Genomic DNA, 57671 nt, shown 5'->3' with positions numbered 1-57671 from the left:
TGGGGACGCCGGCCGCCTCGGCGAGGGAGGCGATCAGCCCGCCGCGGGTGTAGCTGCGGCTGCGGACCAGGAGGGTGTCGTACCCCCTGATCGCCGGGGCGTCCGGGTGGCCGAGCGAGAGGGACTCGTCGTTGACCCAGTCGATACGGAGGCCGAAGGCCGGGGCCGCCTCGATGAGCAGGCGTTCCTCCCAGGCGATCCGGTCCGCGACGAGGGCGACGGGACGGGGAGCACCCATGTCACTGGCCCCAGTCGCGCAGCTGCACCTCGACCATCTCCAGCGTCAGCCGGCCGTCCTCGACGGCCTCGACGCGGAGGGTCAGGATGCACTCGGGGCAGGAGAGGGTCTCGCCCAGGGTGACCGGGGGGACGGTCAGGTCGGTCTCGCACTCGGGGCATACGCCGGTCAGGGTGGCGGTGGACATCGTCAACTCCGTTGAGAAGTGGGGATGGCAGGGGGTGGGGTGGGTCAGGCGGGGAGGGGGCGGAAGTCGATGGCGGCCTTGCGGATCGTGTCCCGGTCCAGCAGCGGGCGGCCGTCCCGCTCCTGCCGCTCGGCCAGCCACGGGGTGAAGGCGTCGATGTCGACCTCCAGACCCGAATCGGCCAGGGCCCAGCGGACCAGGGCGGTGGTGAGGCGGGTGCGGACGCGCAACTCACGGCTGTTGCCGACGAGTTCGGCGGGCAGGGTCTCGTACGCGTGCGGGTGGCTCAGCTGTCCCGGCAGCTCGTACGCGAAGGCGTGCGGGGTGGTCGGCCCGGACTGGAACGCCTCCCCGAGGCCGGCGCCGCGCAGGGCGATCCGGGACAGCTCGGTGAGGTGACTGAGGTCGAAGCGGGTGTCGCCGTGGATGACGCGCAGCGAGGTGAGCAGCTCGGCCAGCGGGGCGTTGCCGCCGCGCTCCCCGATGCCGCCGACGGTCGCGGAGATCCACTGGGCGCCCGCCCGCACGGCGGCCAGGGAGTTGGCGACGGCCATGCCCAGCATGTTGTGCGAGTGGATCTCGATCTCGGAGCCGTCGATCGCGGTGATGTCCGCGATCACCTCCTCCATCTGCCAGGGCGAGAGGTACGCGACCGTCTCCGCGAGCCGGAACCGGTCGGCCCCCGCCGCGAACCCCGCCTCCACATAGGGGACGAGCCGCTCCCTGGGCGTACGGGCGCCGTCCTCACCGCTGAACGTGACGTGGAAGCCGCGCTCCTTCGCCTGCTGGATCGCCGAACGCGCCAGCGCCTGGAGGAACTTGGGGCTCGCCGAGTCGAGCTTCAGCTGTGCGTGCTGCTCGGAGGTGGGGATGGAGTACATGATGTGGCGCACGCCGAGCCGCTCGGCCTCGTCCAGCGCACGGGCCACCTGGCGGCGGTCGCGTACGACGACGAGCGTCATGCTGCGCTCGGGGGTGACCGCCTCGTGGGTGGCGAGGACGAGGTCGGCGTCCTTGGAGTCCGGCCCGGAGACCATGCCCACCTCGACGAGCTCGACGCCCGTGCGCACCAGCAGGTCCGCGATGGCGGCGGCGTCCTCGGGGCCGAACTCGACCCCCGCCATGTGTGCGGAGTCCCGCAGCGTGGCGTCGGATATACGGGGCGGCCGCTCCAGTTTCTCGGGTCCCTCTGCTGCCATTTCCTCTGCTCTCCTTTTCCGAAAGTGGCTGTATTCCGCTGATCCACATCCTTCGCCGCAAGAGCCGGGAAGGGCAATATCTGCCGTGTCAGGGCTGTGTTGCGGAGTGTCAAGGAATGTCAGGAAGGAAAGGGAGTGCAAGAGCGGTGTGCGAGCGTGCCAAATAGCGGACGAAGAGCACCCATTGATGTGACGCGCGTCCTACGGTGCGGGCATGGATCTCTTCTCGCTGCCCCGGCTAGGGGTCGTCGTACCGCCGGAAAACCCCACGGCGGAACCCGAGTTCAATCATCTGCTCGGCGCCGGAATGAATGTGTACACCTCCCGGTTCCCGGTGACTCCGGGGGCCGGGCTCAGGGCGATGCTGGAGACGTACAACGAGGTGCTCCCCGAGCTGCTCGGCAGCTTCGGCGCGCTGCGCCTGGACGCCACGGTGGTGGCGTGCAGCGCGTCGCACTACCTGCTGGAGCCGGCGGGCGACCGGGCCTTCTGCGACGAGCTGTCCGAGCGCGCCGGCTCTCCCGTGCAGTCCTCCACCCAGGCGATCCTCGCCGCCTGCGAGGCGCTCGGAGTGACCCGGCTGACGCTCGTCTCCCCGTACGAGCCGTGGCTCACCGACACCTCCCGCGCCTTCTGGGAGCGGGCCGGGCTCACGGTCGACGGGGTGGTGCTCGTCCCGGCGGAGGAGGCCGCGAGCCCGGGCGGGGACGCGCACTTCGACCCGTACGAGGTGACGACCGGGGCGATCCTGCGGCGGATACGGGAGCGGGAGCTGCCCCCGGACACGGCCCTGCTCTTCACGGGTACGGGCATGGGCACGCTCGCCGCCCTCGAAGAGCTGGCCCGGCGGGAGCCGCACCGCATACTGCTGACCTCGAACCTGGCATCGGCCTGGTGGGCGCGGCGCGCGGTGGGGGAGAAGGGCGAGGCGCACCACCCGCTGCTGCGGCGGCTGGAGGGCGCGGCGGTGTGACGGCGGTACGGCCCCGGGGGCGTGCGCCCCCGGGGCCGTACCGCACCTGCGCTCAGGAGGCGGAGGTCTCCGGCATCCGCCAGGCGTACCCCATGCGGTAGCCGACGCCCCGGACCGTGAGGATCCAGCCGCTGGAGCCCAGCTTGGCCCGGAGACTGCTCACATGCGTGTCGATCGTCCGGCTGGTGTGCCCCCAGTTGCTGCCCCAGACCCGGGCCATCAGCTCTTTCCGCGTCACGACCGTCTCCGGGGTGGCGGCCAGGGTGTAGAGCAGCTCGAATTCCTTCGACGTGACGCCGACGAGCCGGTCGTGCAGCCGTACTTCCCGAAGATGCGGATCGATATGGAGATGGCGCAGGGAAATGGCGGCCGGAAGGACCTGCCGGGGCTGTACCCGGCGCAGTACCGCTTCGATACGGGCCCCGACTTCCCTGAATCCCCAGGTTTTCACCACACAGTCGTCCGCGCCCGCATGCAGAACGAGGACCCGCTCAAGTTCGGCATCGGCATCGGTGACCGCTATCAGGGCCGTATCCCCGCCGCTCCGCAGGGACCGGCACAATTCCAGCCCGTCGATATCGGGCAGTTCCAGGGAGAAGAGCACCAGATCCACATCGCCGTACACCCGCAGCGCCCGCTCCCCGGTGGAGACGCTGCGGGCGGTGAATCCCTGCCGTCTAAGCTCGCCCACCATGGCCGCTGCGGCGGAGTGGTCCTGCTCCACCACGAGTACCTGTCTCACGTGCCCCACCCTCTCTCCTCGGCTTCACGTCAGTTGGGGGCGCCGGTGAGCTCGGCGGCCGGAGTGCGGGGCGGTGCTTCCGGCGGCGGGGCGGCTCCGCCGGGGGCGCAGGTCAGGCGCTGGTAGACGTAGGCGGCCGAGGCCATGGTCATGTGGTGGTGCCAGCCGGGGAAGGAGCGGCCCTCGAAGTCCAGGACGCCGAACCGCCGGCGCAGCGTGGCCACGGCCGAGAGGGCCGCGGTGTGGCTGCGCGCCAGCCGGAGGACCTCCTCGACCCGGTGGTCGGTGAGCGTGGTGAGCCAGTACCGGGGCGGCTGCCGGCCGTCCGGGTCGGGCCGTTCCAGGATGCGGTACGGGCGTGCGCCCACGTCGTCGCCGATGCCGGCCCTCGTCCCCGCCACCGTGCCCGCGTAGGTGTGGACCGGTACGGCCCGGACGCGGCCGTCGGCGGTCTGCCGGAGCAGGACATGGGTCTGCCGCGCGTGCCGTACCTCCATCAGCGCGCTGACGGAGGTGACGACGGGGGTGTGCTGTCCGGTGAGGAGCACCGGGTGGTCCGGGGGGACCTCGCACACCACGTCGGCCCGCTGCCGGGCGAGGCCCGCGAGGACCCCGGCCGCGTCGTCGCACCGGGTGAGGTCCAGCACCCAGGGGACGCGCGGGAGCTGGGGCTGCGCGGCGGCCTCGGCGGCGTACCCGATGACATGGTCGGCGGGGGTGCGCCCGGCCTCGGACCCGGGGATCCGTGCCCGGCGCCTGCGCTCCCGGTCCGAGTCCCAGGTGCCGCCGAGCACGAGGCTCCAGCCCACCGGGTAGCACTGGCTGCCCGAGGCGAGGAAGAAGACCAGCGCACGCTGGCAGTTGACGGTGCGTCCGGTGGCGGAGTCGAGGCGCTGGTGCACGCCCACCGAGTGCTCGCCGCGCTTGGGGATGATGAGCTCGGCGACGGTCCAGGCGTGCGGTGCCGTCGTCGCGGCGACCCGCCGGGCGAGCCGGCGGCGTACCGGGGCCCACTCCCACGGGCTGGCGTTGATGAACTGGTGGAGACCGTGTGCCGCGGCCGAGGGTAAGGGCTTCGCCAGTGCCATGCGGCGGGGTGTCTTCTTGCCCGATACATGGATCAGAGCCCACAGATACGTCTGGGCCCAGCGGCGCTGCTCCGGCCGCTGGAACGGCCGGAATATCTCGTCCATGAACGTCTGCATGCACGCGCCGTCGCCCGGCACCGCCGCGCGTACCTCACTTGACGACATGTAACGCTACGCCCCCTCGATACTCGACACCGCTCGCACCCGAGTGGATACATGGCACATCAGTACGAGGTGAAAGTACCGTCCGGGACGGAGTTTGCCCGGGTCGGCCGCCTATTTTGCAAGTTCGCGGGCTGACCTGCGGAAACGTGGAGCGGAGGGGTGCGTGCGGGAGGGGCGTACGCCGGTACGCCCCAGCTCTACCAGTGGTGGAGCCGTGGCTTGTACCTGCCTGGTGAAGTGTCAACAAATCGTGAACATGGCCCCGGCACGGTGCGGTGCACGGAGTTCGGAGACCGTGTCCCGGTGACGGGAGACCGTATACGAAAGGTGATCGGCCGAGAGCGGGCGCCGCACGAAACGGTCACCGGGCCCTGTGCGGACGGTGACCGCCGGAGGACGGGGGAGGGGTGCCCTCCGGCGGTCGGTCGTCAGGCCGCCGGAACCGGGGCCTCCTCGGCCTCGGCCCCCGGCCGCCGGGCGGGGAAGCCCGCCCGGCGGGCGTAGAGCACGACCGCGATCACCGGGAGCAGGAGCAGCAGGACCGTCCAGGGGAAGGACTCGCTGCCGAGGGTGTCGAGAAGGATGCCGCCGACGATGCCGCCGCCCGCCATCGCCACGTTCCAGAGCGTGACCAGCATCGCCTGGGCCGCGTCGGCCGATTCGCCGCCCGCGTCACCGACGGCGGTCTGCAGCAGGGTGGGCACCCCGCCCCAACCGAGCCCCCACAGCACCGCTGCCACATAGACGAGGGCGGTGGTGTCGGAGAGGACGGCCAGGAGCAGCGAGGCGACGGCGACCAGCAGGGCGCCGCCGACGGTGAGACCGCGCAGCCGGCGGTTGATCTGCGCGCCGACGATCCAGATGCTCGCCAGCGAGGCGGCGCCGAAGACCAGCAGGATCAGGCCGGTCGAGCCGCCCAGGCCGAGGTCGTCGAGGTACGTGGCGATGTACGCGTACAGGATGGTGTGCGCCAGCACGAAGACCGTCGTGACGAAGAGGACCGGGGAGACGCCCGGGATGCGCAGGGTCCGCAGCAGCTTCGGCCGCTCGCCGCGCCCCTGGCCGGGGAAGTCCGGTACGGCCACGAAGATCCACACCAGGAGTACGACGGTGAGCACCGTCATCGACAGGAACGCCACCCGCCAGCCGAGCCAGTCGCCGAGGAACGTACCGGCGGGCACGCCGAGCGAGAGCGCGACGGGGATACCGGCCATGGCGATGGCCATCGCCTTGCCCTGGAGGTGTACGGGGGCCATGCGGCGGGCGTACCCGGCGAGCAGGGCCCAGGCGAGGCCGGCCGCGATGCCGGCGACGAAACGGGCCACCATCGTCAGCTCGTAGACGGACGACACGGCCGTCACGGTGTTGGCGAGGGCGAACCCGCCCATGGCCGTGAGCAGCAGCTTCTTGCGCCGCCAGCCCGCGGTGGCCGCGGTGAGCGGGATCGCGGTCAGGGCGGTCCCGATCGCGTAGACGGTGACCGTCTGGCCGGTCGCGGACTCGCTCACCCGCAGGTCCTGGCTCATCGCGGGCAGCAGACCGGCGGGGAGGGTCTCGGTGAGGCTGGTGATGAAGACGGCGGTGGCGAGGGCCAGCAGGGCGAAGAGCGGAAGCTTCTGCTGTTCGTCGCCTCCGCCCTTCGGGTCCGGTGCCGCAGCGGCGGCGGGCGCCGTGTCGGGTGCGGTGCTCATGACGTGTGCTCCAACTTTCCGGATGGGAGGTGCGGGGTGCGGGGACGGAGAGGGGCTGTGGTGTGGGTCCGGCGCGGCCGGTTCAGGGGCGGCCGAGGCCGCCGTCGACGGGGAGCCTGGCCCCCGTGGTGAACGTCGCCTCCGTGGCCAGGAAGAGCGCGGCGCGGGCCACCTCCTCGGCGGCGCCGAGACGCCCCAGCGGTGGCAGGGGTACGGCGCCGGAGCCCGGCGCCTCGATACAGCCCGGGGCCACCGCGTTGACGCGGATGCCCCGGGAGGCGAGTTCGGCGGCGAGCGCGCGCACGTCGTCGGGGCACGGGGTGGGGGCGGTCAGCACGATCGCGCCGCCGTCCTCGATGTGCGGCAGCAGGGGGCGCGCGGTGGGGATGGCGTCGGCGAAGAGGAGATCGACGCCGCCACGGAAGCCGGGGGCGTCGTCGCCGGCGGGTCCGGTGCCGATGACGGCTTCTCCGGCCCCGGTCTCTCCGGTGAGGGCCGCTTCGACGGCCGACGGTGTGACCACGCGGGCGGCGGAGCCGAGTTCGGCGACCGCGTGCGCGCGCTCCTCCTCGGTGCGGGCGGTCAGCAGGACGCTCGCCCCGCCCTCCACGAGGCGCTTGGCGATGGCCAGGCCGATGCCGGTGGCCTCACCGACGACCAGGGCCCTTCTGCGCGCGTACTTGGTCATGGTTGCCGCTCCCTCCAGGGGCGCCCGTTCCTCACCGGTGGAGCGGGGCCACCGGCGGGGACGACTCTGCGGCCGGGTACTTCGGGGAACCTTCGGGAAACCTTCGGGGCGGCTGACGGCCGGAGCGCCGGTCCACCGGACATGTACGGTGGCGGCTATGCGGTTTGGGGTACTCGGGCCACTGGTGGTGTGGGACGGCGAGGGACGGGAAGTCAGAGTCCCCGAAGCCAAGGTCCGGGCCCTGCTGGCGGATCTGCTCGCGCACGACGGGGGGCCGGTCACCGCCGACCGCCTCATCCACGACCTGTGGGGCGACGCGCCTCCGGGCAAGCCCGCGGGCGCCCTCCAGGCCAAGATCTCCCAGCTGCGCCGGGTCGTCGGCAGGGACAGGGTGGTGCGCCAGCCCGCCGGCTACCGGCTGCGGCTCGACGGCGGCGGCGACGAGGTGGACGCCGTACGTTTCCGTGCCCTGGTGACCGAGGCCCGCCCCGTCCGGGACCCGCGCACCCGGGCCGCGCTGCTCACGGAGGCCCTGGGGCTGTGGCGCGGACCGGCGTACGCGGACTTCGCGGACGGCCTCTTCGTACGCGGACCCGCCCAGCGCCTCGCGGAGCAGCGGCTCTCCGTGCTGGAGGAGCAGGCGGAGGCGCGCCTGGAGGCGGGCGACCACGCGCTCCTCGCCGGGGAGCTCGCGGACCTCGTCGCGCTCCACCCGCTGCGGGAGCGCCTGCGCGCCGCCCAGATGAGGGTCCTGTACGCGGCGGGTCGCCAGAGCGAGGCACTCGCGTCGTACGAGGACCTGCGCACCCGGCTGGTGGGGGAGCTGGGGGTCGACCCGAGCCCCGAACTGGCCGCGCTGCACGGGGCGGTGCTGCGGCAGGAGCCGGGGCTGAGCACGGGGGCATGGGCGTACGGGGCCCCGGCGGGCGGCACGGAGGGTTCGGGGAACCCCGTATCCGCGCAGGGCACAGCATCCGCCGTGTGGGACACGGCACTTGGCGCACAGGGCGCAGCACCTGCCGCGCGGGAAACGGCACCCGCCGTCCAGGGCTCAGCGCCCGTCGCTCGGGACTCAGCACGCGCCGCGCACACCACAGGTGCCCCGTCCACCGCTCCCCCTCCCCCGCCCTCCCACTCCAACCTCCCCGTCCCCCTCACCCCCCTCGTCGGCCGCCGTCAGGCGCTCGTCGACCTCTCCCAACTCCTCTCCGGGACCCGGCTGGTGACCCTCACCGGGCCCGGCGGTGTCGGCAAGACCCGGCTGGCCGTGGCGGCGGCCACCGCCGAGCGGGACGGTGCCCGCGCCGGTGAACTGGCCGACGGCACCTGGCTCGTGGAGTTCTCCGGGATCCGCGCCGGCACCCCCGCCGACCTGGCCCAGGTCGTCGCCGCGACCCTCGGCATCCGCGACGACGCCCCGCACTCCCTGCCGGGCACCGGCACCGGAACGCCCTCCCTGCCGCACCGCCTCGCCGCCGCCCTGCGCGACCGCCGCACCCTGCTCGTCCTGGACAACTGCGAGCACGTCGTCGACGCCGCCGCCGAACTCACCGAGCTCCTCCTGCGCACCGCCCCCGGCCTACGGGTCCTCGCCACCGGGCAGGAGCCGCTCGGGCTGGCGGGCGAGGCGATGTTCCTGGTCGAGCCGCTGGAGCCGGCCGACGCGGTCCGGATGTTCATGGAGCGCGCCGCCGCCGCGGCCCCCGGCTTCCCGCGCGACCCGGACGCGCCGGAGGCGCCCGAGCGCCGGGCCGTCGCCGAGATCTGCCGCCGGCTCGACGGCATCCCGCTCGCCCTGGAGCTCGCCGCCACCCGCGTACGGGCGCTGGGGGTAAGGGAGTTGGCGGAGCGCCTCAACGACCGGTTCCGGGTGCTGACCTTCGGGCAGCGCGGCGCCCCGGCCCGCCAGCAGACGCTGCGGGCGGTGATCGACTGGAGCTGGGAGCTGCTCAGCGCGCCCGAACGCATCGTCCTGCGCCGCCTCGCCGCCCACAGCGACGGCTGCGACCTGGCCGCGGCCGAGGCGGTCTGCGCGGGGGACGGCGTCGCCCGGGACGAGGTGCTCGACCTGGTCACCCGGCTGGTCGACCGGTCGCTGGTGGTCGTGGTGGGCGGGCCCAGCGGCCCCCGCTACCGGCTGCTGGAGTCCGTCGCCGCGTACGCGACCGAGCGGCTCCACGAGATGGAGGACCTCACCGCCGTACGGGACCGGCATCTGCGCCACTACCGGGCCCTGGCCGAACACGCCGAGCCGCGGTTGCGCGGCGCCGGGCAGCGGGACCGGCTGGCCCGGCTGGACGCGGAGGCCGGCAATCTGCGCTCGGCCCTAGACGAGGCGGTGCGCCGCGCGGGCGCGGGGGAGCCGGAGGAAGCGGTCCGGCTGGCCACCGCGCTGGCCTGGTGGTGGCTGCTGCGCGGCCGGCTGACCGAGGCCCGCCGCAGCCTGGGCGCGGTGCTGGCCGCCACGGACGGGGCGTCGGGCTCAGGCGCCCCCGCCACGGACGGGGCGTCGGGCTGTGGGGCCTCCGTCCCGGCGTCGGGCTGTGGGGCCTCCGTCCCGGCGTCGGGCTCCGGGGCCTCCGCCCCGGCATCAGGCTGTGGGGCCTCCGCCCCGGCGTCGGGCTCAGGCGCCCCTACCTCGGCGGAAACCCCCACCGCCCCTCCCCCCGGCTGCGCCGAACTCGCGCTCCTGCACGCCGCGTTCGCCCTGCTCACCGGGGACCACACGGCCGCCGCCATGACGACGGACGGCCCGGCCCGCACGGCCACCGCCGACGCCATCCCCGACCCCGTACGCCGGGCCCGCGCGCTCTGGCTCTGCGCGTACGGCCTGTTCAGCGCGGGAGACGCGGCCGGGAGCGGCGAGCTGAACGCCCGTGCCCTCGCCCTGTTCACCACCGCGGAGGACCGGTGGGGCACCGCCGCAGCGCTCGGCCTGCGCGCCACGCTCGCGCTGGTCCGCGGCGACCTCGCCGGGCTCGGCCGCGACGGGCTGCGCAGCGCGCTGATCTTCCGCGAACTGGGCGACCGATGGGGCGAGTTGCAGACCGTCTCCCCGCTCGCCGCGCTCGCCGAGATCAAGGGCGCGTACGAGGACGCGGAGCGCCGCCAGCACGAAGGGCTGCGGATGGCGAGGGAGTTGGGGCTGGAGGCGGAGGTGTCCGCGCGGCTCTCCGGGCTCGGCCGGCTCGCGCTGCTCGCCCGGGACTGGGACCGCGCCCGCGACCTGCACGAACAGGCGCGCCGGATCGCCGCCGAACAGGGCTACAAGTACGGCGAGATCCACTCCGGGATGGGCCTCGCCCTCGGTGCCCGCCGCTCGGGCGACCTCGACCGGGCCGAGGCGTACCTGCTGCACATCCGCGACGGGTACGCCGAGGTCTCCTCCCAGGCGGGCGACCACCTGCTCCTGGCCGAGCTCGGCTTCGTCGCCGAGCTGCGGGGCGACGCGCGCGGGGCGGCCTCCCACCACCTGGCGGGCCTGGAGATCGCCCGCGCCCTCGCCGAGCCCCGCGCGCTGGCCCTCTCCCTGGAGGGGCTCGCCGGTGCGGCCGCCCTGCCCGGCCACGCCACCGCCGCCACCGGGGCGGCCGTCCTCCTGGGCGCGGCGGCGGCCGCCCGCCGCCGGGCGGGGGCCCCGCTGCCGCCCGCCGAACGCGCCGACGTGGACCGCATCACCGTCGCGGCGCGGGCCGCGCTGGGGGCGGACGCGTTCTCGGAGGCGTACGCGAGTGGCGCCCGGCTGGACCCGGAGGAGGCGCTCCACCAGGCCCGTACGGCTCTCCCCGCCTTCTCGGAACGTTGATTCCCGGAACGTCGACCGATACCCGGCTGATACAGACCCGCGCGGTCCCCGAAGCACGGCCCTGACCGGCCGGAAGCGCGGCTCCCGGAGGGTGGGTGGCGTACCCGGCCCGCGGTGTACGTGACGTTGGGAGACCGTGCCGTGCTGACCACCGAGGAGGACCTGAGCGCTGAGAAGGACCCGAGCACCCGGCAGTCCCCCAGCACCGAGAAGCCCCTGAGCCCGCGGCCCGGTGACCCGGCCCCCACCCCGGCCAAGGTGCCCACCGGCCGTTGCCTCGCCGTCGTCGCGCTGCTCTGCGCCGCCCTCATGGCCCTGCACGCGCTGGTCCCGAACACGGCCCTCAACCTCGGCAGCCTCTTCCAGACCCTGCTGCCCTGGACCGGCCTGGCCGTTCCCGTCCTCCTCGCCCTGGCAGCCGTACGCCGCTCCAGGCTCGCCGCTGTCTCCGTACTCGCCCCCGCCCTCGTCTGGGCAGCGCTCTTCGCCCCCACCCTCTCCGACAAGCGGTCCCCCGGAGACGGCCTCACCGTCCTCAGCCACAACGTGGACGAGGCCAACCGCGACCCGGCCGGAACCGCACGCGCCCTCGCCGGAGCCGAGGCCGACGTCCTGGCCCTGGTGGAGCTGTCCGAGGAGTCCACGCCCGTCTACGAACGTGAGCTGGCCGCCGCCTACCCGCACCACACGGTGCTCGGCGGCGTCGGCCTCTGGAGCAGGTACCGGCTCACGGCGGTCGAGGAGGTGGAGATCATGCCGTGGACCCGGGCGATGCGGGCCACCGCGGACACCCCCGAGGGGCCCGTCGCCGTGTACGCGGCCCACCTCGCCTCCGTACGCGTGTCGGGCGCGGGCTTCACCACCGGCCGCCGCAACGAGGCGGCCCGTGCGCTGGCCGCCGCCGTACGGGCCGAGCCCGCTCCCCGCGTGGTGGTGCTGGGCGACTTCAACGGCACGTACCAGGACGGGGCCCTGGCCCCGGTCACCTCGCAGCTGCGCTCCGCCCAGCGGGAGGCCGGGGACGGCTTCGGCCTCACCTGGCCCGCCGGGTTCCCGGTGGTCCGCATCGATGACGTCCTGGTGAAGGGGATGACCCCGCTCGCGTCCTGGACCCTGCCCGCCACCGGCAGCGACCACCGCCCGGTGGCGGCGACGCTGCGGCTGTGACACCCCGGGCGGCTCTACGATGCGCAGAGCGCCAACCCACTCCCCCGCACACCCCCCCACGACCAGGCAGGAACCGTGCCGGAACCCCGGGTCCCCGACCCCGTCAGCGTGCTCGTCGTCGAGGACGACGACACGATCCGGCGCGCAGTCCAACTGGCGCTGGAGCGCTACGGCTACCGCGTCGACGTGGCCGCCGACGGCCTCAGCGGCCTGGAGGCGTTCCGGGCCGGCGGGTACGACCTGCTCATCCTGGACGTGATGCTCCCCGAGCTGGACGGCATCGGCCTCTGCCACCGCATCCGGGAGGAGAGCCTCGTGCCCGTCCTGATGATGTCGGCGCGCGGTGACGCCCTCGACGTGGTCGCGGGTCTGGAGGCGGGCGCCGACGACTATGTGATCAAGCCGGTCGACACCCCCGTCCTGGTGGCCCGCATCCGCGCCCTGCTGCGCCGCGCCACCTTCCAGCCGTCGCAGAGCCCGCCGCCCGAGGCCCCCGACCACGTGCTGGTCTTCGGTGATCTGAGCGTGGACACCCTCGGCATGGAGGTGCGGCTCGCCGGGCGGCCCGTACCGCTGACCCCCACCGAACTGCGCCTGCTGCTGGAGTTCGCCGCCGCGCCCGGTTCCGTCCTCGACCGCCGCCGGCTGCTGCGTGAGGTCTGGGACTACGGCTGGGAGGGCGACACCCGGGTCGTCGACCTGTGCGTGCTCCGGCTGCGCAAGAAGATCGGCAGCGGCCGGATCGAGACCGTACGCGGCTTCGGCTACAAGCTCGTCCGCGACTGACCGGCCGGCCGACGGATCATCATGGCTCTCCTCAATCCCCGCGCCCTGCGCTGGAAGATCGCCGCGCTCACCGCCGCGGCCTGCTGCGCGGTGGCGGCGGTCATCGGCTTCCTGGTCCACGACGCGACCCGCGAGCGCGGACTCCGCGTGGGCCACGAGCGCACGATCACCCGCCTGATCGCGGCCGAGCGGGAGCTGAGCCGTACGGGAAAGGCACCGCCGGACGTCGACGTACGGACCCGGGAGGAGCTGCCCGATCCGCTGGCGCGCGATCTCGCCGACCAGCCGGAGACCGGCGGCGGGTACGCCACCTGGTACGACGCCGATCCGCCCAACTGGTTCTGGATGTGGGGCGCCGTGGCCGTCGGCGGCGATCAGTTCCTCGTCGTACGGGACGACATGAGCACCGAGGTCCGCAGCCTCCAGCTCCTGGACCGCTCCATCGTGAAGTCCGTCCTCGCCGCCCTCGTCTTCGTCGTCCCGCTCGCCGCCCTGGCCACCGAGCCGATCAACCGGCGGCTGCGCCACGGAGCCCGTACCGCCCGCCGGATCGCGGACGGGGAGCTGGACGCGCGCATCGGCTCCACCGGGCGGGCCCGCGACGAGATCACCGAGATGTCGGCCGCCGTCGACGACATGGCCACCGCGCTCCAGCGCAAGCTGGAGAACGAGCAGCGCTTCACCGCCGACGTCGCCCACGAGCTGCGCACCCCGCTGATGGGCCTGGTCACCGCCGCCGGGCTGCTCCCGGAGACCGACGAGGCGACCGGTCTCGTACGGGACCGGGTGCGGGCCCTGAACGCGCTGATCGAGGACCTGCTGGAGATCTCCCGCCTCGACGCGGGCGCCGAACGGGCCCGGCTCGACGCGGTGCCGCTGGGGGAGTTCGTCGCCGACGTGGTGCGGCGCACGGGGACCGGGACACAGGTCGCCGCCGGGGACGCCGATGTGGTGGAGACCGACCCGCGCCGGGTGGAGCGGATCGTGGTCAACCTCGTCACCAACGCCCACCGGCACGGCGCCGGCCCCGTCCAGGTCACCGTCACCGGCACCCGGATCTCCGTACGCGACCACGGCCCCGGCTTCCCCGCCGCGCTGCTCGAACAGGGCCCGCAGCGCTTCCGTACGGGCGCCGGCGAGCGCGGCCGCGGGCACGGGCTCGGGCTGACCGTCGCCCAGGGCCAGGCCGGGGTGCTCGGCGCCCGGCTGACCTTCGCGAACGCGCCGGACGGGGGTGCGGTCGCCACCCTCGACCTCGCCCCCGGCCCGTCCGGAACCGTCTGAAACGGAACCGCAACGCACTCTCGCGGCGGCGGAAACGGCACCGCACCGGTCCGGAAGAGCGGCTCCCCGAAGGTGAGGTCCGTGCGGGAACCGCACACGTTCTCCCGGAGGTGCCCCATGCCCCACACCCCTGCCCCTGCGCCCGCTTCTCGTTTCGGCTTCCGCCGCTCCCTCCTCGTCCCGCTCGCCGCCGCCCTCGCGCTCGCGACCGGCATGGGCACCTGGTACGCGCTCGGCGGCGCGGGCGGACCGGCCGGCGCCCCCGCCCCCGCCGCCGGATCCGGGGACACCGTCGCGGCCGTGGCGAAGTCGCTGCACCTGCCGTGGCCCGCCGAGGGGCAGGCGAGCGTGGAGGTCGAGGGGATCGGCAGCCTCGGCACCCGGGGCGAGCAGCGGCCGGTCCCGATCGCCAGCGTCACCAAGGTCATGACGGCGTACGTGATCCTCAAGGAGCACCCGATGCGGGCGGGCGCACCCGGCGCGGCCGTCACCGCCGACGAGCAGGCGGCGAACGAGTCGTACTCCTCCGTCGAGACGACCGCCCCCGTCCTCGCCGGACGGACCTACACCCAACGCCTGCTGCTGGAGCTGATGATGGTGCCGTCCGGCAACAACGTGGCCCGGCTGCTGGCCCGTTGGGGCGCGGGCAGCGAGAAGGCGTTCGTCGCGAAGATGAACGAGACCGCCGCCGCCCTCGGGATGGAGCGCACCACCTACACCGGGGTGAGCGGCATGGAGACCAGTACGCGGAGCACCGCGGCCGACCAGCTCAGGCTGGCCCGCGCCGCGATGAAGGACCCGGTGTTCCGGGAGATCGTGGCCACCCGCACGGTCGAGGCGCCCGGGGCCGGGGTGACGTTCCGCAACACCAACAAGCTGCTGGGCCGGGACGGGGTCATCGGCCTGAAGACCGGTTCGTCCACCCCGGCGGGCGGCAACCTCGTGTGGGCGTCGACGCAGGACATCGCCGGTACGCCCCGGCTGATCCTCGGCGTCGTCCTGCACCAGCGCGCGGGTACCAGCCCGGCCGAGGGCAGCGCGGCCGCCCATGAGGCGGGCCGCGCCCTGGTCACCGCGGTCCGCGCCACGCTCCCGGACGCGCTGGCCCGGACCTGACCGACGCTGCCTAGCGGCCGCCCGGCGGGCAGATCCGGGCCGGCAGCCAGGTGGGGAGGCCGCGGCGCTCGTCCTCGGAGAGGTCGCGGCCGAGGGTGGCGCACAGCTTCTTCTTCCAGAGCCCGGGGTCGAGGCGGAGGACGCTCACGTTCGCCTTGTCGATGCGCCGGAGCAGGGTCCTGCCGTCCTGGGAGGCGGCCAGGAACTCCTGTTCCTCGGCGAGCACATAGGCCTCGCCGCGGTCCTCGGGATCCGCCGCGTCCTGGAACCGGACGGAGTTCCCGTTGGCCAGGAAGTACACCGAGCTGTCGGCCCGGAAGCCGTGCTGGAAGTAGCCGAAGCGGTCCAGCGGACCGACCGGCCCGAGCACCCGCCGCGGGCGCTGCCCGGGGCCCCGTACCGACCACACCTCCACCATGGACCCCTTGGTCTGCACGACGGCGAAATCGCCGCTCCGGTCGAGCACGGCAGTGCTCACGTCGGGCTCCAGCTCGACCTGGAGCGCCTTGTTCTCCTTGCCCGTGCGCAGGGAGAGGGCGCGGACGGTCTGTTCGCCGGCGATCAGGAGCTGTACGTGTCCCGGCTCGGGGTGGAAGGAGGCGGTGAACTGTGCCAGGTCCTTCCCGGCGAACTTCAGGCCGCGGAGGTCGACCGGCTTCGACAGGCGTCGGCCGTCCCGGGCGTTCCAGTGCTCGATGACGGTGCCGGAGACGGTCAGCAACTCGTCGCGCGGGCCGAAGAAGATCCGCACGGACGTGTTCTCGGGAGGCGGCGCGGTGACGATGTCGGTGGCCGTGCGCAGGGAGGGGAGCTCCCAGACCCTGACCTTGTCCGGGCCGATGAGATCGGCGGCCAGCGTTCCGCTCCGGTCGGCCTTCACCTCCTGCACATCGTCGGTGAAGCCCGACTGCTGCTTCCTCGGCGGCCGGGCCACCTCCTTGACGAGGGTCGACCCCTCCGTGTCCAGGCGCACGATGCCCAGCCTGCCGCCGTCCTCCCCGAGGCGGACCACCGTCTCGTCCCCCTCGCCCCAGGCCGCACCGCTGAGCAGCACCGGCGGGCTGTCGGCTTCGATGGTGCTCCAGCCCAGGGGGCGGCCGGTCACCGAGGTCTCGTCCCGGACGATCAGTACGGGCTCCTCCGGATCGCCCACGAGGGACAGGTCGTCGTCCTCCTTGGGCAGCCTGCTGGGCCCCAGAGCCTCCCGCACCCCGCTTCCCGGGCGCGTCCCGACGACGGCCCAGGAGGCCGTCAGCTTGTGCACCGCGAAGTGCGCTCCGGTCCCGTCGATCCCGATGCTCTTGCAGGAGCTGCTGAACTCTCCGGGCCGGTACCGGGTCAGCGTCCGGCCGTCCGTCACCCGGACGGCCTCGTACGCCACGTTCTTCCCGATCCGTCCCTGCCGGCAGACGGCGAGCACCGCACCGTCGCCGGACAGGGCGAGCCGGGGCACCGTCGACGCGTACACCCCGTCCGCCAGTTTCCGCGTCCTCCCGGTGCCCACGGCGACCGCCACCAGGGAGGCCTGCTGCGCCTTCTCCTGGGTGGCGTCGGGCCGCAGCTGGGCGACGAGGGTGTCCGCGTCCGGCCCGAACCACACCCGGTCCACGGCGGGCAGCCGCCCGGGCAGCTCCCGCGTCCGCTCCGTCGCCAGGTCCCGGCCCCGTAGGCGCCCGTCCGTCGCCGTGACCACCTCGCGGGCGTCCGGGGAGAAGTCCGCGAGGCCGAGGCGCTGGTCGAACGAGGAACCCGTCTCCCCGAACTCGCCGCCGCGGACCTTCCGTTCCCGGCCCAGCACCGCCGGCCCGTCCTTCCCGGCGGGGTTCACGTCGTGCCAGACGAGGGTGCCGCCGTCCTTCGTCGACAGATAGGCGATCCGGCGGCCGTCCCGGCTGACCATCGGGAAGAAGACCTGTTCCGCGAGGGGGAGGCGGGCGCGGACGATCCGCTCGCCGGCGCCCCGGACGAAGAGCACGGCGCCCCCCTGCGAGCTCGTCACCCCTCCGGCCTTGGTCGTCACGAGGACCACCCGGCCGTTCGTGCTCGTCGCCACCTGGTCCACCAGGGTCTCGGTCCCGGACAGCGCCCACCGGGCGAGCAGAAGGTGGTCGTAGCGGCGCAGCAGCGCGTTGCCGGCCTCCTGGGTGGGGGAGAGGTCGTGGGCGGCCATGGCGACCAGGGCGGCTCCGCCCGGGTCCCGTTTCGCCAGCTCGTCCGAGAGGCTCGCCAGCGAACGCGACCGTCCCTCCGCCTCCCGTTGCGCGCTGGTCCGCGACTCCTGGACGAGGAAGGTGCCCAGCCCGGCGATGAGCGCGAGGACGAGCGCGGCGGCCACCCACACGGCCCGCACGCGGACCCGGCGGGCCCGATGGCGCCCTCCGGCGAGGGCGACGAACTCGCGCTCCGGCTCCGAAAGTTCGGCTTCTCTCGTCTGCAACCGCCGCTTCAGGGACCCGAGATGGAGGGGGCCGGGCAGCAGATCGGACGGGCGTCCCGCCTTCTCCCAGCGGTCGAGGTCGTGGCGCAGCTCCGCACGGGCCGCCAGCAGGTCGCTGTCGGCCTTCACCTGTTCGGCGAGGGTCGGCCAGGCGCTGATGAGCGTCTCGTGGGCGAGCTCGGCCGTCTGCGGTCCGTGCTCCTCGCCGTGCAGCACCAGCAGCCGTTTCCCGGCCAGGGACCGGGCGATCCGCCACCGCGCCTCGCCCGCCTCCTCGCTGGTGATCATGCGGCGCAGGGGGGCCTCGCTGCCGGGCAGCACCCGGACGAGCCCGGTGAGCAGCCGCAGCGCTTCGGCCTCCTCCTCCGGGCGCACGCACTCCTGCCACGCCGCTTCCGCGTGGCGCGCCAGGGCGCCGGAGACCCCGCCGATCTCCTTGTACGTCGCGAGGCGGAGCCGACCGGAGGCCTGCCGCTCCCAGAGCTGGGTGAGGACGAAGCCCAGGAGGGGCAGGATGCCGGGGGCGGCCCCGGCGTCCTTCAGGATGAGGTCCTCCAGCCCGGGGTCGTACGCCACGGCCGGCAGGCGTCCGACCGGCTCGCCGATCACCTTCGCGAGCTGGGCCGCGGACATCGGGGTGAGGGGGACGCCGGTCCCGCCCTTCAGTACCGGTCCCAGCACCGTGTGGCTGAGCGCCGCGTCCATGAAGTCGGAGCGGAGGGTCAGCAGAACGCGGATGCCCTCCGGCTGCTCCTGACGGAAGAGCAGGCCGGCGGCCTCCGCCAGCTCCGCCTCGGAACGGTCCAGGAGGGCCTCGGCCTGGTCGAGGACGACGAGAACCCGGTGGCCCGCGCTCCCCAGCACGCGGTCGAGGACATCGGCGAACCGATCCTTCCCCAGCAGGGAGCCCACCTGCTCGGCGCTGTCGACCGGGGCGGGCCCGCCCACCCGCTCCCTCTCCCGCAGGTGCAGCTCGTACAGCCTGGTGGCGAGTGCGTGGCGCAGGGACGAGATGTGCCCGGCGTCGACGACCAGGACCGTGTACCCGGCCTCCCGCACGACCGGCACCACCCCGGCCAGCGCCAGCGAGGACTTGCCGCAGCCGGAGGGTCCGTACACCGCGGTCGGCCTGTCGCCCGTCGAGACGGCGGTCACCACCCGCCGGATGTCGTCGTCCCGCCCGAAGAAGACGTCGGCGTCGGCCTCCTGGAAGGTGTCCAGGCCGCGGAAGGGGGAGCGGGGGGCGATCAGGGAGCGGAGCTCGGGCAGCTCCTCCAGCAGTGTCCGGGTCCGCAGGGCGAACGCCTGCTGGGCCTCGCGTACGGGCTCGGCGGCCACCATCATGCCTACGGCCGCGCCGAGTTCGTCGTCCCAGACGGGGCTGCCGCTGAAGCCCCGTCTGACGTACATGCCCTCGCCGTCGCCCCGCGAGAGCTGGACCCATCCTTCCCGGGTCGGCCCCCGGAACGTACCGCTGTGCCAGATGCCGCCGGGGTGGTCGTCGGTGAACCCCACGGCACGGGCACGGTGGTGCCACACGCCCTCCGGGGGATCGGCCAGGGGCAGCGGCCGGGCGCCGGGTATCGGGTCCCGGAGCCGCAGGAGGGCCATGTCACCGGTCCGGTCGGGCCGGACGGGTATCCAGCGGTGCACCTCGGCCGTACGGTCACCGTCGTCGTCCGGGTCCCCGGCGTTCCCGGCCAGGGGGAGACCGACGGTGACCTCGGCCCCGGGCTCCACGGTCGCGTCACGGGGCCGGTCGAGGGCGTCGGAGACCACATGGGCGCAGGTGAGGACGAGACCGTCGGCGACGAGGAAGCCCGCACCGGCGACGACCCCGTCCCGCCCCTCGATGCGGACGACGGCGGCGACGAGCGCCGCTTCGGGACCGTGGGCGGGGTCCTGCGGGCGCTTCTGCCGCTCCGGGCGGCCCGGCGGCTCCGGCGGGCCGTCTCCGTCGGTCCCCTGCGGTCTCCGTGTCACTGGGCCCCCACCCGTATCAACTGCCCGGTCAGCGTCCAGTATCGGCGTCGGCGGCCGGGGCGTCGCGCCTGTTCCAGGTCAGGCTGACGGAGAAATTGGCCGCGGTCGCGGTGCTGGCGATGACGACGTCCGCCTCGGCGGACAGGGACACCCCGAACTCCAGGGTGATCTCGTCCGGGGCGTGGGCCATGCCCGAGAACCGTCCCACGAAGCTCTCCGCCACGGGCCGTACGGTGTCCAGCATCTGCCCGAGCGTCCGCTCGGCCCGCGCCACGGTACGGCCGCCCCGCCCCACCCGGACGAGCGCCTCGTCCACCTCGCGGATCTGGACCCGGACGGTCTCGGCGCTGCCGTCGCCCAGGGGCACTTCCACCGTGTGGACGGGGCGTTCGCTCATGGCGGTACTCCAATGCTCGGGAGCTGAAGAGCGTAGCGACAGCGGCCGGGAGGCCGGTGTGAGGGCGGTTCGTGCACAGCGCGCGACGGCCGTATTGCCTTGTGTGTAAGGGGAGTTGACGCTGCGACACCTGTATGTCGCGAGCATGACATCTCGTCAGGCGTCCTTGCCCCGCCCGAACGCACGGCCCCATCGTCGGATGCGGCGGACGAAACCCCGTACGCCGCATCCCCGGCGCGTGAACCCCTGGCGCGCCGACATTCGAGGAGACTTCTTCATGGCAGCAGTGCGCACCACCAAGCGAAGGATCGCCGGATCGATCGCCGCGGCCACCACACTGGCGCTCGCCGTCGGAGCAGGCGCCTCCTTACCGGCGCAGGCGGCCCCCGCGCCCGAGGGCAGAGTCCTCCAGGCCGGGGCGGAAGGCGCGGTTCCCGGCAGCTACATCGTCACGCTGAAGGAGACGGCCGGGTTCACCGCGTCCGCGACGCAGGGCACGAAGCTGATAGCGGGCTACGGCGGCCGGATCACGCGCACCTACACATCCGCGCTGAACGGGTACGCCGCCCAGCTCAGCGGCGCCGAGGCCAGGCGGCTCGCCGCCGACCCGGCGGTCGCCTCGGTCGAGCAGGACCAGAAGGTCCACTCGACCGCCACCCAGACCAACGCGCCCTGGGGCCTCGACCGGATCGACCAGCCGAACCTGCCGCTGAACGGCACGTTCACCTACCCCGACTCCGCAGGCATCAACTCCACCGTCTACGTCCTCGACACCGGCGTCCGCATCAGCCACCAGGACATCGTCGGCCGGGCCTCGAACGGCTGGGACTTCGTCGACAACGACGCCGTCGCGCAGGACGGCAACGGCCACGGCACGCACGTCGCCACGACCGCCGCCGGGACCACGTACGGCGTGGCCAAGAAGGCGAAGGTCGTCGCCGTACGGGTCCTCAACAACAGCGGTTCCGGCACCACCGCCGGGGTCATCGCCGGGGTCGACTGGATCACCGCCAACCACGTCTCCAACTCCGTCGCCAACGTCTCGCTCGGCGGCGGCCCCAGCCCCACCCTGGACGACGCGGTGCGCCGGTCGATCGCGTCCGGCGTGACGTACGCCATCGCGGCCGGCAATTCCAACGCCCCCGCGTCCGGCTACTCGCCCGCCCGGGTGACGACCGCGCTCACCGTCGGTGCCACGACCCGGACCGACGCGCGGGCCAGCTACTCCAACTACGGGCCCCTGGTGGACCTCTTCGCCCCGGGCTCCGACATCACGGCCGGCTGGGCCACCTCGGACACCGCGACCTACACCGGCAACGGCACGTCCTTCGCGGCACCGCACGTCGCCGGGTCGGCCGCGGTCTACCTGACGAACCACCCCGGCGCCTCCCCGGCCGCCGTGGGCACGGCCCTCGTGAACGGCGCGACCAACAACGTCCTCAGCGGAATCGGAACCGGCTCCCCGAACAAGCTCCTCCGGCTCGTCCCGTGACGCGGTGACGCCGTGACGCGATAGACGCGCTGCTCAACGGCCGGTGGCCGTACGGGGATCGGCCCCCGTACGGCCACCGGCCCTGTGCGTTCCGGAGGGATGCACAGGGCCCGCACAGGAGCATGCACGGAAGGTGAGCGGAGTTCAGGAACAGCTCACGCTCTGTGCAAGGGGTCCGGGCACACCCGGCCGGTCATGCCCTCTGTGGTGCGGCGATGCGGCTCGCCGTCCGTGTATCGGTCCGGTGCACGCGCGTTACGGACGGGTTGCGTGGTGCCCGTGCCACCGTCGGCCACGTGACCCAGGTCGCAGTCGCCCCACCCGATTTATGGGGTCGGTGCACCGGGCACCACTTCACCGGGCAAGCCGGTGTCCGGAGCACCTAGGCATGCCGCCCGCCCGGCCCGCACCGTAGGGATCGAAGGACCCGGATGCGCAGCCGAGAGGAAAGGCACAGGGATGATTTCCGCTGCTCCATACACAGACAACCGACTGTCGGGCGAGCAGTACAGCCTGCCACCCGAAGCGTCCGGAGTGGAAGACATCGTGCTCGGCGAGCTCGGATCGCGCCTGTTCCTCTCCCTGCCGCGCAGTGACCAGCGCCGGCGCGGAATGCACTACCTCCAGGCGCTGATAGCGGCGGAGGGCCGCAAGTCGATACGGAACATCGCCGCCGTCCTGGGCGGCAGCGCCACGGAACAGAGCCTGCACCACTTCGTCGCCAGCTCCACCTGGGGCTGGAAGCCGGTCCGCCGGGCACTGGCCGAGCATGTGGTGCGGGTAGCCCCGCCCCAGGCGTGGGTCGCCCGGTCCATGGTCATCCCGAAGGCCGGGGAGAACTCGGTCGGAGTGGAGCGCCAGTTCCTTCCGTATACGGGCCAGGTGCTCAACGCGCAGTACGCGGTGGGGGTGTGGGCCGCCTCCGAGGCCGGCAGCTTCCCGGTCAACTGGCGGTTGCACCTCTCCGACGCCTGGCTGGAGGACGGTGCCCGCCGGACGCAGGCGTCCATCCCGGACGCCGTGGCGTCGGAGTCGCCGGCCGACTGCGTCCACGAGGCGTACCTGGGCATGATGCGGAGCTGGGGCCTGCCGGACTGCCCGGTGGTGCTCGACGGCCACGGCGCCGACGCGGCGGACGCGGCGGCGACCGTGCGGGCCTACCACGGGGCGGGCGTACGGGTGCTGGCCCGGGTGCCCGGGGGCACCAGGCTGGACGTCACCGACCCGCTGCTCCGGGGCCGGACCGGGGCGTCGACCGCGCACCAGATCATGGCGACCGCCCGGGACCTGCGCCGGCCGGTGGCCTGGCGCGCCCACGGGCCGGGGCGCCCGTTACGCCGGAGCCTGGTCGCGGCGGTCCGGACCGCGATACCGGGCGCGGTGCGGCCGCCGCGCCGGCACAGCGGTGAACTGGTGCTGCTCGGGGTGGGCGAGCAGGGGCGGGCGTGGCCCGCCGAGCTGTGGCTGACGAACATGACGGACGTCCCGCCGGGCGAACTCCACCGGCTCACCCGGCTCGTCGACCGGGTGGACCACGACTTCCGGGAGACCGCCGAGCGGGTCGGCATCCGCGACTACACGGGGCGCTCCTTCGCCGGCTGGCACCGCCACGTCACCCTCGCCTCGGCCGCGCACACCGTGGTCGCCCTCAGCCGGGCGGGCGACGAGGTCCGCTCCGCGTGCTGAGCCGGGGCCGGAACACCGCCCGGCCGGTTCACTCCACGTCGGTGCCGGGGCGGGAGCCGTCCGCGTGCGGGTCCCGCCCCATCAGGGCCGACCGCATCCGCTTCAGCTTCAGGGCGAGTTGCACTTCCAGGGCGCGATCGGGGTGCTGCCACCCCTCGCCCAGCAGTTCGTTGACCCGCTCCAGGCGGCGAGCGACGGTGTTGGGGTGCACATGAAGCTCCTTCGCCGCGTGCGTGGGGGATCCGCAGGCGTTGAAGAAGGCCTCCAGCGTGTCGGTGAGCTGGGTGAGCCGCTGGTGGTCGTAGCGCACCACCGGACCGATCACCGAATCGATGAACCCGTCCACGTCGTGGTCGTCGGAGACGAGCAGCCCGAGGAACCCCAGCTCGGAGGCGGCGGCCGACCGGCCGGAGAGGCCCAGTGCGCCCATCACCTCCAGGCAGCGCAGCGCCTCCAGATAGCTCCGGTGGATCGGGGCGGCACCGGAGACCGGACCGGCGGCGCTGACCGTCACCAGATGTCTGAGCAGCGGGGAGAGGTCGTTGTGCACCTCGCGGGCGACCTCGGCCGCGTCGGTGCCGGGCAGCAGGAAGACCACCCGGCCCGACTGCTCCGACTTCAGCCCGTCCTTGCGGTGCGCGTAGGAGGAGGCCCAGATCATCGCCTTGCGCCGGGCGTCGCCGACCGGGCTGGCGACCACGAGGACGTAACTCTCCTCCAGGGCGACGCCCAGCTTCCGGGCCCGCCGGTCCAGCTCCCGTGTGGAGCGGGTGCGGTTGACGAGGTCGTCCAGGAAACCGTCGCGGGCCTGGCTCTCCATCACGATGCCGTGGCTGTTCTGCATGAGCAGCAGGACGGCGGTGGCCTGCGCCACCAGGCCCAGCAGCCGGATGCCGGACTCCCACAGCGGGCGTTCGGTGCGCAGCAGCAGCGCGCCCAGGTTCTCGTCGCCCATCAGGACGGGGGCCGCCCACACCCCGTTCTTGACCCGGATCGCCTTCCCGGCGGCGTGCGCGTCCATCATGGCCCGGGAGATCATGAGGTCGTCGTCGGGCTGGGCCCCGGCGGTGGTGGCCAGCACCGTGCCGTCGCCCGCGCAGACGGTCAGCGCCCCGCCGAGGCCGTCGGACGCCTCCTCGACCAGGCTCTGCAGGTCGCACCCGGAGAGCACCTGGGACATGAGGAACTCGTTGATGTCACCGACCTCCTGCCACTGCCGGTGGCCGGCCTCCGCCTCGTCGGTGCGCCGCTGGAGCATCTCCATCTCCGCGGCGGTCCGGTCCATCAGCCAGGCCTTCTCGATGACGGCACCCGCGAGGTCGCCCAGCGAGCTCATCAGGGACACCTCGTCGGCGGAGAAGTGCCGGGGCTCGCGGTCGGCGACGTGCAGCACCCCGAACGGACCGCTGCCGTGGCTGAGGGGGACGGCCATGATGCCGCGCAGCTCCTCGGCCCGCACCATCTCGTCCAGCCGCTCGTGGTGGGGGAAGCGCGCGTCGCTGAGGTAGTCCGCGCTCCAGAAGGGGGCCGAGGTGGTGAGGACGTCACTGCTCCCGGCGCCGTGCGGGATCTGCATCCCCACATGGAACGACGACACGTGCCCGTCACTGGCCTCGACCCGGGCCGTGCCCTTCTCCGCGGTGAGCAGGGTGATGTAGGAGATGTCCGCGCCGAGCAGCATCCGGGCCCGGCGGGTGGTCACCTTGAGAAGTGTCTTGAGGTCGTAGGGGGCGGAGAGCTCACGGGCGATGTCCACGAGCGCCGACAGGCTCGCCTCGCGCTGCTGCCTGCGGTCGAGCTGGGAATAGATGTGCAGACCAAGTTTCCGCGCGTTTTCCAATCGGTCCAATTGGGGTCCTGGCATTCCCGCGGAACGGGCCAGGGTGAGGAGCGATTCGAATCGGTCGGGCGGCGCGTCGGAGGCCAATAGCTCCAGTATGGCGACGGCGTCGATGTTCGCCTCGGCTTCGTGTCTTAACACGTGATCCCCCGTTGTGCGGCCCGGCATCATCTCTGGTCAGCGGCCCCGGCGCGGTCCGTCCAGCCGCACCGCCACTCCGCTTTCTGCACCCCTCGGAAGCGTAATGTGCCCTGATCTTCAGGGGGAGGTGGTCCGGGCACCGTAGAACGGCGCCGAGGGGTAGGCAGCGCACTTTTCGCCTAAGGATTTTCGGGGGCAAGCGGTTGCCGGACCCCCGTGCTCGGAGTGCATGGTGGGGCCGGAGCTGCGGCTGTGAAGGCAGTGAAACCGGAGGGTGAACAACTTCCGCCGACGGCTCAGGTCAGATCGAGCAGGACGAGCTCCTGCCGCGAGCCCACGCCGAGCTTCGGATACGCCTTGTAGAGGTGGTGCTCGACCGTGCGCGGGCTGAGGAACAGCTGCGCGGCGATCTCCCGGCTGCTGCTGCCGTCCTTGGCGAGCCGCACCACCTGGAGCTCCTGCGGGGTCAGCCGGTCGATCAGATTGTCCGCGAGCATCCGGGCCGTCACCAGGTGCTCGCCCGCGGCCTGAAGTTCGGCGCCGGCCCGCCGGGTCCAGGGCTCCGCCTTCAGCCGCTCGAAGGTGGCCAGCGCCGAACGCAGCACGCCACGGGCCTCGTTGCGCCGCCGGGCCCGGCGCAGCCACTCGCCGTACAGCAGCTCGGTACGGGCGCGCTCGAAGGGCCGGCCGCCCTTCTCGTGCAGCTGCAGTGCCTGGGTGTAGTGCTCCGGCCGGTCGGTGAGGAGCGCCCGGCATCTGAGGACGACCGCCTGCGCCCAGGGCGCGGTGGTCGTGGCCGTCCGGGGCCGGGTCCCGGCCCGTGCCCAGTTCTCGAAGTGGCGCATGGCCGCCTCGGCGCGCTCCGGCCGGCCGAGCCGCACCGCGGCCTCGACCTGGTCCGCGGCGGTGGACAGGGACAGCCAGGTGTACCGGTCCGGGCCGGGCGGCGGCGGGTCCAGCCGGGTGAGGGCCGCGTCGAAGTCGCCGAGACCCAGGTCGAGCAGGACGCGTGCGCAGTCCACCCCGGTGCGCAGCGCCGCCGGGGTGGCGTCCGCGAGTTCGCGGACCCGCTGTGCGTCGCCCTCGATGGCCGCGATCCGCGCGCGCACCGCACCGAGACGGGCCAGGCGCCGGCGCAGCCCGGTGTCCCGGGCGATCTCCTCCGCCTCGGCCACCGCGGCCTCGGCGTCCCGGTGGCGTCCGGCCAGCACCTGGTTCTGCGACAGGACGTCGAGTGCGTACGGGAGTTCACCGATCAGCGCCTGGGAGCGGCACCACCGGACCTCGGCCGCGGCCAGGTCGAGGGCCGCCTCGTCGTCGCCGAGGACCGTGCCGCAGGTGAGGGCGAGCATCCGGACGGCCTGCTCGTCGACGGCGCGGGTGTCGGGTGCGTCGAGCCGGCCCTCCAGGAACCGCGCGAGCAACGGCACTCCATGGGCGGCGTCGTCGTCGCAGAGCCGCTCCAGCCCCTCGACCAGCGGATCGGCGCCACCGGCCGCCGCGAGCCGGCCGGCGGCGGCGCGCACCGCGTCCCCGTCCCCGGCCAGCCAGCCGTAGGCGGCGGCGGTACGGAGCAGGGCGGTCGTCTCCGGGGTGGCGGTGCCCCCGGCGCGGGCCAGCAGGCCGCGGGCCGCCTCGCTCTGGTCGCCCAGCTCGAAGACGACCGCCGCGCGCACCGAGGCGATCCGGGCGCCGACGGCCGGATCGTCCGCCAACTCCTGGGCCTCCACGGCGAGTCGGTCGGCCTGTGCGGCGTGGCCCGCGGTGAGTGCCAGCGCGGCCGCTTCGGCCAGCCAGGAGGCGCGCCGGCCGTGGTCGGTGGCGATCCGGGCGGCGTGCCGGAAGAGACCGGAGGCCGCCGCGTACGCGGTACGGCCCCGGGCCCGCCCGGCCGCCGCCGCCAGTTCCAGGGCCACTTCGTGGTCCGGCCCCGTGGCCACCGCCAGCAGGTGCCGGGCGCGGCAGTCGGGGTCCTCGGCGGCCTCGGCCAGCGCCCGGTGCACGGCGATCCGGCGGGCGAGCACCGAACCCTGGTACGTCGCCGAGGCGATCAGCGGATGCCGGAACGTGACCGTGCCGTCCATGACGTACATCAGGCCGGTCCGCTCGGCCTCCTCCAGATCGCCGAGGTCCACGCCCAGCAGCTCCGACGCCCTCAGCAGCAGGGGCAGATCGCCCCGCCCCTCGGCCGCCGCGATCAGCATCATCAGCCGGGTGCGTTCCGGCAGTTTGCCGATCTGTGACCGAAAGGCCGAGAACACGCGGTCCGCGACCGGCAGGGGGGCGTGCTGATGCGGCTGGTCACGCCGTGCGGAGTCGAACTCGATGAGCGCGAGCGGGTTCCCCGCAGACTCGGTGATGATCTGGGAGCGCAGAGCGGGGGCCCTGCCCCGGTCGGCCAGCAGCCGCGAGGAGTCCTCGAAGTTCAGCCGGGACAGCTGCAGTTCGGGAATGCCCGGGGCGACGAAGCCGTCGTCGCGGCCGGCCAGCACGATCGCCACGCCCTCGGCGGCCAGCCGGCGGGCGGCGAACAACAGGGCCTCGGCGGTGGCCTGGTCCAGCCACTGGGCGTCGTCGACCAGACAGAGCAGCGGCCCGTCCTCGGCGAGATCCGCGAGGACCGTGAGCACCGCGAGCCCGGTGAGGAAGCGGTCGGGTCCGCGCTCCTCATGTCCGGTGCCGAGCACCGCCCGTAACGCGGCGGCCTGCGGCTCGGGCAGGGCGTTCAGCCGGTCCTGCACCGGCCACAGCAGCTGGACGAGGCCGCCGAAGGCCAGATCCGCTTCCGGCTCGACACCGGTGACCCGTAGGATGCGCAGCTCGCGGCCGTCGTTCCCGTCGTCCCGCAGAGCCGTCGCCGCGAGCCAGTCGAGCAGTGCCGTCTTGCCGATGCCCGCCTCGCCGCGTACCAGAAGAGCACCACTGCAGCCGGCCCGCGCCCCGGCCAGCAACTGCTCCAGCCGCTCCTGTTCGGTGGTTCGCCCGTACAGCACCGACGTCCCCCTCCACCCGCTTGACGACCCGCCCGCATGCCATCGGTATACGGTCCCATGTTACTTACCCGTGAATACGTACCCGGGGCAGTAGAGACTACGGATTCGCCGCCAGGGCGCCGCTCCTACCGTTGTGATCAGGACATCCGCCGATGATCACGACCCGCTGGAGGACACCATGGACGAGCTGTTCAAGCCGCTGCGCCTGGGCAAGACGACCCTGCCGAACCGTCTCGTGATGGCACCGATGACCCGCAGCCGCTCCGCCGACCGCTCCGTGAACGCGCTCACCGCCGAGTACTACGCCCAGCGCGCCTCGGCCGGGCTGATCATCACCGAGGGCACCCAGCCGAGCGTGATCGGCCAGGGCTACATCGACACCCCCGGCCTGCACTCCACGGAGCAGGCCGAGGCCTGGCGGGGCGTGACCGACGCGGTGCACGCCGCGGGCGGCCGGATCTTCGTCCAGCTCATGCACTCCGGCCGGGTCGGCCACCCCAGCCTCTACCCGGACGGCGCGCTCCCCGTGGCGCCCTCGGCCATCGCCACCGGCGGGCAGATGTACACCCCCGACGGCATGGTCGACCACCCCGTCCCGCGCGAGATGACCCTGGAGGACATCGCGCGGACGGTGGAGGACTTCGTCTCCGCCGCCAAGCACGCGGTGGACGCCGGGTTCGACGGGGTGGAGCTGCACGGGGCCAACGGCTACCTGATCCACCAGTTCCTCGCCGACGGCTCCAACCGGCGCACCGATGTCTACGGCGGTTCGGTGGAGAACCGGGTGCGGTTCGCCGACGAGGTCGCGCGGGCCGTCAGCGACGCCATCGGGCCCGAGCGGGTGGGGATCCGCATCTCTCCCGGATCGACCGCAGAGGGCGTCGGCGAGAGCGACCCGGCCGAGCTGTACCGGACGCTGATCCGCACGCTGGCCCCGTACAACCTGGCCTATGTGCACGTCATGGAGTTCGGCCACCGCGAGGTCACCGAGCTGGTCCGGGCCGAATGGCCGGGCACGCTGATCCTCAACCCGCACAAGACCGGCGCCGAGGCCTCGGTGACCCCCGAGGCCGCGCTGGAGGTCCTCCAGGACGACCTGGCCGACGCGGTCAGCCTCGCCTCGCTCTGGCTCGCCAACCCGGATCTGGACCGGCGCATCAAGGCCGGCGGCCCGTACAACGTGCCGGAGGCGAGCACCTTCTACGGCGGCGACAGCCGCGGCTACACCGACTACCCCACGCTGTCCGCCTGACCCCGGCCGCGTGACGGTCCGGCACACCGGGCGGTGCCGGACCGGATCCGCGCGGGCGACGCGCGCCCGGCCAATCCCTCACCCCTGGAGGACCGATGAGTGAATCCCTCGCGGGTCCGGGCACCGCGCGCCCCGACAACGCGGACCCCACGGCACCCGGCACCGCCCGCATCCCCACCTACTGGCTGGGGCTGATGGCCGGACCGCTCTCGTTCGGCATCGCCGGACCCGCGCTGGTCCTGGACGACATCGCCCGAGACCTGTCCACCACCACCGGAACCGTCACCTGGGGCGTCACCGCCTTCGGCTGGGGCATCGCGGTGGGCACCCCCCTGATGACCGGCCTGCTCCGGCACCGCGGTGCCCGGGCCGCGCTCAGCGCCTGCGGGGCGCTGGTGCTGCTCGGCGCCCTCCTGGTGCTCACCGTGCCGCTGCTCCCGGCCGTCATCATCGGCTGCGCGCTCCAGGCGCTCGGCACCGCCGGTCTGACCTCCATCGCGATGAGCCTGACGAACTCCGCCCGCTCGATGGGCTTCGTCACCGCCTCGCTCGCGGTGGTCGGCTCGACCGCCCCGCTGGTCGGCTCGCTGGTCAACGACGCGATCAACTGGCAGGCGACCCTGGCGCTGCCCGCGCTCAGCCTGATCGCCCTGCTCGTCATCATCGGACGGGCCTCCACCAGGCCCACCTCGACCGCCGCCTTCGACGGGCTCGGCGCGGTGCTGCTCACGGCGGTGGTCACGGCCCTGGTCTTCGTGCCGCACTACCCGCCGGTCGCCGGGATCCTCTCCGTGGTGACGATCGCCGCGCTCGTGTGGCATCTGCGGAGCAAGCCGCAGGGGTTCGTTCCGGCGGTGGTGGTACGCAGCCCCGTCTTCCTGATCTCCTCGGTGCTGGCGTTCCTGCTCGCGGCGGTCAACTTCGGGCTGATGTTCGCGGTGCCGGAGGCCCTCTCCGACCACACCTCGTGGTCCAGCGGCAAGATCGGCGTGGCGATGGTGTGGCCGCTGCTGCTGGGCGGCGCGCTGTCGTGGGTGGTGGTCGCCCTGTCGGCGAAGGTGGGCCGGCAGCCGGTCATCATCACCCTGGTCGCCCTGAGCGTCGCCGGTGTGGTGCTGGCCTCGGTGAGCGTCGTCGCGGTGCTGCTGCTCCTCGCGCAGGCCCTCGCCTCGATCGCGGCCGCTTCCGGGCAGGGCGTCTTCGCGGTGCACTCCACCAAGGCGGTGCCCGACGAGGAACGGCCCGCCGCGATCGGCCTGTTCAACCTCTGCTATCTGCTGGGCGCGGCCTTCGGCCCGGCGATCGTCTCGCTGCTGTAGGACGTGGCGCGCGTACGGCGAGGGCCCCGGCACCAGGTGCCGGGGCCCTCGCCGTACGCGCCGGGCGTCAGAGGTCGCTCTCCCCGCGGTGCAGGAAGGCCAGGAGCAGCGAGACGTCCTCGTCGCTCAGGGTGAGACCGAACTTCTCCCGCAGGGCCGCCACCACCTGGTCGGGGCTCAGGACCGCCCGCTCGGTGCGTCCGTCGGGATGGTCGGTCACCAGGACGTCGTTGCGCAGCCGGTGCCGTACGGTCTCCGAACCCCGTTGTGCCACGAGCCGGTTGACGAACGGGGAGCCGGGCCGGGTGGAGCTGACGTAGTGGGCCGCCCGGTAGTCGACCTCGTACTGCCGCTCGGGCCGGAAGGCGTAGAGGTCCGTCCAGCCGCCCTCGGGGTTCTGGTTCCGCAGGACCCAGTGGTCGTCGTCCACCCCCAGCTGCCAGCTCCAGCCCGCCATGGTGCTCAGCGCGCCCTCGCGCAGCGGTATCGGCTCGATGAGCCCGGCGTAGCCGTAGCCGGGGTCGGCCAGCCACACCGTCTCCGGCTCGTCCACCGCCCTGACCAGCAGGGAGGTGTGCGAGCGGAAGCGCCGGCGGGTGTCCCCCTCCCGGATGCGCGAGAGTATCCGGACCACCGGGAAGCCGAGGCGGTCGAGTACGGCGGCGAACAGCAGGTTGGTCTCGTAGCAGTAGCCGCCGCGGCCGGAGCGGACCAGTTTCCGTTCCAGGTCCGCCATGTCGAGCGACACCGGGCGGCCCACCGCGATGTCGATGTTCTCGAAACAGATGGTGCTCATATGGGCGCGGTGGAGCTGCTGGAGGGTCTTCAGCGATCCGTCGAGCGCGCCTTCGTATCCGATCCGCCGAAGGTAGGCGTCCAGATCGAGCCTGTCCGCGCCCCACTCGGGCGAGTGGTCGACGTCGACAGGCAGCCCGGTGGCGTACATCGGGTCATCACTCCTTCATGGGGTCGCGGACATCCGCAGGGTGCCGGGGTCGGTGTCACGCCTCGACCCGGACCCCGTAGAGGGTGACCCAGGTGTTGAACTCGACCAGCCGTTCCATCACCGCGCGCGTCCCCCACAGCCCGCCGAGCCCGGCGTACGACTCCAGCGGCTTGTCCAGCAGCAGCTGGACGGACTCCGCCGGCACCAGGGCCAGCACCGGCGAACCCTCGTCCAGCAGGGCGGCGACCTTGTCGCGCAGCGCCCGGACGTACTCCAGGTCCTGGGTGGAGGGGTACGGGCTCTTCTTGCGGGTCAGCACCGACTCCGGGAGCACGTCCGCCACGGCCGCGCGCAGCAGGCTCTTCTCGCGTCCGTCGAAGTTCTTCATCTCCCACGGAACGTTGAAGACGTACTCGACGAGCCGGTGGTCGGTGAAGGGGACCCGGACCTCCAGGCTGGCGGCCATGCTGATCCGGTCCTTGCGGTCGAGCAGGAAGTTCTCCCAGCGGGAGATGTTGAGGTACGTGAGCTCCCGCATCCGCTCCTCGCGGCCGGACTCGCCCTCCAGCCGGGGGACCTCCGCCAGCGCCTCGGCGTAGCGCGCCTTGACGTACTCCTCAAGGCCGAGCCGGTCCCAGAGGCCGATCTCCTTCATGGTGTCCAGACCGCCGAGCCGCTGCCAGGCGTCGTACCAGGGGAAGGTGTCGCCCTCGACGGCCTCCTTGTCGAAGAACCAGTTGTAGCCGCCGAACAGTTCGTCGGCGGTCTCCCCGGACAGGGCGACGGTCACCTGACGCTTCAGCGCGGTGCACAGGTGCAGCAGCGAGTGCTCCATGTCGCCGGTGGAGATGGGGAGGTCCTGGCAGCGCAGCACCCGGGCGCGGATGGACTCGTCCAGGACGTCGGCGTTCTCCAGCTCGACCACGATGTGCTCGGCGCCGCAGTGCTCGGCGACCTCGACGGCGTACGGGGTGTCGGGGTCCTGCCAGATCCCGTTGCCGGCGAAGGCCTCGTCGTTGCCCTTGAAGTCGATCGAGAACGCCTTGACGCGCTCGGACCGCCCCTGGTCCCGGAAGGTCTTGGCGGCCAGCGCGGTGAGGGCGCTGGAGTCCAGTCCGCCGGAGAGCAGGGTGCCCACCGGCACGTCCGCGATGAGCTGGCGGCGGACGATGTCGTCCAGGAGCTCGCGGACCTGGGCGATGGTGGTGTCGAGGTCGTCGCCGTGCGGCTGGGCCGTCAGCTCCCAGTAGGTGCGGGTGGTGCGGCCGTCCTTGCCGAAGCGGACGGTCGTGCCGGGGACCACCTCGTGCATGCCCTTGAAGACGGCGTGCCCGGGGGTGTTGATGATGGCGAAGATCTCGGCCAGGCCCTCGCGGTCCACGACCGCCTCCGCCTCCGGGTGGGCCAGGATCGCCTTCGCCTCGGAGCCGAAGAGGACCCCGTCGCGGGTCGGGTAGTAGAACAGCGGCTTGACGCCCATCCGGTCCCGGACCAGCAGGAGTTCCTCGGTGCGCGGGTCCCAGATCGCCAGCGCGTACATCCCGTTGAGCCGCTCCGCGAACTCCTCGCCCCACTCCAGATAGGCGTGGAGCACCACCTCGGTGTCGCTGGAGGTGCGGAAGGAGTGGCCGAGACCGCTCAACTCCTCTTTCAGCTCAAGGAAGTTGTAGACCTCACCGGTGTAGACGACGACCGGCAGGCCGTCGTCGGGCGCGGTGACGTGCATCGGCTGCCTGCCGCCCTCCAGGTCGATGACCGAGAGCCGGCAGTGGCCGAGCGCCGCATGGGGAGCCGTCCACACCCCCTCGTCGTCCGGGCCCCGGCACGCCATCGTGGCGGTCATGGCCTCGGCCGTAGCGCCCAGTCGGGACAGATCGCGGTCGTAGCCGACCCAGCCTGCGAGTCCACACATAGTGCCTCGGTTCCTTTCCTTGTGTTCAGCCGTGTCAACAGCGCTGTACGGGAGCCGGACGGCGGTTCCTAGGTGCGGGGCACCCAGCCCGCCCGGTCCCAGTAGCGGAGCTGGTCCGCCTTGAAGGTCGTGGAGACGCGGGCGACGTCGGGGCCGCCGACCACCATCGTGCTGGGGATACGGGGGGAGAACTCCGGCCACGCCGGGGCGTGCGGGCTGACCGGCCTGCCGTCGCGGGCGAAGGAGGCGATCAGGTCGATCAGGGTGTCCGAGACCTGGCGCTCCAGGGGGCCGTCACCGTAGGCGGGCTCGTTGACGGGCAGTGCGTGCGAGCCGAACAGGAACTTCGACGTCGCCTCGTGCGGGGTGCCGGAGTAGGGCGCGCGCACCGGATGCGCGAACTCCATGAGGTACTGCGGCGACCTGCCCTCGCGGGCGTGCCGCTCGGCGAGCCGGACGATCTGGTAGCGGAAGAGCCCGTCGCCCCATATCTCGGTCCAGAGCGACATCGGGTCCTGCGGCAGCCCGCCCCGCACGGCCGCCTTGCGGTAGAAGGCGATGACCTGGTCCGCATCCCGGAGGCCGGCCCGGGCACTGCCCTTGCGGAGCACCATGAACACGGCCTCGCGCAGCTCGGCGTCGTTCGTGGGGTGGGGCCCCGGGTAGGGGTAGCCGGGTCCGGCGGTGAAGAACGATCCCTCGGTACGGGCGTACACCGGCATGACCGGTATCCGCGGGGTGGGCAGCTCATGGTCGTAGCCGCGCATCCACTGCCCGTCGGGCACCGGCCCCCGGTACTCGCGCCAGCCGGTCACCGGCCGCTCGGCGGGATCGCCGGAGTACAGCTCCTCCCAGGCGGCCTTCAGTTCGTGGCCCGACACCTGGCGCAGTCCGGCGACCGTGGTGCCGAGCCGTGACGCGAGCAGGGCGTAGACCTCGCGCGACTCCTGCGGGGTCGTCGAACTCGCCGGATTCCAGACGTGCTTGGCGCTGATCGGCACGGCCCGCCTGATCACCCCGCGCAGCTGCGGCAGCAGGCTCAGCTGCCAGGTGCTCGACCCGCCGGCCGAGGTCCCGGCCAGCGTGATGTTGCCCGGGTCCCCGCCGAAGGCCGCGGCGTTGGCCTGGACCCAGTGCAGCAACGCCGCCTGGTCCTGGAGGCCCCAGTTGGCGAAGGACGAGGTCCGCCGGTCGGTGAACTCCTCGTGGAGTCCCCAGCCGAGCAGCCCCAGACGGTAGTTGAAGTTGATGACGACCAGGTCGCCGCGTACGGCCGGTCGGGCCCCGTCGTAGTCGGGTTCGCTGCCCGCCCCGAGGAACCAGCCGCCGCCGTGGATGTAGACCACGACGGGCCGGCGGCCGCTGGTGCTCGGCGTCCACACGTTGGCGTACAGACAGTCCTCGCTGCTGTCCGGCAGGTAGTCGGTCTGCAGCGCGGGGGCGCCGAAGGCCGTGGCGTCCCGCACCCCGTTCCACGGTTCGGGCGGCCGGGGGGATGCGAAGCGCAGCGGCCCCACGGGCGGGGCCGCGTAGGGGACGCCCCGGAAGACGGTGACGTCGTCGAGCCGTTGGCCCGCGATACGGCCGGCGGTCGTGCGGACGGTGACCGATCCGCTGCGGGGCCGGGACGGCTGGTGGGAGGCGGACGCGGCCGCCGCCGGCCGGATCGAACCGGCGGTCGCCGCCGCTGCCGCGGCCGCCGCGGCGGTGGCGACGAACGTGCGCCGGGGAAGGCCGGAGCTGTTGCCTGATGTCATCGAAAGGTCTCCAGGGGCCTGGGGGGCGTCCCGCCCTGAACGGCAGGACACCCCTGTGCGCCGGAACGGACGCGGAGCAGGGGGCGGGAGCGGCCTCATGGTGCATGCCGTCCGCGACACCGGCCCAGGCCCGACCGGCTAGTCCGTCAGGTCGGAGCCGCTGGACGCGGGTAGACCTGATGGAATCCGCGTCACCTGACGAACTGCGCCCCCGCCGGTTGGCAGCCGCCGCGATCCGGCCCAGGATCGGCAGCCGGACCAGGGCGGGACGGCCGCCCCCTCCTGACCCGCGGGTTCGGGTCGTCCGTGGACCGAGTGGCGCGGGACCCCCCGGACGCCGCCTCGTCATCGACGAAGCCCGCGACGGGCTTGCCGGCACCGCACCGACTCACCCCCGACAGCGAGCGGTTCCCCGCTCGCGCCATGCGACCGTGGAGGCACCAGTGGACAACGTCGTGTCCGAGATCCGGCTCAGGCCCGCGCTCCAGCAACCGGACTGGCCCGATGCCGAACGACTGGAGGAAGTGCGCCGGACCCTGTCCGGCCGCCGGGCACTCGTCCGTTACGAGGACGTCCGCGACCTCCGGCAGATCCTCGCCCGGGTCGCCATCGGCGAGGCGCAGGTGGTCCAGGCGGGTGACTGCGCCGAGGACCCGATGGAGTCCAGCGCGGGGTACGTCGCCCGGAAGGCCGCCGTGCTCGACCTGCTGGCCGGGGCCATGAAGATGGCCTCGCACAAGCCCATCGTGCGGATCGGCCGGATCGCCGGCCAGTTCGCCAAGCCCCGCTCGCAGCCGGTGGAGTATGTCGGCGGGGTCGAACTGCCGGTCTACCGGGGCCATATGGTCAACAGCCCCGAACCCGCCCCCAAGGGCCGCATCCCCGACCCGTCCCGGCTGCTGACCGGCTACGACGCGGCGGGCGAGATGATGGGCCACCTCGGCTGGCACAGCACCGCCCGCGAGCCCGGCCGGGCGATCGACCCGCCGGTCTGGACGAGCCACGAGGCGCTGCTGCTCGACTACGAGCTGCCGATGCTCCGCAGGGACGAGTCCGGCGCCCGGTGGCTGGCCTCCACCCACCTGCCGTGGATCGGCGAGCGGACCCGCGCACTGGACGGGGCCCATGTGGAGCTGTTCGCCTCCATCGCCAACCCGGTGGCCTGCAAGGTCGGCCCGTCGATGACCGTCGCCGACCTGCTCGGCCTGTGCGAGCGGCTGGACCCCGACCGCGAGCCCGGACGGCTCACCCTGATCTCCCGGATGGGCGCGGGCGCCGTGGGGGAGCGGCTGCCCGCCCTCGTCGCGGCCGTCCGTGCGGCCGGGCACCCCGTGAGCTGGCTCTGCGACCCGATGCACGGCAACACCGTGACCACCGGCGAAGGGCTCAAGACCCGCTATCTGGAGCACGTCGAGCGGGAGGTGCGCGGCTTCCTCACCGCGGTCCGCTCGGCCGACGGCACGGCCGGGGGCATCCACCTGGAGACCACCCCCGAGGACGTCACCGAGTGCGTGCGCAACGAGACCCGGGCCCACCAGGTCGGGGAGAAGTACACGAGCTTCTGCGACCCCCGCCTCACCGCCTCCCAGGCGGTCTCCGTCATCGCCGCCTGGCGCGACTGAGCCGGGACACGTCCCGCAGACCCCTTTGCACACCCGTACACCCCTCGTACGAAGGAGAGTTCAGGTGGAAGAGCACACGGCACTGGTCACCGGGGCCGCCGGCGGTATCGGCGCGGCCGTGGTCCGGCTGCTCGCCGAGCAGGGAACGGCGGTGGCCGCGGTCGACCGCGACGCCGGCCGGCTGGCCGAGGAGGTCGCCAAACTCCGGGCGGAGTCCCTGCCGGTGACGGCCTTCCCCGTCGACGTGTCCGACAGCGCGGCGGTCGACGCCGTGGTGGCGGCCGTCGAGGAGCGGGTCGGGCCGGTCGACCAGCTGGTCAACGCCGCCGGGGTGCTGCGGCTCGGGCCGGTCAGCGAGATCACCGACCAGGACTGGCGGGCCATGCTCGACGTCAACATCACCGGCGTCCTGAACGTCTCCCGGGCGGTCGTGAACCGGATGATCCCGCGCGCCCGGGGCGCGATCGTCACCGTCACCTCCAACGCGGCCGTCACCCCCCGGGCGGGGATGGCCGCCTACGCCGCCTCCAAGGCCGCCGCGACGCTCCTCATCAAGTCGCTCGGCCTTGAGGTGGCCGAGTACGGCATCCGCTGCAACACCGTGGCCCCCGGCTCCACCGACACCCCGATGCTCCGCTCGATGTGGCACGACCGGGCGGCCGAGCAGCACACCCTCGACGGCTCCCCGGCCGCGTACCGCGTCGGCATCCCGCTGCGCCGGATCGGCCGCCCCGCCGATGTCGCGGAGGCGGTGGCGTTCCTGCTCTCCGACCGGGCCGCCCAGATCACCCTGCACGACCTGACCGTGGACGGCGGCGCCTCGCTGGGGGCCTGACCGGCCGGACGCGCGCCCCCGGGGTGTGTCCGGCGACTCCGACAGAACCCTCCCGAAAGGATCAGGACAACCCATGGCCGGCATCGCCCCCATCCCGCCGTACCCGCTCCCGGAACGCGGCGACCTTCCCGACAACACCGCCCGGTGGAGCATCGACCCCGACCGGGCCGTCCTGCTCGTCCACGACATGCAGCGGTACTTCCTCCAGCCGTTCGCACCCGAGCTCCGCGACCCGCTGCTGGCCAACGCCGCCCGGCTGCGGGACCACGCGGCCGCCGCCGGGATGCCGGTGGCGTACACCGCCCAGCCCGGCAGCATGACCCCCGAACAGCGCGGCCTGCTCAAGGACTTCTGGGGCCCCGGGATGCGCAGCGAGCCCGCCGACCGCGAGGTGGTCGACGAGCTCGCTCCCGTACCCGGGAACTGGATGCTGACCAAGTGGCGCTACAGCGCCTTCTTCCGCACCGACCTGCTGGAGCGGATGCGCGCATCCGGCCGGGACCAGCTCGTCGTCTGCGGTGTCTACGGCCATGTCGGCGTGCTGATGACCGCCGTCGAGGCCTTCACCCACGACATCGAGACCTTCCTGATCGCCGACGCCATCGCCGACTTCTCCCAGGAGCGGCACATGATGACCGTGGAGTACGCCGCGCACCGCTGTGCCGTCGTGCTCACCACCAAGGAGGCGGTGGGCTGATGACCGGTCTGCTCGGGCAGGTGCTCGCCCCCGATCCACCGCCCTTCGCCCTGCTGTACCGCCCCGAGTCCACCGGCGAGGGCACCCTCGACGTGCTGGTCGGGGACGTCCGCGCCTACGAGACCCTGGCCGACATCCCGCTCCCGTCGGGCCCGCACGGCCAGGCCCGGCACGACGCCCTGGTCCTCGTCCCGTACCGGCAGATCGCCGAGCGCGGCTTCATCGGCACCGAGGACGGCTCACCGCTCCTGGCGATGACCGTCACCGGCCAGGAGACCCGCACGGTGGCCGAGGTGCTGCGCCGGATCCCGGACACCCCGATCGGGCTCACCGACGGTGGCTTCGACATCGACGACGAGACGTACGCCGAGACCGTGCGCAGGGTCGTCACCGAGGAGATCGGCACCGGCAAGGGCGCCAACTTCGTCATCAAGCGCTCCTACTCGGCGGACATCACGGATTACGGGCCGGGGGCCGCGCTGACCTTCTTCCGGCGGCTGCTGGAGCGGGAGTCCGGCGCGTACTGGACGTTCGTCGTGCACACCGGGGACCGCACCTTCGTCGGCGCCACCCCCGAACGCCATGTCAGCCTCACCGCCGGTCTCGCCGTGATGAACCCCATCAGCGGCACCTACCGGTACGCGGCCTCCGGCCCGACCCTGCCCGCGATGATGGAGTTCCTCGCGGACCGCAAGGAGATCGACGAGCTGTACATGGTCGTCGACGAGGAACTGAAGATGATGTCCCGGATCTGCCCGGAGGGCGGGCGGGTCATCGGACCGTTCCTCAAGGAGATGGCCCGGCTCGCCCACACCGAGTACTTCATCGAGGGGCACAGCGACCGCGACCCGCGCGACATCCTGCGCGAGACGATGTTCGCGCCGACCGTCACCGGCAGCCCGCTGGAGAGCGCCTGCCGCGTCATCAACCAGTACGAGCCCGAGGGCCGCGGCTACTACAGCGGGGTGGTGGCGCTCCTGGGCCGCGACCACGACGGCGGCCACGCCCTGGACTCCTCGATCCTGATCCGCACCGCCGACATCGACGCCGGCGGCCGCCTGCGGATCGGCGTCGGCGCCACCCTCGTACGCCACTCCGACCCGATGTCCGAGGCGGCCGAGACCCGGGCCAAGGCGGCGGGGCTGCTCGCCGCGCTGGAGACCGGCGGGCAGGTCCGGCTCTCCGCCAACCCCGAGGTCAGGGCGGCTCTGGCCGAACGCAACTCCTCGCTCGCGGACTTCTGGCTCGCCCACGCCGGGGACCGGCACGCCCCGGACGCGTACCTCGCCGGGCGGCGGCTGCTGGTGGTGGACGCCGAGGACACCTTCACGTCGATGATCGCCCAGCAACTGAGCTGCCTGGGCCTGACAGTGACGGTGCGTCGGTTCGACGAGCCCTACGACCCGGCCGACCACGACCTCACCGTCATGGGCCCGGGCCCCGGCGACCCCCGGGACCTCACCGACCCGAAGATCGCCCACCTCGACGCGGCGGTGGCCCGGCTCCTCGCCACCCGTACCCCGTTCCTCGCCGTCTGCCTCAGCCACCAGGTGCTGAGCCGGCGCCTCGGGCTCCCGCTGATCCGCCGGGAGGTGCCCAACCAGGGCGTCCAGCGGGAGATCGACCTCTTCGGCCGCCGCGAACGGGTGGGCTTCTACAACACGTTCGCCGCGGTCTCGGACGAGGAGAAGTTCGACTCCCCGGATGTCGGCCCCGTCGAGGTGAGCCGCTCCACCCGGACCGGCGAGGTGCACGGACTGCGCGGCCCCTGGTTCGCCTCCACCCAGTTCCACGCCGAGTCCGTACTGACCCGCGACGGGGTGCACATCACCCGCAATCTGCTGACCGAACTGCTGCGACGCACCGAGGGAGCCGCCGGATGACGAACGACGACCCGGCACTGGTCAACACCGAACTCCGGGAGGGCAGTTCACCTGTCCTCACCGTCTGGTCGGACATCGGCTGCCCCTGGGCGGCCCTGGCCCTGCACACCCTGCGGACCACCGCCGCCCGGCTGGAACTGCCGGTCCTGATCGACCACCGGGCGTTCCCGCTGGAACTCTTCAACCGGGAACCCACCCCGAAGTTCATCGTGGACGTGGAGCTCGCCGCTATCGCCGCCCGCCGCCCGGAGCTCGGCTGGCGGCGCTGGTCGGCACCGGAGTGGACCTACCCGTCGAGCATGCTGCCCGCCCTGGAGGCCGTGCAGGCCGCCAAGTCGCCGGCCGTCGGCGGGCTGCGGGCCTCCGACGAACTGGACACCGCCCTGCGCCACGCCTTCTACACCGGGAGCCGCTCGGTCGGTGTGCACGCGGTGATCCTGGAGCTGGCGGAGGCGTGCGAGCACGTGGACGCGGCGGCACTGGCGAAGGCGCTGCGCGCGGGCGAGGGCCGGTCCGAGGTGTACGCCCAGTGGGACATCGCCCAGGGACCCCACGTACAGGGCAGCCCGCACCTGTTCGCACCCGGCGGGTACACCGTGCACAACCCCGGGGTGACCTGCCGGTGGACGGACGCGCCGGAGAACGGGGGGTTCCCGCTGTTCGAGGCGTACGAGGACGGGTGGGCGGAGGAGCTGCTGCGGCGGCTGCACGGCTGAAGGCCGACCCCATACGCGGACATACGTGGGCGGTGGCACCCCGGAAGGGATGCCACCGCCCACGTACGTACGCGCCTACGCCCGCCCCACCTCCCGGTCGACCAGGGCGCCCGCCGCTCCCGTGTAGCGCGCCGGTTCGCACAGCCGGTCCAGCTCCGCGCCCGTCGGCAGCCCCACGGCCTCGGGGCGGGCCGCCAGCACCTGGGCCAGCGGGCGGCCGCTCGTCCGTACCTCGTCGGCGACCTCGGCGAGGAGCCGCTTGGCCGCCGCACGGCCCAGCTGCGGGGCCAGATGCGCCGCGATCCGCTCGGTCACCACCTGGTCGCCGGTCAGCGCCAGGTTGTCCCGCATCCGGTCGGGGTGCACCTCAAGCCCCGCACAGAGCTCCACCGCCGTGTGCGCGGCCCCGGCGGTCAGCCGCAGACACTCCCGCAGCGGTGACCACTCGGCGTGCCAGACCCCCGCCGACCGCTCGTCCTCGGTGACCAGGCACTGGGTCAACCCGGCTGCCAGCAGCGGGACTTGGAGTGAGGCGCTGCGGATCAGCGTGGCCAGCACCGGGTTGCGCTTGTGCGGCATGGCGGAGGAGGCGCCGCGCCCCGCCACGGAGGGCTCGGCGACCTCGGCGACCTCGGTCCGGCCGAGCGTCTGGACGTCGACCGCGATCTTGCCGAGGGCGCCGGTGGTGAAGGCGAGGGCGGCGCCGAGGTCCGCGACGGGGGTGCGCAGCGAGTGCCAGGGCAGCGGGGGCCGCGCCAGGCCGGTCTCGGCGGCGAACCCGTCGAGCAGCAGCCCGACGTACCCGTCGGTGTCCCCGGCCCGTTCGTCGCCGTCGACCAGCGCGTACTCCAGGTATCCGGCGAGCGTGCCGGCCGCCCCGCCGAGCGAGACGGGCAGTCCGCCGTCGAGCACCGCGACGATCCGCTGGTGGGCGTCGAGCAGCAGTCGCCGCCACCCCGCCGCCTTGAGCCCGAAGGTGGTCGGCACGGCCTGGAGGGCGAGGGTCCGCCCCGGCATGACGGTGTCCCGGTGCTCCCGCGCCAGCAGGGCCAGGGACTCCGCGGCCGCGGCCAGATCCGCCGCGATCAGCTCCAGCGTCCGGGCGGCGACCAGCATCGCCCCGGTGTCCAGGATGTCCTGGCTGGTGGAGCCCCGGTGCACATACTCGGCGGCCTCCGGCGAGACGTCCGCCACGGCCCGGGCCAGCGCCGCCACCAGGGAGACGACCGGGTTGGCCGCCTCCCGGGAGGCGAGCGCCAGCGCCCGCAGGTCGAGCGCCTCCGCCCGCGCCACGCGGGTGACGGTCTCGGCGGCCTCCTTCGGTACGGTGCCGATCCCGGCCTGGGCCCGGGTCAGCGCCGCCTCGGCGTCCAGCATGGCCTGCAGCCAGGCCTCGTCGCTGGTCGCCGCCTCACCGGGTGTGCCCGCGCGGACCGGTGACAGCAGCCCCGAGTCGGTACCGGCCCTGGCGCCGGTGGATCCGGCCGTCACACGATCACCCCCACGAAGCCCTCGTCCGAGGTGTGCAGCTGCGCGGACCACGGGCGGTGGGCGACGGGCTCCACGCCCAGCGCCGCCCGGGCGATGGCGTCCGAGTCGCCGAGCGTCACCGAGTCGACCCCGGGGCGGATGCCCGCCGCCGTGACCCAGTGCACCGACTCCGTCGGCACGCCGTAGGCGAAGCGCCGGGGGTGCGCCTGCCCGTTCCCGTCCAGCAGCCGGTAGGGGCGTTCGGTGACGGCCAGCCCACCGGTCTGGTAACTCGCGCCGCGCGAACCGGCGATGGAGTACGGGCGGGCCTGGCCGGTGTCGAGGAGGTGGCGCATCAGCGGATCGTCGGTGCGCCGCAGATCGGGCTCGGGCAGCCGCGCCTCGATCAGGACGGTGGAGTGGATCGGCGGTCCGGGGACCTCGGTGGAGACCGCGACGAACTGCGGAACGCCGGTGTCCACCGCGATCTTCGTACCGGGCCCGGTCACCTCCAGCAGACCGCACTCGATGAGGGCGATCATCTCCTCGATCCGCGAGGCCGGGGGACCGATCGACAGGAACGCGTTGAGCGGTGTGTACCAGCCCTCCAGCTCGTCCCGGTAGGAGTCGCCCTCCAGCCCGCCGTGGTCCACCGCGAGCCGGATCTCGTTGCGCAGGTCGCGCAGCACGTCCAGCGCGGCCTTGACCGGACCGCTGACGTTGCCGCTGCGGGCGGCGACCACATCGGCCGCCAGATACTCCAGCAGCCAGGCCCGGAAACCCTCCCGGCTGGTGAACTGCCGGTCCTCGTAGGGCCGGGAGAGCCGGTCCCAGGACCAGCGCTCGTCCGGCTGGATCCCGAACTCCGTGAGCAGCTGGGCCCCGTCGTCGTCGGCGGGCCGCTTCAGGTACCGCTCCGCCAGCTGCGCGCCGTCGCCCGCGCGGTCCCGGGCCGTGAGCAGGGTCTCGTAGTAGACGCTCTCCACCTCCCGGGAGATCAGCGGCCACAGGTCGGTGGAGAACCGGATCCGCTGGCCCTCGGCGGAGCGGGCGCGCAGCTTGGCGATGTACTCGACGGTGAGCAGCCGCGGGAAGTACCGCCCGAAGGCGCCCTTCTGGTTCTCGCCGCGGGAGTGGTACGGCACCCCGCGCCGGGAGAACGCGTACATCTGCGGCTCACGCCCCGAGGGCCGGTACACGAGCTTGCCGTCGTCACCGCGCTCGTACGTCCCGCCCCGGCCCGCGCTGAACAGCGCCATGTGGTCGAAGAAGTTCAGCCCGAGGCCGCGCAGCAGCACCGGCTGCCCGGGGCCGACGGCGGAGAGGTCCAGGTCGGCGGGGTTCGCCGGGGCCACGTAGGTGAGGTGGTGGATCCGGGCGAGACCGGCCGTGCGCGCCTCGCGCGGGGTCAGCCGGGTGGGCAGGTGGCCCTGGGCCAGGACGATCACGTCGAGCTGGTTGAGCCGGGTGCCGTCCTCCAGCCGTACGCCCTGGGTCCCGTCGGTGACGCCGTGCACATCGGCGATGGCCACCGCCCGGGAGCGGTGCACGGTGACGGTCACATGGTCGGGGGCGTTGTCCACGACCTGCTGGAAGCAACTGCGCAGGTACCGGCCGTAGAAGGACCGGGTGGGATAGCTGTCCGGACCCAGGGCCCGGGCCTCCGCCAGCACGTCGGCGTCGATGTCGTCGGCGCCGGGGGCGTCCGCCCCGGCCCGCGCGTCGAGGGCGCGGGCCCATTCGTACAGGCTGGGCCCGGACTCGATCGGCCCCTCCAGCCGGGCGCTGTCGTCGGTGAAGACGGTGATCTGGGAGGCGACGGTGTTCATCAGCAGGTGGCGGGACTGCTCGGGCCGCCAGACCGTACCGGCTCCCGGCGGCGAGGGGTCCACCACATGGAGGGTGATACGGGAGTGGCGCGGGGCGGCCCGCTCGTTGGCGCAGAGCCGTTCCACCACCGAGAGACCGCGGGGCCCGGCGCCCACCACACAGATTTCGAGCGGGGCGTCGGTCATGGCCGGTCGCCGTTCCCCGTGGAGCCGGCCGCCAGCAGCCGGGCCAGTTCCAGTCGTTTGATCTTGGTGGTGGCCGTCTGCGGCAGATCCTCCAGCTTCCACCGGACCGGGTCGGCCATCGGGGGCAGACCGACCACGGCGTCCCGCCACACCCGCTCGTCGAGCGGCTTGTCGTCGCGGGTGGAGACCACCGGGACGGGACGGCCGTCCGGGCCGGGGATGATGATGACCTCGATCAGGTCCTCGACCCGGGCGAAGAGCTTGTCCTCGATCTCCAGGGTGGACTCCACCCCGGGGATCTCGTCCACTTCGCGGTCCAGCAGGTGCAGACAGCCCCACTTGGTGCGGTAGCCGACGTCTCCCATCCGCCACCAGCCGTCGTTGACCTGCTTCTCCCACCGCGGGTGCTCGCCGAGGTAGGTGACGATCCGGCCGTCGCTCTTCACCTCGATGAAGCCCGGCGAGGACTTGCTCGGCGGATTGCCGTCCCGGCTGACCACCCGCACGTTGGTCATGCCGTGGAACGGCGAGCCGACACAGCGGCCGTCCGCCTCGGCGCCGCGCTTGCGGGAGTAGGTGCGCGCCGCGATCGGGCCGACCTCGCTCTGGCCGTACGCCTGGGCGAACAGCGGCAGCCGCCGGCGCGAGGCGCCCAGCAGCTTGTGCACGGTACGGGGGTGGATCGCGTCGAACGTGGAGCTGAAGTACTTGACGTTGCTCAGCGGGCCGCGCGGGTCGTTCGCCAGCACCTCCCACCGCAGGAAGGTGTTGGGGTGGGCCTCGATCAGCCCCGGCGGGATCTGCGAGAAGAGGGTGCCCACCGACTCCGGCTCGTCGTCCTTGAGAATGATCAGCGGGTGGCCCTGGAGGATCGCGATCGGCATGGCGGTGAACATCCGCGAGTGCACGAACGAGACGTGGATGGCGACCGGTTCACGGCTGCGGACCGCCGAGACCACGGTGGCCTGGGGGCGGTAGCGGGCCTGGAAGGTGTGACCGGTGTGCACCGCCAGCTTCGGCGTGCCGGTCGTTCCCGAGGTGTGGGTGATCAGCGTCGGGTGGTCCGGCCCCATCGTGATCGGGGCGACCCGCTCGGCACCGGCGTACGACGCCAGCGGGGTCGCGCCCTCGAAGGTGCCGGAGGTGAGGAGCACCTTCCGCGCCGCCTCGAAGACGTCCGCCGGGAGGCTGCCGGTGAGCTTCGCCTCGTCGGTGACGAGGTAGGGCTGCTGGGCCCTGCGCACCAGCTCGACGACGGTCGCACCGTCCAGTTTGGGGGAGAGCAGCACCGGCACGGCGCCGATCCGGGCCGCGGCGCAGGCCAGCAGCGAAATGTCGAAGCCGTCGGTCTTGTGGACGACGATCCGCTCACCGGTGCGGACCCCGGCGGCCCACAGCCGCGACGCCAGTTCGGCGACCAGCTCGGCCACCTCGGGCAGGGCCAGTCGGCGGCCCAGCTCGGGCGCGACGTCCAGGTCGTGGTCCAGGACCACCATGTTGCCGGGGTGCCGGGCGGCCGCCCGGTCGAAGAGCGTCCCGAGCCGGATGCCCTTGTTCCCTATGCGTTGCAGAAACATCTCGCCCACTCCGTTTCACGAACGTTCACGTACGCGGGAAGGAACCCGTCATGCGGATTCGATGACGTCCTTGATGCGCTTGAGGGTGTCGTCGAGGTCCCGTTCCAGTTTTGCGGTCCACTCCTCGACGAATCGCTTACGGGCGTCCTCGTCGAGCTCCGAGACGATGTGGTGAATTCCGGCGGTCGCCTTTCCCATCCGGAAGTGGTGGACCAGCCTGCTGCCTTCGGCGAGGGGCTCGATATCGAAGCCCCAGATCGATTCCTGGTCGCCCTGGGTGTGCGTGAGCATCATCCAGCGGAAGGTCACGCCCGGCTCGGCCGCGGTGACACGGGCCTCGGTGTACCAGGTCCCGCGCACGAGCGGGGCCCAGCCCACGACCTCCTCGCTGCGCAGGTTCTCCCCGCGGAAGATGGTGCCCACCGCCGAAGGCTCTCCGCCGATCCATTCACCGCCCCGGCATTCGGGGCTCCATTCCGCACTGCGCGGCAGGTCGCTGACGACCGCGTAGACCTCTTGCGGAGTGGCGGATACGGCGATGTCCGCGCGCAGTTCGAAAAGCGGCGAGTTGTCGATGACTGATTTACTCATGAGGAGAACTCTGGTAGCGCACGGAACTCCGGTCAACAAAACCCGGTATGGTCCGTCAAGTTCTGACCGGCGGAACCGGGTGGTCCACCCTGAGCAGGATTTTTCCGCGGACCTCACCGCGTTCGAGGCGGCCGTGCGCCTCGGCGGCGGCGCTGAGCGGGAGCGGGACCGTGGCCGGGGGGAGCAGCCGCCCGGCGGCCAGCAGCGTGCCGATGGTCTCCGCCGCCGCGGCGAGTTCGGCGGCGGTGGCCTGCGAGATGGCGAAGCCGACCACGGAGCAGTCCTTGAGGTAGAGCGGACCGGCGGGCAGCACCGGCCGGGTGGCCATCCCGGCGAGCACCACGATCCGTCCACGCCATGCGAGCAACTCCACGGCCTTTTCGAGGTCGTTGGCGGCTGAGGTGTCGATGAAGACGTCGACTCCGCGCGGGCAGGCGGCTTTCAGCCGTCCCATCACGTCCGGGTCGCGGTAGTCGATGACCTCGTCCGCCCCAAGCCCCCGGCAGCGCTCGATGTCCCGGGCCGAGGCGGTGGCGACGACCCGCGCCCCGGCGTGCACCGCCAGCACGATGAGGGCGCTGCCCACGTTGCCGCCGCCGCCCAGGACGACGACGGTCTCACCGGCCTGCACCCGCCCGTGCGGGTGCAGGGCGAGGTAGGCGGTGGCGGCGGGATGGGCCAGGGCGACGGCGTCCTCGGGGTTCACCCCGTCGGGAAGCCGGTACAGCCGGTCCGCGGGGACAGCCACCCGCTGGGCGGCGGCACCCTGCCGGCCGGCGTGCCCCATGCTGTTGCACCACACCCGGTCGCCGACCGCGAATCCGGTGCCGGGCGCCGACGCGGCGACCGTACCGGCCAGGTCGCGGCCGATCACGAAGGGGAAGGTCAGGGGCGTACGCCAGGCCCCGGACCGGACGAAGGTGTCGACGTGGTTGACGGAGGCGACGTCCACGTCGACCAGAACCTCACCCGCCTGTGCGACAGGCGGAGGGAGTTCGCCGTACCGGATGGTGTCGGGAGTGCCGAGCTGTTCGATGTAGGCGGCGAGCATGGTGCCGGATTCTGGCAGCGGAGCGCGGGCCGCGTCGCCACCGGCCGGGATTGTCTGTCAGGTCGGCGGGGCGAGCTCCTGCGGCACACCCGGAGGCCACCGGGGCCGCCCCCGCCCGCTCCTAGCATGAGCGCCGTGATGAACCTGACTCTCACCGACCTCGCCCCCGACGACCCCCGCATGTCCGCCGACATCGCCCCCCTGATCCGCACCCTGCGCCCGCAGTTGACCGCTCCCGCCTTCGCCGCCTTCGCGGAGGAGGCGTACGGCCAGGGGCTCCGCTTCACCGTCGCGTACGACGCCACCGGCCGCGGCCTGGGGGTGGCCACCCACCGGCTGCTCGCGACGAGCCGGGGCCGGGTGCTGTTCGTGGACGACCTGGTGACGGCGCCCGAGTCACGCGGCCGGGGCGTCGGCGCGCACCTGCTGGCGGAGCTGGAACGGCGGGCCCGGGCGGCGGGCTGCGCCCGGGTGGAGCTGGACTCCGGCACCGCCAACGTCCACGCGCACCGCTTCTACCACGCGCGGCGCATGACGATCGGCGCGCTGCACTTCGGCCTCGACATAGCGCCCGACACGGCCCCCGTCACACCTCCCGACACACTCCCCGTTACGGCCCCCGATATAGCGCCCGAATAGCAGCGGCTCTACCTGCTCACCTACACCGTCGAGAAGGGCCGGTTCGAGGTCGTCGACCTCCAGGGGCGCGGCCAGCTGCTGCGCGCCGGGGCACTGGCCGAGCTGGCCTTCGGCGGTCTGCTCGCCACCGAGGGCGGAAAGGTCCACCGGATGGTCACCGAGCCGCCGGCCGACCCGTTCCTCCGGGAGGTGTGGAGCGACCTGCCGGTGAAGAAGCCGAAGGGGTGGCTGCAGTTCGTCTACCCCACGGCCCACATGGCCGAGGCCCCCGTCACCGAGCAGCTGGCCGGGTCCGGGGCGATCCGCCGCCCGGAGGGCCGTCACCGGGGCCTGGGCTCCTACCACCGGACCACCGTCACGGACCCGGATCAGGTGCTCGCCCTCCAGGAGGCGGTGCGGAACGCGGTACGGGCCGACCCGGCGGCGGTCCCGGAGGACGTCCTGGCCTTGGTGGTGCTCGCCGTCGAGTGCGAGGTGACCACGGTCTTCTCCCACAAGGAGCTCCGCGAGCACAAACAGGCGCTCAAGGCCCTCGCCGCCCGCTTCGACAAGCTCGTCCCCGGCCTGCGCAGGGCGCTGCGCGACGCGTTCCTGGTGAGCCGGGGTGCCGGGGCCGGTTACGGCGTATGAGCGCGGCCCGTGGATTTCTCGCCGGCCCACGGACTTCTCGCCGGGCCGATGACTTTCCGGCCCGCCGCCGGTCATACCGACGACACCGAGATCCTCCGACTCGCCGGACAGACGGGACACACACCATGACCGACTCCGTTAAGGGCCCTGCCAGCTACTTCCCCTCGATCGAGAAGAAGTACGGCCGCCCGGTCGCCGAGTGGAAGGACCTCATCCGCTCCTCCCCGCTGACCAGGCACGGGGAACTGGTCACCTGGCTCAAGACGGAGCACGCCCTGGGCCACGGCCACGCCAACGCCCTGGTCGCCCACACCCTCGCCGAGGACAACGGCCGGTAACCGGGCTGGGCAGGCGCCCGGGGCCGCCCCGGTGACCGGTGCGGCGCCGAACGAGTGGACTCGCCGGAGCCCGCCTCGCACGGTGCCCCGCGCCCGGAGTCCGGATGGTGATGTGGCGCTCCGCTCCCCGACCTGGAAGAGGCGCTCCCCCATGCGACGAAGCCCTGCCCGACGTCTGTTCGCCGCGACGCTGCTCGTGGCGTCCGTACTGGCCCCGATGGCCCTGGCTCCCACCCCGGCGGTGCACGCCGCGAGCGCCGACCGCAGCGGGAGCTGCTCCCCGGACTGCGGCGGCTCCCTCGCCCCCGAGGTGAGCGCGCGGCTGGACAAGGCCATCGAGGCCGTCCGTAAACAGGCGGGCATTCCGGGAGTCGTCGTCGGGCTCTGGATGCCGGGCAAGGGGAACTACGTCCGGGCGACCGGTGTCGCCGACACCGCCACCCGCGAGCCGATGTTCGCCGACTCGTACATCCGGATCGGCAGCGAGACCAAGACCTTCACGGTCACCGCGCTGCTCGAACTCGTCGACAAGCACCGGATCAAGCTCGACGACCCGATCTCGGCGTACGTACCCGGCGTCCGCAACGGCGACAGGATCACGCTCCGCCATCTCGCCGAGATGCGCAGCGGCCTGTTCCCGTACACCGCCGACGCGGACTTCCAGCGCGACCTGCTGAGCGACCCGCAGCGCTACTTCACCCCCAAGGAAGTGCTCGCGTACGGCATGAAGCACAAGAACACCTTCAAGCCGGGCGCGCAGTTCCAGTACTCCAACTCCAACCTCATCCTGCTCGGCCTGGTGATCGAGAAGGTCAGCGGCCAGAAGCTCGACCACTTCATCCACGAGCGGGTGCTCCGCCCGGCCCACCTGCACCACACGCTCTTCCCCACGGGGCCCGAGTTCCCCGAACCGCACGCGCACGGCTACACCGACCAGACGCTGAGCGGCGAGACCGCGGACGCCACGGACTGGAATCCCAGCTGGGGATGGGCCGCCGGGGCGATGATCTCCGATCTGCACGACCTGCGCCGCTGGGCGAAGAGCGTCGCGACCGGAGAGCTGCTCAGCCCCGAGACGCAGGCGCAGCGGCTCAGGACGATCCCGACCGGCATCCCCGGTCTCAGCTACGGCCTGGGGATCTTCGACGCCAACGGGTGGATCGGGCACAACGGCTCCCTGCCCGGGTACGAGACCGTGACCGTCTACCTGCCCTCGCAGAAGGCCACCCTGGTCATCATGATCAACACGGATTCCCTCAGCGGCGGCCAGGAGCCGTCCACGCTGCTCGCCCGCGCGGTCACGCAGATCGTCACCCCGGAGAACGTCTACGACGGCGCGATCACCCCGAGGTAGGGCAGCACCCCTCCTCATCGACCCCGGCGTCCCGCTCCACCCGGCTGGAGCGGGACGCCGGTGCCGTAACCCTCGAAGTCCTTTGCCGTTACGGGACGTTGGTGGCGTACCCCGCGAAGTCAGCCGCCGGTACGGGACCGGGCAGCGCTCAGCGGGCGCCTTCCCCCGGCTTCCGTCCCCAGGCGGTGAGCATGCCGGCCGACAGCGCGGCGCACTCGTCGGAGCCCAGGTACCGGACCGCCGCGTCCACCGCCTCGTCGTCGACGAGTCCGGTGGAGACCATCGCCTCTCTGCTGCGCTCCCACGTGTCCGCCCAGAAACGGCTGATGGGGCTGCCCGGCAGAAGCGGCGGCACATGGATCTCGGCGGCGACGGGCCCGAGCCCGGCCTCCCGCAGCAGCCGCGGGTAGGACGGCACCCAGGAGACATCGGTACCGATGGTGGCCCCGAGCCCCTGCCACATCGCCCGCATGGCCGCCGTGTACGGAGTGCCGGGCGCCCGGTCGCTCGTCAGGTCGACCGCGTCACTGAGCACCAGCACCCCGCCGGGCGCAACGAGTTCGGCCAGTGCGCCGATCAGGCGGTCGTGCTCGGGCAGATGCATCAGCACGAAGCGCGCGTGGACGAGGTGGAACGGGCCGGAGACGAAGTCCGGGCCGGTGATATCGGCCTCCCGGACGTCCAGCCCCGGCACGGACAGCTCACCGAGGAACCGTACGTCGCGGTCCACGGCGAGCACGCTCGTCACCCCGGCCTCGTCCAGCAGCCGACGGGAGACGGTGCCGGTACCGGCACCCACATCGAGGCACCGCCACCCGGGCCCCGCCCCCAGCGCCCGCAGCCGCGCCATGGTGATGTCGTCGTAGGCGAGGGCCCCGAAGTCGATGCGCTCGCCTTCGCCCGCCGCGTCGGGGCTGAAGAAGGCCTCGCCGTAGTGGCCACCGGGATCGGCACCGGGATCGGGATCGTCGAACGCTTTCATATCCGGGCCTCTCCACGCGGCGGGGCGATGCCACCAGGCCCGCCCGGGACCGGCGCCCCGCCCATCTTCCGGCGCCACCCGCCCACCCGCCCGAGGCTCGCCGCGCCTGAGCCGATCGGCCCAAGGGGCGGGGGTGGCGGAGAGGCTGTGGCCCGGCGGGCACGGTCATCGGCCCACCGGCCCACCGGCCCGCCCCGGACCCTGGCCGTCCTCAGCGCAGCGCACTCCGCTGCTGCCACTCTGCCCACGAGAGGTTCCACGCGCCGAAGCCGTTCCCGGGCTCGACCACGCCCTTGGTGTCCTTGCCGGTGATCTCGAACGGGTCGCCCGGCCGCACCTGCGCGTAGAACCAGGCCGCGTCCGCGTCGCTCATCCCTATGCACCCGGAGCTCTGGTTGGACCGGCCGAAGTACTTGGCGTTCCACGGGGCGGCGTGGGCGTACATGCCCGACCAGGTCAGCCGCATGGAGTGGTCGACCATCTTGTTGTAGGCGTCGCGGAGGCCCACCGTCTCGGAGTTCATGTTGATCGTGCCCTCCTTGGCCATGAGGACGGCGGTCCCGCGCCAGGAACGCTTGTCGCCGCCGGGTGTGCCGCCGGAGACCGGTATGCGGCGGACCGTCTTCCCGTCGCGTACGAGGGAGAGCCGGTGGCGGTCGAGGTCGACCTCGACGATCTGCCTGGTGCCGATGGTGAAGGCCGTCGTGTAGTCGCGGACGAACCAGCCGCCGTCCGCGCCCGAGTCGGTGCCGTTCAGCTCGGCCTTCAGCGTGATCTCGGTCCCGGGCTTCCAGTACGTCCTGGGCCGCCAGTCCACCCGGTCCCGGCCCGACCAGTCGCGCATCCAGCCCCAGGAGCCCTCGGTGTCGTTCGAGGTGGTGATCCGGAGCTGCTTCTCGACCTCGGCCCGGTTCTTGACCGGATGGTCGAAGACCAGGGAGATCGGCTGGGCGATGCCGACGGTGGCCCCGGCGCCCGGTCGCCAGTCGACCTTGTTGACCTTGTCCGCCGGAGCCGTGGTGAAGCCCGCCCTGGTGCTGCCGGCGGTTCCACCCGCGCTCCGGGTCGCCGCCGCCACCGTGTACGCCGTGCCGGGTACGGCCTTGCGGCCGGAGACCCAGGACCGGCCGTCGGCGGCGACCTCACCGGCCAGCCGGTGGCCCTTGGCGTCGGTGACGGTCACCGAGGTGAGGCGGCCGCTCGTGGCCGTGACCCGTACGGGCTCGCCGGCCCGCGCCTTCGCCCCTGCGGGCGTGACGGTGACCGTGACGGGGCGGTCGTCGGGGCTCGGCGTCACCTTGGTGACCGAGGTGTCGGAGGGGGCGCTCGACGAGCAGGCGGCGAGCGGCGACAGCAGGGCGGCCACGACGGCGGCCCGGACGCGGGGATGGGCTAGAACGCGTGTGCGGGACGGGCGGGACAGGCGGGACAACAGGACCTCCGGGAGAGCCACGAGAACCACGAGAGCCGTGAGCGCCACGAGAGCGGGCGAGTCGGTGATGTTGTGACTGTAGAGCCGGAAAACCCGAGGTCAGAGGCGTCGGAGCGATGTGACGGCGACTGGTGAAGAACGGTCATGGTCCGGTCACATTCGCCGCGCGGAGCGGTCATGAAGCGCTGTGAGCATCCTCTGCATCCCCGCAGAAGAGCTGGGGAGCGCCCCCGGCGAGAGCCGCGGGAAGCACCCCCGCGACAGCCGCGGGAAGCCCCCCCGCGACAGCCGCGGGAAACACCCCCGCGAACCGCGCGGGGAGCGTCCCCGCGACAGGTCCGGGGAGAAGGAGAGGCCAGACCGTGTCAGCGCTGCTCGTGCCGTCGTCCTCGTCGTCCAGCCCCGTGCGCCCGGCACGGAACGGGGACGTGGCCCTGCGAACCATCACCGCGGAGACCTACCGCGCCTTCCTCGCCTCCCCCGGCGGCGAGGCCCTCGGCGCCGGTTTCCTCCAGTGCCCGTCCTGGGCCGACGTCAAGGAGGGCTGGCGCTCCCAACTGCTCGGCTGGGGGCCGGCCCCGGAGGCGGGCGAACTCACGGGCGTGGCCCTGGTGTTGCTGCGGCAGTTCCCCGGCACCCGTAAGTACTTCGCCTACCTCCCCGAAGGGCCCGTCGCCGACTGGAGCGGCCCCGACGTCGACGGCTGGCTCGACCCGCTCCTGGAGCACCTGCGCCGAACGGGCGCCTTCGCCGTGCGCATCGGCCCGTCGCCCGCCTACCGGCGCTGGAGCGCCGCCCGGCTCAAGCCGCTCACCGGTCCGGGCCGACGCCTGGGCGACGTCCTCGCCAGTGAGGTCGACCCGCTCGGCGCGGCCGTCGCCGACCGGCTGCGGGCCCGGGGCTGGCGCCGCTGCGGCGGCGACGGAACCGGCGAGGACGGGGACGCCCAGCCCCGGCACGTCTTCCACGTACCGCTCGCCGGACGCACCGCACAGGACCTGTGGTCCGGGCTCAACCAGGAGTGGCGCCGCAATGTGCGACGGGCCCGGAAGGAGGGCGTGGAGGTGGTGGTGGGCAGCGCGGCGGACCTCCCGGAGTTCTGCAGGCTGCTCGCCATCACCGAACGGCGCGACGGCTTCCGCCTCGGCCGCTCGCTCGCCTACTACGAGCGCCAGTACGCCGCGCTCAACGCGGAGGAGCCGGGCCGGATGAAGCTCTACCTGGCCCGCCACCAGGGCGAGATCCTGGCCGCCCACACGATGATCACGGTGGGCCGCCGGGCCTGGTACCAGACGGGCGCCTCGGCCGACCACCGCCGCGAGGTCCGACCCTCCAACGCCCTTCAGTGGCGGATGCTGCAGGACGCCCACGCCATCGGCGCCGATGTCTACGACATGCGCGGGGTACCCTCCTGTCTCGATCCGGAGGAACGTGCGTACGGATTGCTGCGGTGGAAGCTCGGCACCGGTGGGCAGGTCGTCGAGACGTTGGGGGAATGGGAGAGGCCGTTGGGCGGCAGCGCCAACCATGCGCTTCACCATGCCTTCCAGGCGTACCTGAAGCGCCGATGAAGCAGTCACCGACAACACACGCCGCCACACCCCACGCGGAAGCCACCAAGAAGGCACCGGAGACGGCACCGGAGCAGACGGCGGCACCGAAGGCGGCGGCACCACCGGAGACGGCACCACCGGGAGCGGCCTCCGTCCCCCGAGGCAGCGCCGTCATGGCCGCCGGATCCGTCGTCGCCCGGGCCACCGGTTTCGCCCGCTCCGCCGTGGTCGCGGCAGCGCTCGGCACCATCGGCCCGACCGCCGACGGCTACGCGGTCGGCAACGCCCTCCCCACCATCGTCTACATGCTGCTCCTCGGCGGCGCGCTGAACGCCGTCTTCGTACCCGAGCTGGTCAGGGCCGCGAAGGAGCACGCCGACGGGGGAGCGGCGTACACCGACCGGCTCGTCACCGTCTGCGTCATCGCCCTGCTGGCCATCACCGCGGCCGCGGTGTGGGCGGCGCCCGCGATCGTCGACGCGTACACGGACTACAGCGGCCGGCAGGCCGCCATGACGACCGCGCTGGCCCGCTACTGCCTGCCCCAGATCTTCTTCCTCGGCCTGTTCACCCTCCTCGGCCAGATACTCAACGCCCGGGGCCGGTTCGGCGCGATGATGTGGGCGCCGGTCCTGAACAACATCGTGGTCATGTCCGTCTTCGGCCTGTACCTGGCCCTCGCCCTGGGTACGGGACCCGGGGAGACGCTCACCCCGGCCGGGACCGCCCTGCTCGGCTGGGGCACGACGGCGGGGATCGCCGTCCAGGCACTCGCGCTCGTCCCCGGTCTGCGCGCGGCCCGCTTCCGCTGGCGGCCCCGCTTCGACTGGCGCGGCAGCGGACTGACGCGCCCTCTCCGCGCGGCCGGCTGGCTGGTGCTGCTGGTCCTCGCCAACCAGGCCGCGTACTGGGTCACCACCCGCCTCGCCACGACCGCGGGCCTCGACGGCGGCCCCGGATTCGGCGCGTACAACAACGCCTACGTCCTCTGGGTCGTACCGCACGGCATCATCACGGTCTCCGTGGTGACCGCCCTGATGCCCAGGATGAGCGCGGCCGCCGCCGACGGGGAGACCGCCGCCGTACGGCACGACGTCTCGCACGCCCTGCGCGTGAGTGCCGCCGCCGTCGTGCCCGCGGCCTGCGCGCTGTTGGCCCTGGCCCATCCGCTGATGGCGCTGGTCTTCGGGTACGGGAGGACCAGCGCCGCCGACACGGCCGCGATGGCCGGAATCCTGATGGCCTTCGCGCCGGGGCTCGTCGCCCTGTCGGGCCAGTACGTGCTGTCCCGCGCGTTCTACGCGCTCTCCGACACCCGTACGCCGTTCTTCCTCAACCTGGTGATTGTCGCCCTCAACGCGGGGCTGTCCCTGGCCGCCGCGCACCTGCTCCCGGCCCGCTGGACCGTCACGGGCATGGCGGCGGCGTACTCGCTGGCGCTCTGCGCGGGCTGGGCGGTGACCGCCCGGGTGCTGAGCCGCAGGCTCTCCGCGCCGCGCCCCCTGCGGTCGTCCGCCGCGCCGCGCCTCCTGCGGTCGTCCGCCGCGGCCGCCCACGTACGCCTGCTGCTCGCAGCGGTCCCCGCCACCGCGCTGGGCCACCTGGCGGCCCGGGGAGCGGAACCGGCGGGTGCCCTGGCCGCAGCGGGTGCCGGCGCTGCGGCCGTCGTCCTCACCTTCGCCCTGCTGGCCCGTCCACTGCGCCTGGCCGAACTGAACGCGCTTCTCCTGCGTGTACGTCGACGAGCCCCCCACCCCTGACCACGCGCAGGACCACCGCCACCACTGCCCCCCCAACCCCCACCGGAACGACCCCCAGGGAGAACCGCCGATGCCCCGCGTGCTCCTCATCGAGGACGACCCCGCCGTACGCGAGGGGGTCGAACTCGGCCTGCGCCGGCGCGGCCACGACGTACGGGCGGCCGGGACCGGCGAGGCCGGCCTCGCCGCGCTGGCCGAATTCCGCCCCGATCTGCTGCTGCTCGACCTGATGCTGCCCGGGATGAACGGCGTACAGGTCTGCCGGCAGGTCCGCGAGCACAGCCAGCTGCCGATCATCATGCTCACCGCGCGCGGCGACGACTTCGACGTGGTCATCGGCCTGGAGGCCGGCGCCGACGACTACATCGTCAAGCCCGCCCGCCCCGAGGTGATCGAGGCCCGGATCCGTGCCGTACTGCGCCGCATGGACGACAGCGGACCGGGCCGCCCGGCCATCGAGGTGTACGGGGAGCTCACCATCGACCGGGTCGGGCTGACGGTCACCAAGGCCGGCCGGCCGCTGTCGCTCGCCCCCTCGGAGCTGAGGCTCCTGCTGCACCTGTCCGCCGCACCCGAGCAGGTGTTCAGCAGACAGCAGCTCCTGGAGAACGTCTGGGAGCACACGTTCCACGCCGATGCCCGGCTGGTCGACGCCTGCGTCGCCCGCCTGCGCTCCAAGATCGAGCCCGACGCCCGCAGCCCGCGTTACGTCCAGACCCTGCGGGGCTTCGGCTACCGCTTCGGCCCGCTGTGATCCCCCTCCCGCGCCGCGGCAGGAACACGGAACCGGCCGAAGGAAGACGTACGGGCCCCGAAGAGCGTTCCCGAGTCCGGGCGTTCGGCCTGCGCACGCGCCTGCTGGCCGCGTTCCTCCTGGTCGCCGCCGTCAGCGCGGGTACGACGTCGGCGCTGACCTACCGCGAGGCCCGCAACGCGCTGCTGAAGACGGCCCAGGACACGGCGGTCTCGACGTTCCGCGAACAGGTCCAGCAGACGGGCTTCGGCCTGCCCGTCCAGGAGGAGGGGATGGAGGAGGTCCTGCGCGACCTCGCCCGCAAGGGCAAGCCGCGCCCCTGGGTGGTGTTCGCCGAGTACGGTTCGGTCCGCGCCTCCTCCGGCGAGAACCCCGTCTCCACCGTCATCACCCCCGGACTGCGCCGGGCCGCGCTCGCCAACCCGTACGGCAGCTTCGAGCGGGTCGTCAAGGACGGCGTCCTCTACCTGACGATCGCCATGCCCACG

General features: G+C 73.0%; 44 protein-coding genes (2 of these 44 running past the window's edge). 23 read left to right on the top strand and 21 right to left on the bottom strand.

What is annotated here, in order from left to right:
- The 3 genes in view from IE264_RS06585 to IE264_RS06575 are tightly spaced (at most 44 nt apart) and all read right to left on the bottom strand, a layout consistent with a single transcriptional unit that may run on beyond the window.
- On the bottom strand, window positions 1-238 hold the 5' portion of the coding sequence (locus IE264_RS06585) for an ATP-grasp domain-containing protein (protein WP_015609636.1). The gene continues 617 nt to the left of window position 1, outside the view; 238 of the gene's 855 nt are visible here — the first part of the coding sequence; its start codon is at window positions 236-238; its stop codon lies off the left edge, out of view.
- A 1-nt stretch (window position 239) separates the two neighbouring features.
- On the bottom strand, window positions 240-425 hold the full coding sequence (locus IE264_RS06580) for a lysine biosynthesis protein LysW (protein ID WP_015609635.1): 186 nt from the start codon (window positions 423-425) through the stop codon (window positions 240-242).
- Window positions 426-469: 44 nt separating this feature from the next.
- A complete protein-coding gene (locus tag IE264_RS06575; protein WP_032756075.1) occupies window positions 470-1624 on the bottom strand; it encodes a LeuA family protein in 1155 nt (384 codons plus the stop codon).
- A 214-nt stretch (window positions 1625-1838) separates the two neighbouring features.
- Here IE264_RS06575 and IE264_RS06570 point away from each other — a divergent pair, with 214 nt between their 5' ends.
- Window positions 1839-2597: a maleate cis-trans isomerase family protein gene (locus IE264_RS06570; protein ID WP_032756077.1), complete on the top strand. Its 759-nt coding sequence runs from the start codon at window positions 1839-1841 to the stop codon at window positions 2595-2597.
- 52 nt (window positions 2598-2649) lie between these two features.
- Here IE264_RS06570 and IE264_RS06565 read toward each other — a convergent pair whose 3' ends face one another.
- From IE264_RS06565 to IE264_RS06550, 4 genes are all read right to left on the bottom strand, one after another.
- Window positions 2650-3339, bottom strand: a complete 690-nt coding sequence (locus IE264_RS06565; protein WP_190167594.1) for a response regulator transcription factor — start codon at window positions 3337-3339, stop codon at window positions 2650-2652.
- Between the two features lie 29 nt (window positions 3340-3368).
- A complete protein-coding gene (locus IE264_RS06560; RefSeq protein ID WP_229887429.1) occupies window positions 3369-4592 on the bottom strand; it encodes an IS701 family transposase in 1224 nt (407 codons plus the stop codon).
- Between the two features lie 428 nt (window positions 4593-5020).
- A complete protein-coding gene (locus IE264_RS06555; RefSeq protein ID WP_032756081.1) occupies window positions 5021-6283 on the bottom strand; it encodes an MFS transporter in 1263 nt (420 codons plus the stop codon).
- An 82-nt stretch (window positions 6284-6365) separates the two neighbouring features.
- On the bottom strand, window positions 6366-6971 hold the full coding sequence (locus IE264_RS06550) for an SDR family NAD(P)-dependent oxidoreductase (protein ID WP_032756082.1): 606 nt from the start codon (window positions 6969-6971) through the stop codon (window positions 6366-6368).
- 157 nt (window positions 6972-7128) lie between these two features.
- Here IE264_RS06550 and IE264_RS06545 point away from each other — a divergent pair, with 157 nt between their 5' ends.
- The 5 genes from IE264_RS06545 (at window position 7129) to IE264_RS06525 (ending at window position 15129) form a co-directional block, all read left to right on the top strand.
- Window positions 7129-10776 (top strand): AfsR/SARP family transcriptional regulator, encoded by a 3648-nt coding sequence (locus tag IE264_RS06545; RefSeq protein ID WP_032756084.1) that lies wholly within the window; start codon window positions 7129-7131, stop codon window positions 10774-10776.
- A gap of 258 nt (window positions 10777-11034) precedes the next feature.
- Window positions 11035-11943 carry an endonuclease/exonuclease/phosphatase family protein gene (locus IE264_RS06540; protein ID WP_373301910.1) on the top strand — a complete coding sequence of 303 codons (909 nt, stop codon included), beginning with the start codon at window positions 11035-11037 and terminating at the stop codon, window positions 11941-11943.
- A 75-nt stretch (window positions 11944-12018) separates the two neighbouring features.
- Window positions 12019-12729 (top strand): two-component system response regulator CseB, encoded by a 711-nt coding sequence (gene cseB / locus IE264_RS06535; protein ID WP_015609626.1) that lies wholly within the window; start codon window positions 12019-12021, stop codon window positions 12727-12729.
- Between the two features lie 21 nt (window positions 12730-12750).
- On the top strand, window positions 12751-14013 hold the full coding sequence (locus IE264_RS06530; RefSeq protein ID WP_032756086.1) for a sensor histidine kinase: 1263 nt from the start codon (window positions 12751-12753) through the stop codon (window positions 14011-14013).
- A 117-nt stretch (window positions 14014-14130) separates the two neighbouring features.
- Complete coding sequence (locus tag IE264_RS06525; protein ID WP_051821784.1) at window positions 14131-15129, top strand: D-alanyl-D-alanine carboxypeptidase family protein; 999 nt, start codon at window positions 14131-14133, stop codon at window positions 15127-15129.
- Between the two features lie 10 nt (window positions 15130-15139).
- Here the strand turns inward: IE264_RS06525 and IE264_RS06520 are convergent, their stop codons facing one another.
- Complete coding sequence (locus IE264_RS06520; protein WP_078657422.1) at window positions 15140-19549, bottom strand: serine protease; 4410 nt, start codon at window positions 19547-19549, stop codon at window positions 15140-15142.
- Window positions 19550-19577: 28 nt separating this feature from the next.
- Entirely contained in the window at window positions 19578-19946 is a 369-nt protein-coding gene (locus IE264_RS06515) for a CU044_2847 family protein (RefSeq protein ID WP_015609622.1), read from the bottom strand.
- Window positions 19947-20223: 277 nt separating this feature from the next.
- Here IE264_RS06515 and IE264_RS06510 point away from each other — a divergent pair, with 277 nt between their 5' ends.
- Window positions 20224-21438: a S8 family peptidase gene (locus IE264_RS06510; protein ID WP_032756091.1), complete on the top strand. Its 1215-nt coding sequence runs from the start codon at window positions 20224-20226 to the stop codon at window positions 21436-21438.
- 459 nt (window positions 21439-21897) lie between these two features.
- Window positions 21898-23124, top strand: a complete 1227-nt coding sequence (locus IE264_RS06505; protein WP_015609620.1) for an IS701 family transposase — start codon at window positions 21898-21900, stop codon at window positions 23122-23124.
- Window positions 23125-23152: 28 nt separating this feature from the next.
- On the opposite strand, the gene IE264_RS06500 is transcribed toward IE264_RS06505, so the two are convergent.
- Both IE264_RS06500 and IE264_RS06495 read right to left on the bottom strand, forming a co-directional pair.
- Window positions 23153-24973 carry a helix-turn-helix domain-containing protein gene (locus tag IE264_RS06500; RefSeq protein WP_229887426.1) on the bottom strand — a complete coding sequence of 607 codons (1821 nt, stop codon included), beginning with the start codon at window positions 24971-24973 and terminating at the stop codon, window positions 23153-23155.
- Between the two features lie 428 nt (window positions 24974-25401).
- A complete protein-coding gene (locus tag IE264_RS06495; protein WP_032756092.1) occupies window positions 25402-28098 on the bottom strand; it encodes a helix-turn-helix transcriptional regulator in 2697 nt (898 codons plus the stop codon).
- A 178-nt stretch (window positions 28099-28276) separates the two neighbouring features.
- Here IE264_RS06495 and IE264_RS06490 point away from each other — a divergent pair, with 178 nt between their 5' ends.
- Window positions 28277-29350, top strand: coding sequence for an alkene reductase (locus IE264_RS06490; RefSeq protein ID WP_032756235.1), 1074 nt, complete (start codon window positions 28277-28279; stop codon window positions 29348-29350).
- Window positions 29351-29445: 95 nt separating this feature from the next.
- Window positions 29446-30669, top strand: coding sequence for an MFS transporter (locus tag IE264_RS06485; protein WP_032756093.1), 1224 nt, complete (start codon window positions 29446-29448; stop codon window positions 30667-30669).
- A gap of 67 nt (window positions 30670-30736) precedes the next feature.
- On the opposite strand, the gene IE264_RS06480 is transcribed toward IE264_RS06485, so the two are convergent.
- From IE264_RS06480 to IE264_RS06470, 3 genes are all read right to left on the bottom strand, one after another.
- Window positions 30737-31615 carry an arylamine N-acetyltransferase family protein gene (locus IE264_RS06480; RefSeq protein WP_032756094.1) on the bottom strand — a complete coding sequence of 293 codons (879 nt, stop codon included), beginning with the start codon at window positions 31613-31615 and terminating at the stop codon, window positions 30737-30739.
- A 55-nt stretch (window positions 31616-31670) separates the two neighbouring features.
- Window positions 31671-33527, bottom strand: a complete 1857-nt coding sequence (asnB, locus tag IE264_RS06475; protein WP_032756095.1) for an asparagine synthase (glutamine-hydrolyzing) — start codon at window positions 33525-33527, stop codon at window positions 31671-31673.
- Window positions 33528-33595: 68 nt separating this feature from the next.
- Window positions 33596-35284, bottom strand: a complete 1689-nt coding sequence (locus IE264_RS06470; RefSeq protein ID WP_032756096.1) for a carboxylesterase/lipase family protein — start codon at window positions 35282-35284, stop codon at window positions 33596-33598.
- Between the two features lie 443 nt (window positions 35285-35727).
- Between IE264_RS06470 and IE264_RS06465 the strand changes: the two genes are divergently transcribed.
- The 5 genes from IE264_RS06465 (at window position 35728) to IE264_RS06445 (ending at window position 41037) form a co-directional block, all read left to right on the top strand.
- Entirely contained in the window at window positions 35728-36906 is a 1179-nt protein-coding gene (locus IE264_RS06465) for a 3-deoxy-7-phosphoheptulonate synthase (RefSeq protein WP_032756097.1), read from the top strand.
- 64 nt (window positions 36907-36970) lie between these two features.
- Window positions 36971-37741 carry a 2,3-dihydro-2,3-dihydroxybenzoate dehydrogenase gene (locus IE264_RS06460; RefSeq protein ID WP_015609611.1) on the top strand — a complete coding sequence of 257 codons (771 nt, stop codon included), beginning with the start codon at window positions 36971-36973 and terminating at the stop codon, window positions 37739-37741.
- Between the two features lie 73 nt (window positions 37742-37814).
- Window positions 37815-38438 carry an isochorismatase family protein gene (locus IE264_RS06455; protein ID WP_032756099.1) on the top strand — a complete coding sequence of 208 codons (624 nt, stop codon included), beginning with the start codon at window positions 37815-37817 and terminating at the stop codon, window positions 38436-38438.
- Window positions 38438-40321, top strand: coding sequence for an anthranilate synthase family protein (locus tag IE264_RS06450; protein WP_032756100.1), 1884 nt, complete (start codon window positions 38438-38440; stop codon window positions 40319-40321). Before IE264_RS06455 ends, IE264_RS06450 begins: the two co-directional genes overlap by 1 nt.
- Window positions 40318-41037: a DsbA family oxidoreductase gene (locus tag IE264_RS06445; protein WP_032756102.1), complete on the top strand. Its 720-nt coding sequence runs from the start codon at window positions 40318-40320 to the stop codon at window positions 41035-41037. The genes IE264_RS06450 and IE264_RS06445 overlap by 4 nt, the downstream gene beginning before the upstream one ends.
- Window positions 41038-41112: 75 nt before the next feature.
- Here IE264_RS06445 and IE264_RS06440 read toward each other — a convergent pair whose 3' ends face one another.
- Genes IE264_RS06440 through IE264_RS06420 form a run of 5 tightly spaced genes read right to left on the bottom strand, consistent with a single transcriptional unit; the run spans window position 41113 to window position 47741 of the window.
- Window positions 41113-42528 (bottom strand): nitrosuccinate lyase, encoded by a 1416-nt coding sequence (locus IE264_RS06440; protein WP_032756103.1) that lies wholly within the window; start codon window positions 42526-42528, stop codon window positions 41113-41115.
- Window positions 42525-44522: an FAD/NAD(P)-binding protein gene (locus tag IE264_RS06435; RefSeq protein WP_032756105.1), complete on the bottom strand. Its 1998-nt coding sequence runs from the start codon at window positions 44520-44522 to the stop codon at window positions 42525-42527. Before IE264_RS06435 ends, IE264_RS06440 begins: the two co-directional genes overlap by 4 nt.
- Window positions 44519-46099 carry a class I adenylate-forming enzyme family protein gene (locus IE264_RS06430; RefSeq protein WP_032756106.1) on the bottom strand — a complete coding sequence of 527 codons (1581 nt, stop codon included), beginning with the start codon at window positions 46097-46099 and terminating at the stop codon, window positions 44519-44521. The genes IE264_RS06435 and IE264_RS06430 overlap by 4 nt, the downstream gene beginning before the upstream one ends.
- A 48-nt stretch (window positions 46100-46147) precedes the next feature.
- The gene (locus tag IE264_RS06425) at window positions 46148-46690 is read right to left on the bottom strand and encodes an SRPBCC family protein (protein WP_032756107.1); all 543 of its coding nucleotides are present in this window, start codon (window positions 46688-46690) and stop codon (window positions 46148-46150) included.
- Between the two features lie 55 nt (window positions 46691-46745).
- Window positions 46746-47741, bottom strand: a complete 996-nt coding sequence (locus tag IE264_RS06420; RefSeq protein WP_032756109.1) for an NADPH:quinone reductase — start codon at window positions 47739-47741, stop codon at window positions 46746-46748.
- Between the two features lie 138 nt (window positions 47742-47879).
- On the opposite strand from IE264_RS06420, the gene IE264_RS06415 reads away from it, so the two are divergent.
- From IE264_RS06415 to IE264_RS06400, 4 genes are all read left to right on the top strand, one after another.
- The gene (locus tag IE264_RS06415; RefSeq protein WP_229887458.1) at window positions 47880-48380 is read left to right on the top strand and encodes a GNAT family N-acetyltransferase; all 501 of its coding nucleotides are present in this window, start codon (window positions 47880-47882) and stop codon (window positions 48378-48380) included.
- Window positions 48381-48392: 12 nt separating this feature from the next.
- Window positions 48393-49010, top strand: coding sequence for a GOLPH3/VPS74 family protein (locus tag IE264_RS06410; protein ID WP_032756111.1), 618 nt, complete (start codon window positions 48393-48395; stop codon window positions 49008-49010).
- Window positions 49011-49135: 125 nt separating this feature from the next.
- Window positions 49136-49348 (top strand): DUF4287 domain-containing protein, encoded by a 213-nt coding sequence (locus IE264_RS06405; protein WP_031125468.1) that lies wholly within the window; start codon window positions 49136-49138, stop codon window positions 49346-49348.
- A gap of 151 nt (window positions 49349-49499) precedes the next feature.
- Window positions 49500-50702, top strand: coding sequence for a serine hydrolase domain-containing protein (locus IE264_RS06400; protein ID WP_032756114.1), 1203 nt, complete (start codon window positions 49500-49502; stop codon window positions 50700-50702).
- Window positions 50703-50850: 148 nt separating this feature from the next.
- Here the strand turns inward: IE264_RS06400 and IE264_RS06395 are convergent, their stop codons facing one another.
- Both IE264_RS06395 and IE264_RS06390 read right to left on the bottom strand, forming a co-directional pair.
- Window positions 50851-51684 (bottom strand): class I SAM-dependent methyltransferase, encoded by an 834-nt coding sequence (locus IE264_RS06395; RefSeq protein ID WP_032756117.1) that lies wholly within the window; start codon window positions 51682-51684, stop codon window positions 50851-50853.
- A gap of 211 nt (window positions 51685-51895) precedes the next feature.
- The gene (locus tag IE264_RS06390; protein WP_373301909.1) at window positions 51896-53119 is read right to left on the bottom strand and encodes a L,D-transpeptidase; all 1224 of its coding nucleotides are present in this window, start codon (window positions 53117-53119) and stop codon (window positions 51896-51898) included.
- 359 nt (window positions 53120-53478) lie between these two features.
- Here IE264_RS06390 and IE264_RS06385 point away from each other — a divergent pair, with 359 nt between their 5' ends.
- The 4 genes from IE264_RS06385 to IE264_RS06370 all read left to right on the top strand — a co-directional run.
- Window positions 53479-54687, top strand: a complete 1209-nt coding sequence (locus tag IE264_RS06385) for a lipid II:glycine glycyltransferase FemX (protein WP_032756119.1) — start codon at window positions 53479-53481, stop codon at window positions 54685-54687.
- 155 nt (window positions 54688-54842) lie between these two features.
- Window positions 54843-56429 carry a murein biosynthesis integral membrane protein MurJ gene (gene murJ / locus IE264_RS06380; protein ID WP_032756121.1) on the top strand — a complete coding sequence of 529 codons (1587 nt, stop codon included), beginning with the start codon at window positions 54843-54845 and terminating at the stop codon, window positions 56427-56429.
- Window positions 56430-56499: 70 nt separating this feature from the next.
- Window positions 56500-57183 (top strand): response regulator, encoded by a 684-nt coding sequence (locus IE264_RS06375; protein WP_015609594.1) that lies wholly within the window; start codon window positions 56500-56502, stop codon window positions 57181-57183.
- Window positions 57180-57671, top strand: partial view of an ATP-binding protein gene (locus IE264_RS06370; protein WP_032756124.1) — the 5' portion only. It continues 1035 nt past the right edge of the window; 492 of the gene's 1527 nt are visible here — the first part of the coding sequence; it begins with the start codon at window positions 57180-57182; its stop codon lies off the right edge, out of view. Before IE264_RS06375 ends, IE264_RS06370 begins: the two co-directional genes overlap by 4 nt.

It is taken from the genome of Streptomyces microflavus (assembly GCF_014650075.1).
Taxonomy (GTDB): Bacteria; Actinomycetota; Actinomycetes; order Streptomycetales; family Streptomycetaceae; genus Streptomyces; species Streptomyces microflavus.
This window is presented reverse-complemented; position numbering and strand designations above follow the sequence as displayed.

What these genes read in the sequence shown, in the direction of transcription:
- IE264_RS06480 (WP_032756094.1), bottom strand. Translation starts at nt 31,615, where the DNA reads ATGTACGCCACCGGGCTGCCTGTCGACGTCGACCACTCGCCCGAGTGG.
- IE264_RS06530 (WP_032756086.1), top strand. Translation starts at nt 12,751, where the DNA reads ATGGCTCTCCTCAATCCCCGCGCCCTGCGCTGGAAGATCGCCGCGCTC.
- asnB (WP_032756095.1), bottom strand. Translation starts at nt 33,527, where the DNA reads ATGTGTGGACTCGCAGGCTGGGTCGGCTACGACCGCGATCTGTCCCGA.
- IE264_RS06555 (WP_032756081.1), bottom strand. Translation starts at nt 6,283, where the DNA reads ATGAGCACCGCACCCGACACGGCGCCCGCCGCCGCTGCGGCACCGGAC.
- IE264_RS06550 (WP_032756082.1), bottom strand. Translation starts at nt 6,971, where the DNA reads ATGACCAAGTACGCGCGCAGAAGGGCCCTGGTCGTCGGTGAGGCCACC.
- IE264_RS06560 (WP_229887429.1), bottom strand. Translation starts at nt 4,592, where the DNA reads ATGTCGTCAAGTGAGGTACGCGCGGCGGTGCCGGGCGACGGCGCGTGC.
- IE264_RS06485 (WP_032756093.1), top strand. Translation starts at nt 29,446, where the DNA reads ATGAGTGAATCCCTCGCGGGTCCGGGCACCGCGCGCCCCGACAACGCG.
- murJ (WP_032756121.1), top strand. Translation starts at nt 54,843, where the DNA reads ATGGCCGCCGGATCCGTCGTCGCCCGGGCCACCGGTTTCGCCCGCTCC.
- IE264_RS06450 (WP_032756100.1), top strand. Translation starts at nt 38,438, where the DNA reads ATGACCGGTCTGCTCGGGCAGGTGCTCGCCCCCGATCCACCGCCCTTC.
- IE264_RS06525 (WP_051821784.1), top strand. Translation starts at nt 14,131, where the DNA reads ATGCCCCACACCCCTGCCCCTGCGCCCGCTTCTCGTTTCGGCTTCCGC.
- IE264_RS06430 (WP_032756106.1), bottom strand. Translation starts at nt 46,099, where the DNA reads ATGTTTCTGCAACGCATAGGGAACAAGGGCATCCGGCTCGGGACGCTC.
- IE264_RS06505 (WP_015609620.1), top strand. Translation starts at nt 21,898, where the DNA reads ATGATTTCCGCTGCTCCATACACAGACAACCGACTGTCGGGCGAGCAG.
- IE264_RS06470 (WP_032756096.1), bottom strand. Translation starts at nt 35,284, where the DNA reads ATGACATCAGGCAACAGCTCCGGCCTTCCCCGGCGCACGTTCGTCGCC.
- IE264_RS06395 (WP_032756117.1), bottom strand. Translation starts at nt 51,684, where the DNA reads ATGAAAGCGTTCGACGATCCCGATCCCGGTGCCGATCCCGGTGGCCAC.
- IE264_RS06570 (WP_032756077.1), top strand. Translation starts at nt 1,839, where the DNA reads ATGGATCTCTTCTCGCTGCCCCGGCTAGGGGTCGTCGTACCGCCGGAA.
- IE264_RS06420 (WP_032756109.1), bottom strand. Translation starts at nt 47,741, where the DNA reads ATGCTCGCCGCCTACATCGAACAGCTCGGCACTCCCGACACCATCCGG.
- IE264_RS06415 (WP_229887458.1), top strand. Translation starts at nt 47,880, where the DNA reads ATGAACCTGACTCTCACCGACCTCGCCCCCGACGACCCCCGCATGTCC.
- IE264_RS06490 (WP_032756235.1), top strand. Translation starts at nt 28,277, where the DNA reads ATGGACGAGCTGTTCAAGCCGCTGCGCCTGGGCAAGACGACCCTGCCG.
- IE264_RS06375 (WP_015609594.1), top strand. Translation starts at nt 56,500, where the DNA reads ATGCCCCGCGTGCTCCTCATCGAGGACGACCCCGCCGTACGCGAGGGG.
- IE264_RS06575 (WP_032756075.1), bottom strand. Translation starts at nt 1,624, where the DNA reads ATGGCAGCAGAGGGACCCGAGAAACTGGAGCGGCCGCCCCGTATATCC.
- IE264_RS06400 (WP_032756114.1), top strand. Translation starts at nt 49,500, where the DNA reads ATGCGACGAAGCCCTGCCCGACGTCTGTTCGCCGCGACGCTGCTCGTG.
- IE264_RS06425 (WP_032756107.1), bottom strand. Translation starts at nt 46,690, where the DNA reads ATGAGTAAATCAGTCATCGACAACTCGCCGCTTTTCGAACTGCGCGCG.
- IE264_RS06545 (WP_032756084.1), top strand. Translation starts at nt 7,129, where the DNA reads ATGCGGTTTGGGGTACTCGGGCCACTGGTGGTGTGGGACGGCGAGGGA.
- IE264_RS06405 (WP_031125468.1), top strand. Translation starts at nt 49,136, where the DNA reads ATGACCGACTCCGTTAAGGGCCCTGCCAGCTACTTCCCCTCGATCGAG.
- IE264_RS06515 (WP_015609622.1), bottom strand. Translation starts at nt 19,946, where the DNA reads ATGAGCGAACGCCCCGTCCACACGGTGGAAGTGCCCCTGGGCGACGGC.
- IE264_RS06510 (WP_032756091.1), top strand. Translation starts at nt 20,224, where the DNA reads ATGGCAGCAGTGCGCACCACCAAGCGAAGGATCGCCGGATCGATCGCC.
- IE264_RS06455 (WP_032756099.1), top strand. Translation starts at nt 37,815, where the DNA reads ATGGCCGGCATCGCCCCCATCCCGCCGTACCCGCTCCCGGAACGCGGC.
- IE264_RS06435 (WP_032756105.1), bottom strand. Translation starts at nt 44,522, where the DNA reads ATGACCGACGCCCCGCTCGAAATCTGTGTGGTGGGCGCCGGGCCCCGC.
- IE264_RS06445 (WP_032756102.1), top strand. Translation starts at nt 40,318, where the DNA reads ATGACGAACGACGACCCGGCACTGGTCAACACCGAACTCCGGGAGGGC.
- IE264_RS06580 (WP_015609635.1), bottom strand. Translation starts at nt 425, where the DNA reads ATGTCCACCGCCACCCTGACCGGCGTATGCCCCGAGTGCGAGACCGAC.